The 57,671-nt window shown below is 70.7% G+C and carries 53 protein-coding genes and 1 tRNA gene (1 of these 54 running past the window's edge); 27 read left to right on the top strand and 27 right to left on the bottom strand.

Features of this window, described 5'->3' with window-relative positions:
* The 3 genes from IH09_RS16295 to IH09_RS16285 form a co-directional block, all read right to left on the bottom strand.
* On the bottom strand, nt 1-383 hold the 5' portion of the coding sequence (locus IH09_RS16295; RefSeq protein ID WP_052856990.1) for a VOC family protein. 82 nt of this gene lie to the left of the window's left edge; 383 of the gene's 465 nt are visible here — the first part of the coding sequence; the start codon lies at nt 381-383; the stop codon falls past the left edge of the window.
* Between the two features lie 195 nt (nt 384-578).
* Nucleotides 579-779 carry a DUF397 domain-containing protein gene (locus IH09_RS16290; RefSeq protein ID WP_052856989.1) on the bottom strand — a complete coding sequence of 67 codons (201 nt, stop codon included), beginning with the start codon at nt 777-779 and terminating at the stop codon, nt 579-581.
* Between the two features lie 65 nt (nt 780-844).
* The gene (locus tag IH09_RS16285) at nt 845-1,711 is read right to left on the bottom strand and encodes a helix-turn-helix domain-containing protein (RefSeq protein WP_052856988.1); all 867 of its coding nucleotides are present in this window, start codon (nt 1,709-1,711) and stop codon (nt 845-847) included.
* Nucleotides 1,712-1,925: 214 nt separating this feature from the next.
* Between IH09_RS16285 and IH09_RS16280 the strand changes: the two genes are divergently transcribed.
* Both IH09_RS16280 and IH09_RS16275 read left to right on the top strand, forming a co-directional pair.
* Complete coding sequence (locus IH09_RS16280; protein WP_240150814.1) at nt 1,926-2,378, top strand: ATP-binding protein; 453 nt, start codon at nt 1,926-1,928, stop codon at nt 2,376-2,378.
* A 53-nt stretch (nt 2,379-2,431) separates the two neighbouring features.
* On the top strand, nt 2,432-2,737 hold the full coding sequence (locus tag IH09_RS16275; protein WP_052856987.1) for a hypothetical protein: 306 nt from the start codon (nt 2,432-2,434) through the stop codon (nt 2,735-2,737).
* Nucleotides 2,738-2,974: 237 nt separating this feature from the next.
* On the opposite strand, the gene IH09_RS16270 is transcribed toward IH09_RS16275, so the two are convergent.
* Nucleotides 2,975-3,502, bottom strand: a complete 528-nt coding sequence (locus IH09_RS16270; RefSeq protein WP_052856986.1) for a DUF6790 family protein — start codon at nt 3,500-3,502, stop codon at nt 2,975-2,977.
* A 57-nt stretch (nt 3,503-3,559) separates the two neighbouring features.
* Between IH09_RS16270 and IH09_RS16265 the strand changes: the two genes are divergently transcribed.
* Complete coding sequence (locus IH09_RS16265; RefSeq protein ID WP_052856985.1) at nt 3,560-4,033, top strand: MarR family winged helix-turn-helix transcriptional regulator; 474 nt, start codon at nt 3,560-3,562, stop codon at nt 4,031-4,033.
* Between the two features lie 313 nt (nt 4,034-4,346).
* Here the strand turns inward: IH09_RS16265 and IH09_RS16260 are convergent, their stop codons facing one another.
* The gene (locus IH09_RS16260) at nt 4,347-5,150 is read right to left on the bottom strand and encodes an exodeoxyribonuclease III (RefSeq protein ID WP_052856984.1); all 804 of its coding nucleotides are present in this window, start codon (nt 5,148-5,150) and stop codon (nt 4,347-4,349) included.
* A gap of 723 nt (nt 5,151-5,873) precedes the next feature.
* Between IH09_RS16260 and IH09_RS16255 the strand changes: the two genes are divergently transcribed.
* The 4 genes from IH09_RS16255 (at nt 5,874) to IH09_RS16240 (ending at nt 9,261) form a co-directional block, all read left to right on the top strand.
* Nucleotides 5,874-6,350: a GNAT family N-acetyltransferase gene (locus tag IH09_RS16255; RefSeq protein ID WP_052856983.1), complete on the top strand. Its 477-nt coding sequence runs from the start codon at nt 5,874-5,876 to the stop codon at nt 6,348-6,350.
* 319 nt (nt 6,351-6,669) lie between these two features.
* Entirely contained in the window at nt 6,670-7,596 is a 927-nt protein-coding gene (locus tag IH09_RS16250; protein ID WP_052856982.1) for an ATP-binding cassette domain-containing protein, read from the top strand.
* A complete protein-coding gene (locus IH09_RS16245) occupies nt 7,593-8,693 on the top strand; it encodes an ABC transporter permease subunit (protein ID WP_318279472.1) in 1,101 nt (366 codons plus the stop codon). The genes IH09_RS16250 and IH09_RS16245 overlap by 4 nt, the downstream gene beginning before the upstream one ends.
* Before the next feature lie 172 nt (nt 8,694-8,865).
* Nucleotides 8,866-9,261, top strand: a complete 396-nt coding sequence (locus IH09_RS16240) for a GntR family transcriptional regulator (protein WP_052856981.1) — start codon at nt 8,866-8,868, stop codon at nt 9,259-9,261.
* Nucleotides 9,262-9,485: 224 nt separating this feature from the next.
* On the opposite strand, the gene IH09_RS16235 is transcribed toward IH09_RS16240, so the two are convergent.
* Nucleotides 9,486-10,811, bottom strand: a complete 1,326-nt coding sequence (locus tag IH09_RS16235) for an ATP-binding protein (protein ID WP_052856980.1) — start codon at nt 10,809-10,811, stop codon at nt 9,486-9,488.
* A gap of 12 nt (nt 10,812-10,823) precedes the next feature.
* On the bottom strand, nt 10,824-11,267 hold the full coding sequence (locus IH09_RS16230; RefSeq protein ID WP_052856979.1) for a hypothetical protein: 444 nt from the start codon (nt 11,265-11,267) through the stop codon (nt 10,824-10,826).
* 366 nt (nt 11,268-11,633) lie between these two features.
* On the opposite strand from IH09_RS16230, the gene IH09_RS16225 reads away from it, so the two are divergent.
* Both IH09_RS16225 and IH09_RS16220 read left to right on the top strand, forming a co-directional pair.
* On the top strand, nt 11,634-12,419 hold the full coding sequence (locus IH09_RS16225) for a MerR family transcriptional regulator (RefSeq protein WP_052856978.1): 786 nt from the start codon (nt 11,634-11,636) through the stop codon (nt 12,417-12,419).
* Nucleotides 12,420-12,542: 123 nt separating this feature from the next.
* Nucleotides 12,543-13,862 carry a glycosyltransferase gene (locus IH09_RS16220; RefSeq protein ID WP_052856977.1) on the top strand — a complete coding sequence of 440 codons (1,320 nt, stop codon included), beginning with the start codon at nt 12,543-12,545 and terminating at the stop codon, nt 13,860-13,862.
* A 129-nt stretch (nt 13,863-13,991) separates the two neighbouring features.
* Here the strand turns inward: IH09_RS16220 and IH09_RS16215 are convergent.
* The 7 genes from IH09_RS16215 to galU form a co-directional block, all read right to left on the bottom strand.
* A tRNA-Ala gene (locus IH09_RS16215) sits at nt 13,992-14,064 on the bottom strand.
* 75 nt (nt 14,065-14,139) lie between these two features.
* On the bottom strand, nt 14,140-15,210 hold the full coding sequence (gene sepX / locus IH09_RS16210; protein ID WP_052856976.1) for a divisome protein SepX/GlpR: 1,071 nt from the start codon (nt 15,208-15,210) through the stop codon (nt 14,140-14,142).
* A gap of 151 nt (nt 15,211-15,361) precedes the next feature.
* A complete protein-coding gene (locus IH09_RS16205) occupies nt 15,362-15,958 on the bottom strand; it encodes a GNAT family N-acetyltransferase (RefSeq protein WP_052856975.1) in 597 nt (198 codons plus the stop codon).
* Between the two features lie 14 nt (nt 15,959-15,972).
* Nucleotides 15,973-16,473 carry a MogA/MoaB family molybdenum cofactor biosynthesis protein gene (locus IH09_RS16200; protein WP_052856974.1) on the bottom strand — a complete coding sequence of 167 codons (501 nt, stop codon included), beginning with the start codon at nt 16,471-16,473 and terminating at the stop codon, nt 15,973-15,975.
* Nucleotides 16,470-16,952, bottom strand: coding sequence for a cyclic pyranopterin monophosphate synthase MoaC (gene moaC / locus IH09_RS16195; protein ID WP_052856973.1), 483 nt, complete (start codon nt 16,950-16,952; stop codon nt 16,470-16,472). The genes IH09_RS16200 and moaC overlap by 4 nt, the downstream gene beginning before the upstream one ends.
* A gap of 124 nt (nt 16,953-17,076) precedes the next feature.
* Entirely contained in the window at nt 17,077-18,393 is a 1,317-nt protein-coding gene (gene glp, locus IH09_RS16190; RefSeq protein WP_052856972.1) for a molybdotransferase-like divisome protein Glp, read from the bottom strand.
* Between the two features lie 3 nt (nt 18,394-18,396).
* Nucleotides 18,397-19,299, bottom strand: coding sequence for a UTP--glucose-1-phosphate uridylyltransferase GalU (gene galU, locus IH09_RS16185; RefSeq protein WP_052856971.1), 903 nt, complete (start codon nt 19,297-19,299; stop codon nt 18,397-18,399).
* An 80-nt stretch (nt 19,300-19,379) separates the two neighbouring features.
* Here galU and IH09_RS16180 point away from each other — a divergent pair, with 80 nt between their 5' ends.
* Nucleotides 19,380-20,048, top strand: a complete 669-nt coding sequence (locus IH09_RS16180; RefSeq protein WP_110952347.1) for a 5-formyltetrahydrofolate cyclo-ligase — start codon at nt 19,380-19,382, stop codon at nt 20,046-20,048.
* A gap of 72 nt (nt 20,049-20,120) precedes the next feature.
* On the opposite strand, the gene IH09_RS16175 is transcribed toward IH09_RS16180, so the two are convergent.
* Complete coding sequence (locus IH09_RS16175; protein ID WP_052856969.1) at nt 20,121-22,958, bottom strand: penicillin acylase family protein; 2,838 nt, start codon at nt 22,956-22,958, stop codon at nt 20,121-20,123.
* 182 nt (nt 22,959-23,140) lie between these two features.
* Here IH09_RS16175 and IH09_RS16170 point away from each other — a divergent pair, with 182 nt between their 5' ends.
* The 5 genes from IH09_RS16170 to mscL all read left to right on the top strand — a co-directional run bounded on the left by IH09_RS16170 (nt 23,141) and on the right by mscL (nt 29,261).
* Entirely contained in the window at nt 23,141-24,718 is a 1,578-nt protein-coding gene (locus IH09_RS16170) for a potassium/proton antiporter (protein ID WP_052857126.1), read from the top strand.
* A gap of 272 nt (nt 24,719-24,990) precedes the next feature.
* A complete protein-coding gene (locus IH09_RS16165; RefSeq protein ID WP_052856968.1) occupies nt 24,991-26,298 on the top strand; it encodes an MFS transporter in 1,308 nt (435 codons plus the stop codon).
* Nucleotides 26,299-26,366: 68 nt separating this feature from the next.
* The gene (locus IH09_RS37295; RefSeq protein WP_094794184.1) at nt 26,367-26,735 is read left to right on the top strand and encodes an FmdB family zinc ribbon protein; all 369 of its coding nucleotides are present in this window, start codon (nt 26,367-26,369) and stop codon (nt 26,733-26,735) included.
* A gap of 188 nt (nt 26,736-26,923) precedes the next feature.
* Nucleotides 26,924-27,757 (top strand): S-methyl-5'-thioadenosine phosphorylase, encoded by an 834-nt coding sequence (locus IH09_RS16155; RefSeq protein ID WP_052856966.1) that lies wholly within the window; start codon nt 26,924-26,926, stop codon nt 27,755-27,757.
* Between the two features lie 1,000 nt (nt 27,758-28,757).
* Nucleotides 28,758-29,261 (top strand): large conductance mechanosensitive channel protein MscL, encoded by a 504-nt coding sequence (gene mscL, locus IH09_RS16145; protein ID WP_052856964.1) that lies wholly within the window; start codon nt 28,758-28,760, stop codon nt 29,259-29,261.
* Between the two features lie 301 nt (nt 29,262-29,562).
* Here mscL and IH09_RS37285 read toward each other — a convergent pair whose 3' ends face one another.
* The 8 genes from IH09_RS37285 to IH09_RS16100 all read right to left on the bottom strand — a co-directional run bounded on the left by IH09_RS37285 (nt 29,563) and on the right by IH09_RS16100 (nt 41,041).
* Nucleotides 29,563-30,486 (bottom strand): QcrA and Rieske domain-containing protein, encoded by a 924-nt coding sequence (locus tag IH09_RS37285; RefSeq protein WP_110952345.1) that lies wholly within the window; start codon nt 30,484-30,486, stop codon nt 29,563-29,565.
* A 256-nt stretch (nt 30,487-30,742) separates the two neighbouring features.
* A complete protein-coding gene (locus tag IH09_RS16130) occupies nt 30,743-31,390 on the bottom strand; it encodes a 4Fe-4S dicluster domain-containing protein (RefSeq protein WP_052856963.1) in 648 nt (215 codons plus the stop codon).
* 8 nt (nt 31,391-31,398) lie between these two features.
* Entirely contained in the window at nt 31,399-33,684 is a 2,286-nt protein-coding gene (locus IH09_RS16125; RefSeq protein WP_110952366.1) for a molybdopterin-dependent oxidoreductase, read from the bottom strand.
* Nucleotides 33,685-33,802: 118 nt separating this feature from the next.
* The gene (locus tag IH09_RS16120; RefSeq protein WP_052856961.1) at nt 33,803-34,894 is read right to left on the bottom strand and encodes a hypothetical protein; all 1,092 of its coding nucleotides are present in this window, start codon (nt 34,892-34,894) and stop codon (nt 33,803-33,805) included.
* Nucleotides 34,895-35,220: 326 nt separating this feature from the next.
* Nucleotides 35,221-36,051: a pyruvate formate-lyase-activating protein gene (pflA, locus tag IH09_RS16115; RefSeq protein ID WP_094794174.1), complete on the bottom strand. Its 831-nt coding sequence runs from the start codon at nt 36,049-36,051 to the stop codon at nt 35,221-35,223.
* Between the two features lie 130 nt (nt 36,052-36,181).
* Nucleotides 36,182-38,440, bottom strand: coding sequence for a formate C-acetyltransferase (gene pflB / locus IH09_RS16110; protein ID WP_052856960.1), 2,259 nt, complete (start codon nt 38,438-38,440; stop codon nt 36,182-36,184).
* Between the two features lie 349 nt (nt 38,441-38,789).
* Complete coding sequence (locus tag IH09_RS16105; RefSeq protein WP_110952344.1) at nt 38,790-40,232, bottom strand: NarK family nitrate/nitrite MFS transporter; 1,443 nt, start codon at nt 40,230-40,232, stop codon at nt 38,790-38,792.
* Nucleotides 40,233-40,519: 287 nt separating this feature from the next.
* On the bottom strand, nt 40,520-41,041 hold the full coding sequence (locus IH09_RS16100; RefSeq protein ID WP_318279471.1) for an AMP-binding protein: 522 nt from the start codon (nt 41,039-41,041) through the stop codon (nt 40,520-40,522).
* 239 nt (nt 41,042-41,280) lie between these two features.
* Between IH09_RS16100 and IH09_RS16095 the strand changes: the two genes are divergently transcribed.
* Complete coding sequence (locus IH09_RS16095) at nt 41,281-42,654, top strand: MFS transporter (protein WP_110952342.1); 1,374 nt, start codon at nt 41,281-41,283, stop codon at nt 42,652-42,654.
* 457 nt (nt 42,655-43,111) lie between these two features.
* Here the strand turns inward: IH09_RS16095 and IH09_RS16090 are convergent, their stop codons facing one another.
* Both IH09_RS16090 and IH09_RS16085 read right to left on the bottom strand, forming a co-directional pair.
* Complete coding sequence (locus tag IH09_RS16090) at nt 43,112-43,306, bottom strand: DUF397 domain-containing protein (RefSeq protein ID WP_052856958.1); 195 nt, start codon at nt 43,304-43,306, stop codon at nt 43,112-43,114.
* A gap of 29 nt (nt 43,307-43,335) precedes the next feature.
* Nucleotides 43,336-44,205, bottom strand: coding sequence for a Scr1 family TA system antitoxin-like transcriptional regulator (locus tag IH09_RS16085; protein ID WP_052856957.1), 870 nt, complete (start codon nt 44,203-44,205; stop codon nt 43,336-43,338).
* Between the two features lie 372 nt (nt 44,206-44,577).
* Between IH09_RS16085 and IH09_RS16080 the strand changes: the two genes are divergently transcribed.
* The 9 genes from IH09_RS16080 to IH09_RS16050 all read left to right on the top strand — a co-directional run bounded on the left by IH09_RS16080 (nt 44,578) and on the right by IH09_RS16050 (nt 53,648).
* Nucleotides 44,578-45,072: an ATP-binding protein gene (locus tag IH09_RS16080; RefSeq protein ID WP_240150813.1), complete on the top strand. Its 495-nt coding sequence runs from the start codon at nt 44,578-44,580 to the stop codon at nt 45,070-45,072.
* The gene (locus IH09_RS16075) at nt 45,069-45,389 is read left to right on the top strand and encodes a hypothetical protein (RefSeq protein ID WP_190233313.1); all 321 of its coding nucleotides are present in this window, start codon (nt 45,069-45,071) and stop codon (nt 45,387-45,389) included. Before IH09_RS16080 ends, IH09_RS16075 begins: the two co-directional genes overlap by 4 nt.
* Nucleotides 45,386-45,514, top strand: a complete 129-nt coding sequence (locus IH09_RS39930) for a hypothetical protein (protein WP_275126254.1) — start codon at nt 45,386-45,388, stop codon at nt 45,512-45,514. The genes IH09_RS16075 and IH09_RS39930 overlap by 4 nt, the downstream gene beginning before the upstream one ends.
* Before the next feature lie 304 nt (nt 45,515-45,818).
* Complete coding sequence (gene fxlM / locus IH09_RS16070) at nt 45,819-47,102, top strand: methyltransferase, FxLD system (protein WP_052856955.1); 1,284 nt, start codon at nt 45,819-45,821, stop codon at nt 47,100-47,102.
* Nucleotides 47,099-47,266: an FxLD family lanthipeptide gene (locus IH09_RS37280; protein WP_110952341.1), complete on the top strand. Its 168-nt coding sequence runs from the start codon at nt 47,099-47,101 to the stop codon at nt 47,264-47,266. Before fxlM ends, IH09_RS37280 begins: the two co-directional genes overlap by 4 nt.
* 223 nt (nt 47,267-47,489) lie before the next feature.
* On the top strand, nt 47,490-50,489 hold the full coding sequence (locus tag IH09_RS16065) for a lantibiotic dehydratase (RefSeq protein WP_318279470.1): 3,000 nt from the start codon (nt 47,490-47,492) through the stop codon (nt 50,487-50,489).
* Nucleotides 50,486-51,718 carry a lanthionine synthetase LanC family protein gene (locus tag IH09_RS16060; RefSeq protein ID WP_052856953.1) on the top strand — a complete coding sequence of 411 codons (1,233 nt, stop codon included), beginning with the start codon at nt 50,486-50,488 and terminating at the stop codon, nt 51,716-51,718. The genes IH09_RS16065 and IH09_RS16060 overlap by 4 nt, the downstream gene beginning before the upstream one ends.
* Before the next feature lie 59 nt (nt 51,719-51,777).
* Complete coding sequence (locus IH09_RS16055; RefSeq protein ID WP_318279469.1) at nt 51,778-52,788, top strand: thiopeptide-type bacteriocin biosynthesis protein; 1,011 nt, start codon at nt 51,778-51,780, stop codon at nt 52,786-52,788.
* Nucleotides 52,788-53,648 (top strand): hypothetical protein, encoded by an 861-nt coding sequence (locus tag IH09_RS16050; RefSeq protein WP_110952340.1) that lies wholly within the window; start codon nt 52,788-52,790, stop codon nt 53,646-53,648. The genes IH09_RS16055 and IH09_RS16050 overlap by 1 nt, the downstream gene beginning before the upstream one ends.
* A 140-nt stretch (nt 53,649-53,788) precedes the next feature.
* On the opposite strand, the gene IH09_RS16045 is transcribed toward IH09_RS16050, so the two are convergent.
* Both IH09_RS16045 and IH09_RS16040 read right to left on the bottom strand, forming a co-directional pair.
* Complete coding sequence (locus tag IH09_RS16045) at nt 53,789-54,460, bottom strand: class I SAM-dependent DNA methyltransferase (RefSeq protein ID WP_052856951.1); 672 nt, start codon at nt 54,458-54,460, stop codon at nt 53,789-53,791.
* Between the two features lie 226 nt (nt 54,461-54,686).
* Nucleotides 54,687-56,078 carry a rhodanese-like domain-containing protein gene (locus IH09_RS16040; RefSeq protein WP_052856950.1) on the bottom strand — a complete coding sequence of 464 codons (1,392 nt, stop codon included), beginning with the start codon at nt 56,076-56,078 and terminating at the stop codon, nt 54,687-54,689.
* Nucleotides 56,079-56,276: 198 nt separating this feature from the next.
* Between IH09_RS16040 and IH09_RS16035 the strand changes: the two genes are divergently transcribed.
* Nucleotides 56,277-57,077: a GntR family transcriptional regulator gene (locus tag IH09_RS16035; protein WP_052856949.1), complete on the top strand. Its 801-nt coding sequence runs from the start codon at nt 56,277-56,279 to the stop codon at nt 57,075-57,077.
* Nucleotides 57,062-57,671, top strand: a 610-nt coding sequence (locus IH09_RS39925; protein ID WP_318279468.1) for a sulfite exporter TauE/SafE family protein, incomplete at its 3' end; no start/stop codon positions are given. The genes IH09_RS16035 and IH09_RS39925, both read left to right, overlap by 16 nt.

Below are 57,671 nucleotides of genomic sequence, written 5' to 3'. Positions count from 1 at the left end.
CGGGCGCCGAGGGCACGGAGACGCTCAACCTCCCCGTCCAGCTCACCCGCGGGGCCGTGCAGGTCGATATGCAGGCGATTCTTGCCCGTCTTCTTCTCCGACCCCGGTACGCGGTTGAAGAGCAGCCGACGCCCCAGTCCCGTACCGCTCTCCGCGTCGTACGGGTCGTCGGGGTGACGTACCGCCGCCGCGTCCCGCCAGGCGCGCCGGTCGTGGTGGCCGACGAGTATCTCCGGCGGGATGGCGCCGGCGTCGAGGAGCTTGCCGATGAGGGCGCTGTGGTCCTCGACCTCGTAGCCGAGCGCGGCCGCCCAGAAGTCGGCCTGAGCGTGTGGGTCGTGGGCGTCGACGACGAGCTTCCAGTGCAACGGAGTTGAGGTCATGAACCACTTATAAACCCCGGCACTGACAATGGGGTCCGCCGCCGGTGCCGGCCTGCCCGTCGACCAGTACACCGACAGGCCGGCGCAGGAACTCCCCAGCCTGACCGATGCGGTCACGCAACCGGGGCACCCCGACACAGAACCGGGGCGCCCCCTCCGCATGAACACGGAAGGAACGCCCCGGAAGCAGCGGCGCTAGCTCGCGGAACCGCCCACCTTCAGCACCCCCACGAACGCGGCCCAGGCACCCTCACCGAGGACGAGACGGGGTCCCGCCGGATCCTTGCTGTCCCGTACGACACAACCGCCGTCAGCAGTGGAAGCCACCTCCACACAGTCGCCGTTCTGGCCCGAATAGGACGACTTCTTGAACGCGCCGACAATCTCCGGATTCACGATTCCTCTTTCCTCATATCCCTCATACCCCTCGTATCCCGCGGGTTCCTCACGCCCTCACGCCCTCATGCGCCCATGCACTGCGGTGCGTCTTCCAGAGTCTGACGGAGGCGCTCCGCGCTCTTGTCGGGTGACAACGCCACCGAACGCAACTGGTCGAAGACATTGACGTAGAGACTCAGATCCGTCGGCGCTTCCACAACGGTGGTGTTCGCCAGATTCTCCAGCGTCACCGCCTCCACGGTCGCTTCCACGCCGAAGGAGAAGGCGGAGAAGGGCCCCGACATCCCGGCCGTCACGCTTTCGACGCCCGGCAGGATCTGGACCGTGATGTTCTGCCGCTGCCCCGCTTCGAGAAGGTGCGCCAGTTGGGCGGTACGCACCTGCCGGGGCAGCGCGGTGAGGGCCGGCTCCCAGATGATCGCCGTGAAGTGCGCGCCACCCTCGACGATCCGCCGCTGCCGCTCCATTCGTACCTCCACGCGCTTCGCCACCCGTTCCGGCGGAATGACCGTGGGCCCTATCGCGATGACGGCCTCCGCGTAGTCCGGGGTCTGCAACAGGCCGGGAATCCGGACCGGTTGCCACGACCGGATATAGGTCGCGTCGCTCTCCAGGGTGATGTGGTCGGCGTAGTCCGGGGAAACCGTCTCCGGAAAGTCGATCCACCAGCCGCGTTCGTTGCTCCTCCGGGCCCATTCGTCCAGCCTGGTCCGCTCGTCATGGTCCGCCACTCCGTAGCGGTCCAGCAGCGTGCGGACCTCCAGGGCGGAGGCCGAGGTCTGCCCGGATTCCAGGCGGCTGATCTTGGTGACCGACTTCATGATGGCTTCCGCACCATCCGCCTGGTCCAGTCCGGCCGCCTCTCGGTGGCGTCTCAGCGCGGTTCCGAGCCTGCGGCTTCGGACCGTCGGCTTCCCACCTGCGGGCATGCTCCACTCCTCTTCCCTCAAGGGCCCTGCCAGTTTGCCGTGTTGGGGCGAGCGGGGGCCAGTCTCGGTGCTCACGGAGCGCTTTCGCAAATTTGCGACCATGCAGCTTGCGCAAGTGCCCTCGACGCCCCTACCTTGCTTGCGTAACGCAGTGCAAGCGCTTCGAGCCGCTGCGTGATCTCGACGCTCCGTCATGCGCACCAAGGGGATAGCCATGTCCGCACGCGCTCGATCCGCAACCACACACCTCACCCCCGCCCCGCCGTTGACTGCGGCCTATCACCTGCCCGCCGACGCCCGGAGCGCCCGGCGGGCCCGCGACGGACTCCGTGAGCAGCTCCGGATCTGGGGCATCGACGGCGAACTGGCAGACGTCGCCGAGCTGTTGGCGTCGGAACTGGTGGCCAACGCGGTCACCGCGACCCTCCGCACCGACCGCACGGACATCGGGTTCCGGGCCGACCTGTCCGCCGGCCGACTGCGCCTGGAGGTCGATGACGCGAGCGACCAACTGCCCCTGATCACTCAGGCCGAGGAGGACGAGGAATGTGGACGCGGATTGCTGCTGGTGAACGCCTTGGCAAGCTCCTGGGGCGTCATCGTCCGGGGCGCCACCGAAAAGACCGTATGGGCCGAACTCACCCTCCCCGACGCACCCGACACGTGACGGGCGCCGATCCCCGGCCCGCGATCACGCCTCCGGAACATGCCGCGTATGCGGTGGAGCTCCTGGCACGGACACCGGAAGGCACCCACTTCGACCTCGGCACCCACTGGGCACGCTCAGCACAGCGGGCGCTGGACCAACTCCGGTGGCGCACCGGGCACGTAGCGGTGCAGTTGGGCGCGCCGTACGCCACCGCCCTGCGCGAATGGCAGGCGGACACGGCCGAGTACCAGCGGGCGTTGAACGGCCTGACGGCCGGCATCCCGTACACCCTGGAAACGGACGATGCGGACGGATGCAGGTACACCTTCACCGCTTGTAGACCAGGTCCGTCACCGAGGACCCCTTTACGTACGTAGATCGTCGACCCGCTCGGCACTTGGCCCGACGAAGGAGAAGGCATGCCCGAGCGCGACGGCGTACGGCACGACGCGGCCCCGCGCATCCCGCGTATCGACCCAGCGATGTTCACCGCCGACGGCCGGCCTCCGGACTATCGGACGGCGGCAGTGGAGCCCCGCGAGGAACGGCCGTCAATCAGGACAAGCCGTTCGCGTCATCACGGACTCCACTGCCGGGCGGGCGGGCCGCCGTGGTCAGGCGGCCAGGCGGGCGGCGTGGCTGCGTGCGGGGCCGTCGCGGCGTACGTCCCGGGCGGCCAGGGCGATCATGACGGCGGGAATGAGAATGTCGTTGGCCAGGATGCCGCCCGTGTTTCCGGCGGCGTGGTCGCCGTTGGCGAACCACTGGTAGACGTGGCCGATCGCGGCTCCCCACAGGAACGCGGCGGCCGCCAGCCCGCTCGTGAGGCGTTCGCGGGGCGACGCGGACGCGGCGCGGAAGCCCAGCACGGCGAGGCCGAGGTTGGCGAAGGCGATCTCGAACTGGAACGGCGAGTGGGCGAAGCCGATGACGTCGGCCATGGCGTTCGGGACCGCCAGGAACGAGAGCGTGATCCACAGGCTGCCGATGCCGAGGGCGCCGAAGGCCCACCAGCGCTGCCAGATCTCCGCCGCCGGCCGGACCGGGCTGCGGCGGCGGCAGCTCAGCAGCGCTCCGAGGGCGGGCACCAGCATGAAGAGAAGCGGAAACGTGGTCTGAGCGGCGTACGGGAGGTTGTCCATGAACTTGAGTGTTGCATGGTTAATATTAACCATGCAAGTATCCGGTAGGCTGGACGCATGGACGAAGGACTGGCAGAGCTCCTGTACCGCGTGGACATGCTGATGAGCGAGGCGGCCCGGCGCCGCTCCGGCCCGGATCAGCGCCTCTCCCCCAGCCAACTGCGGCTGCTGGGCACCCTTGAGGAGATCCAACCCGCCACCCAGCACCAGCTCGCCGAGGCCCTGTCCCTGTCCGACCCCGCCATCAGCCGCGCCCTGCGCCCCCTGGAGGCGGAGGGGTACGTAACGATCAGCGTCGACCCCGCCCACCGGCGCCGCCGCCTGGTCTCCCTCACCCCGACGGGCCAGGCCACCTTCCTGGCCGAGGGCAAGCCCCTGGAGGAAGAACTCCGCACCGCCCTCGTGAAGGCCGGCTTCCCCTACGACCGCTACCTCGCGGACACCCACCGGCTCGCCACACTCCTGACACCCACGGAGCCACGGCACGAGACCACGACCCGGCAACCGGACGGCACACCGGAACCGGATTGAGCGGGGCCGGCGTGCGCAAGGAGCCGGCGAATGGGTGGGGCGGTCGATCCGACCGGTCTGCTTCCGCCCGCTCGCCAACCGGCACCGCGACGGTCCTGCCCGACGGGTACGCGCCCCCTGAGCCCAACTGGCGCCACACCAGACCGGACAGGCCGCGAAACGATACGAACGAAGCAGCAACAGGAAACAGAAACAGCCCCGGACACCAATCCGGGGCTGCTCACCAGCGGGCTGCACGACGCGTCCGGTCAGACACCAGCCATTCAGACATCACCAGGAGACATCCGGAGACATCGCACGCCGCCGGACGTCATCAGGAATCGAACGTCACCGTGACGGGAGCATGGTCCGACCACCGCTGGTCATAGCTCTCGGCCCGTTCCACGGACGCCTTCACCGCGCGCGCGGCGAGGCCGGGGGTGGCCATCTGGTAGTCGATGCGCCAGCCCGCGTCATTGTCGAAGGCGCGGCCGCGGTAGGACCACCAGGAGTACGGGCCCTCGACCCCCGGGTGCAGGGCGCGGACGACGTCCACGTAGCCGCCGTGGGCCCCGTCGAGGACATCGGTCAACCAGCCGCGCTCCTCCGGGAGGAAGCCGGACTTCTTCCGGTTGGCCTTCCAGTTCTTCAGGTCGGCTTCCTGGTGCGCAATGTTCCAGTCGCCGCAGACCAGTACCTCCCGCCCGTCCGCCGCGGACCGCTCCCGCAGCGCGACGAGGTACGGCAGGAACTCCGCCATGAAGCGTTCCTTCTCCTCCTGCCGCTCCGTACCGACCTCACCGGACGGCAGGTAGAGGCTGGCCACGGTCACACCGGGCAGATCGGCCTCGACGTACCGCCCGCTGCCGTCGAATTCCGCCGACCCGAACCCCACCTGGACCCGGTCCGGCTCTCGCCGCGTGTAGAGCGAGACCCCGGCCCGCCCCTTGGCCGCGGCCGGGGCGTGCACGGTGTACCAGCCGTCGGGCTCGCGCACCTCGTCGGGCAGCTGGCCGGGCTCGGCCCGTACCTCCTGCAAGCACACGACATCGGCGTCGGTCCCCGCCAGCCAGGGCACGAACCCCTTCGTGGCCGCGGCGCGCAGCCCGTTCACATTCACGCTGGTCACCGTGTGCAAAACGCTCTCCTATCCCAACCCGAGGGGGGACGGATCGCTCCTCGTCCCCGGAGCCAGGCTGCCACAGGGGTGGACCCGCACGGCAATGCCGTGGTCGGTTCGCTCGAAGACGAGGCGTCGCGCGAGCAGTGGTAGCGCATCGCGGGAGGTGCAGGACAGGCGAGCGGGCGCTCACTCGTTCGGATGGCCGGCGGGGTACCGGGGCGTCGGGCGCGGCCGGGGGCGTCAGGCTGGCCGCTGTCCATGCCGCCGGCGAAAGGGCCGCCCATGTCACCGCCACCCGAGTGTCCGGATCCGGCGTGCGGCCGCCGTCTCCTGTGGAAGGACACGACGCACACCAAGCACGGGCCGGAGTTCTGGAAGTGGACGTGTTCGGGGTGCCGGAGGCAGTACGAGCCCACCCACCACGACCGTCGGCGGTACGCACACGCCGCCCCCGGCCCGGCCGCCGCGGCCCCGGTCGTGCACAGCAGTCCCGGGCCGCCGCAGCCGCCTCGGTAGTCCGGCCGCCGACGCCGACCCGGCGAAGACGACCGCCGCCCCGTCCGTACCGGTCCGCCCCGTCCGTACTGGTCCGCCCCGTCCGTACTGGTCCGCCCCGCACCGGGTCCGCCGGACTGCCAGGTCAGCCGTCGCCACCGGCCGATGGCGACGGCCCCGGTGGGCCGGGATTCCCGCCGGCCTCATCGCCTCCCCCGCCCGTACACCCGTACGCTTTCCGGAATGGAGATACTCGCCGTCCGCTATGACCACCCCGACGCGGTCAAGCTCGATGAACTGGTCCAGCAGGAGTACGTCCGGCGCTACGGCGACGGCGACCTGACGCAGCTGGACGCGGAGATGTTCGCACCGCCCAACGGCACGTACCTGATGGCGTACGAGGACGGGCAGCCGCTGGCCACCGGCGGCTGGCGGGTGCAGGAGGACGCGGTGGAGGGATACCGCGTGGGCGACGCCGAGATCAAGCGGATGTTCGTGCTCCCGCAGGCCCGCGGCCGGGGGCTGGCGCGGCGGATACTGGCCGCTCTCGAAGCGGACGCGCACGCCGCGGGCCGTATCCGCATGGTGCTGGAGACCGGCACCGAGCAGCCCGAGGCGATCGCGCTCTACGGTTCCAGCGGCTACCGCACGGTGGAGAAGTTCGGGTACTACCGGACGTACGAAGAGAGCATCTGCATGGCCAAGCCGCTGACCGGCTGACGGGGCGACCGGCCGCCGGGGCGGCTGGCGGGCGATCGGCAGACCCGGCTGGTGGACCCCGCCGGGGCACGCAGGCGGGACCGGCGGCGACCGGGCGAGGCCACGGCCACACCGGACGCCGCCACCCACCGCCCCGTAACCCCCTGCCTCGCCATCCCCCGACCCACGCCCCTCCCCCAGCCCCTGGCCCGGCCCCCCGACACCGGGCCGCCACCCCCTCGGCTGACGAAATCCACCCGGTCCCCCGAGTCGTTTGACAGGCATCCCGGCCGCTCTCCATACTCATTCCACTAATCAACTAGCTAAAGGGGGGATCCGGGTGAGCGACCCGAGCCCATGGGCGATCGAGGCCGACGGCCTGGGGAAGCAGTACCGCCGCGGCTGGGCGTTGCGGGACTGCTCGTTCCGGCTCCCGGCCGGGCACATCTGCGCCCTCGTGGGCCCCAACGGCGCGGGCAAGAGCACGTTCCTGGGTGCCGCGACCCGGCTGGTGCAGCCGACGACCGGCACGCTGCGGCTGTTCGGGGTGCCGGTCTCCGACCCGGCCGTCCTGGAGCGGGTCTCCTTCCTCGCCCAGGACAAGCCGCTCTACCCGCGCTTCACCGTGGCCGAGACGCTGCGGCTGGGCCGTGAGCTGAACCCGCGCTGGGACCAGGCGCTGGCCGAGCGGATCGTGCGGTCCGGAAACGTGCCCCTCACCGCCCGGATCGGCACCCTCTCCGGCGGCCAGCGCACCCGCGTCGCCTTCGCGCTCGCCTTCGGCAAGCGGCCCGATCTGCTGCTGCTCGACGAGCCGATGTCCGACCTCGACCCGCTCGCCCGGCACGAGATGTCCGGGCTGCTGATGGCCGAGGCCGCCGAGCACGGCACGACCGTGCTGATGTCGTCCCACATGCTCTCCGAGATAGAGGACATGTGCGACTACCTCATCGTCCTCGCCGAGGGCCAGTTGCGGATGGCGGGCCAGACCGATGTCCTGGTACCCGCGCACATGCTGGTGACCGGTGTGGCCGTGGACGGCGGTGTGCCCGAGGAACTGCGCAGCCGGCACACCCTCGTCGAAGCCCGCGTCACCGGGCGGCAGTTCAGCGCCCTGGTCCGGCCGCAGGGCCCGCTCTCCGACAGCTGGGAGGCGATGTCGCCCAGCATGGAGGAGGTACTGCTCGCCTACCTGCGCTCACCCGACGCACCCACCCTGATCTCGGACGAGGCACGGTTCGACGGCAACCGGGAGACAGCGGCGTGAGCGGCGGGAACAGCGGGAGCGGTACGAGCAACACGGCCGGCAGGAGCGGAACGAGCACCATGGACGGTACGGGCGGCACCCTCGGCAACGGTACGGGCGGCAGGGCGAGCACACCGGCGACCGGAGGCGCGGCACCCGCCGCCGCCCCGGAGCGCCGCCTGCTGCGCGGTCTCCCCTGGCTGGTGTGGCGCCGGCACCGTACCGCCCTGAGTATCGGTCTCCTGGTCACCCTCGGTGCCTGCGCGCTCTTCGCGTATGAGCGCATCGGGGTCATGGATTTCCTCGACGCCAAGGGAAGTTCGCCCGACGCCAAGGGCGAACTGCTCATGGAGTTCCAGGACAAGTTCAACTCGATGTTCAGCAGCGACACCAGTTTCCTCCAGTTCGTGCCCGCCCTCGTCGCCATCTTCTTCGGCGCGCCGCTGATCGCGAGCGAGCAGGAGCACGGCACCGTCAAGCTGGTCGCCACGCAGTCGACCGGGCGCGGCCGGTGGATCGCGGCCACGCTCGGCCTGCCGCTGGCCATCGCGGTGCTGTGCACCGTGCTGCTGTCCGCCGCCTTCACCTGGCTGTGGTCACCGGCCCGCGAACTGGCCATGTTCGGCGACTGGCTGGGAGGCGGCGCTTTCGAGAGCACCGGCCCCGTCCTGGTCGCGATGACCCTCTTCCTCACCTCCTGCGGTATCGCCTTCGGCATGCTGATCAAGCGGGTGGTGGCGGCGATGGTGGCCACCGCCGTCTTCTCCGCGGCAACGTCCCTCATCTGGACCGAGAAGGTACGCGTCCACCTCGGCACACTGCGCAACTACACCTACCCGTTCGACGGCGAGGGCCCCGTCACGCCGCGTGGCTCCATACAGATCGACGACTGGCTGGCGACCGCGGACGGCAAGCTCTTCGGCATCAACACCTGCACCTCGCCCGAGGCCACCGCCGACGCGTGCCGGGCGAAGCTGGGCATCGTCAACCGGGTCATCCAGTACCTCGACTACCCACAGATGGCGGGGATGCAGTGGCTCGGAGCGGGAATCCTGCTGGCGCTGACCGTGCTGGTGCTCGGCTTCGTCCTATGGCAGGCCCACCGGCGGCCGCTCTGAACGGCGCCGGGGACAGAGACGGGTACGGGACACCCGCTGCCCCGCGCCCGGGACCGGACGGCGCTTTGACACCCGGCACGGGCGGCCCGATCATCAAGCGGTCGGGCCGGACGGTCCCGGCAAGACGGACAGCACGGACAGCACGGACAGTGCCGGCCGCAGAGGCAGGAAGGTGGTGAGCGCCGTCGAATTCCGCATCGACCGCCGCAGCGGCGTCGCCACCTACCTCCAGATCGTCCAGCAGGTCCAGCAGGCGCTGCGGCTGGGCATCCTGGTGGAGGGCGACCGGCTGCCGACGGCCGCACAGGTGGCCGCCACGACCAAGGTCAATCCGAATACGACGCTCAAGGCGTACCGCGAGCTGGAACGCGAGGGCCTGGTCGAACCGCGGCCGGGGCTGGGCACCTTCGTCAGCCGTACGCTCGCCCGCCCCCAGTCCGCGGCGGACGCGCTGCTCCGCGAGGAACTGCGCTCCTGGATGGACCGGGCCCGCACCGAGGGCCTGGCCCGCGAGGACGTACAGGCGCTGGTGAACTCCGTGTTGCAGGACCGGTATCCGGATCGGTGACGGGCATCCGGGCCGGTGACCGGCATCCGGCCCGCGACCGCCATCCGGCCCGTGACGGCCGGGGCAACCCCAGCCAGGCGCAGGGGCAGGCACAGCGGCAGGGTTAAGAACAGAGGCAGGCGGCGCAAGGACGATCGTGGGGACACGGCGGGCATCAGCTCGCGGTGTCCCCGCCCCCTTTTTCCGGCCCGCACCCCTTTACCGGCCCGCGCCCTCCTGCCGGCCTACCGGCCCGCGCTCCCCTCCCCCGCGTCGCCGCCTTCGCCCTCGCCCTCCACCGTCTCCGTACGCAGCGATCCGGTCAGGTCGAGCGTGGCCTCCGCGCCGCCGCCGGGCGGGTTGGCGAAGGCCAGCCGGGCGCCCAGCACGCGCGCCTGGCCGGCCGCGATCGTCAGCCCCAGGCCCAGCCCCGGACCGCCCGAACCGCCACAGGTGCGGAACCGCTGGGGCCCGTGCGCCAGCAGCGCCTCGGGGAACCCGGGCCCGGCGTCCCGCACCCGCGCCACGCCGCCCTCGATCTCGACGGCCACCGGCGCGGCGCCGTGCCGCAGCCCGTTGCTGATCAGATTGGCGAGAATCCGCTCCACCCGGCGCGGATCGGTCTCCACCAGCCCCTCCCGGAGCACCCGTATCCGCACGGGCGGTGCGGGCGTGTCCGGGGCACCCGCCGCGCCACCCGTACCGCTCCCGCGGCCCGCCCCGCCCCCGTACACCGTCGCCGCGACCGCCCGCCGGGCCAGTTCGCTCAGCGGCCGGAGTTCCCGGTCCGCCTCTTCGGTGCGCGCGTCCAGCCGGGCCACCTCCAGGACGTCCTCCATCAGCCCCCGCACGTGCTGCGCCCGTTCCTGGACCATCTCGGTGGGGCGGGACGGCGGCAGCAGACCGGCCGCCGCGACCAGCCCGGCGACCGGGGTCCGCAGCTCGTGCGCGATGTTCGACGTGACCTCGCGCTCGGCCTGGAGCCGGGCCGCGAGCGCCTCGGCCATGGTGTTCACCGCCCTGGTGAGCTGCCCGATCTCGTCCTTGCCGGTGAGCGGCAGCCGCGCGCTCAGCTCCCCCTGGGCGATCCGCTGGGCGGTCGCGGCGGAGGCGGTCAGCCGCCGGCCCAGCCGGTGCGCGACCAGCAGGCCCACCACACAGCCCAGCCCCGTACCGGCTGTCCCGGCCACCCACAGAATCCGGTCCAGCCCCGCTACCGTCTCCTCTTCCTTCAGATACGTGCGCTTGAGCGCGACGACGTCGGAGCCGAGCGGGCTGGCCGCCCACAGATTCGGCGTCCGGCCGCTCGTATCCAGATAGACGCCCCGTTTGCCCTGCTCGACCACCTTCCGCAGCGGCGGCGGCAGATCGTTCGGGTTGATCAGTGCCCGCCCGCTGTCCACCCCGGCCGCCCGGTCCTGCACCGCGGTCTGCAACCGCCCGTCGAGGGAGCCCGCGGCGATGTCGAGCTGCGCGTTCACCGTGTGGTGGTGGACGAGCAGGCCGACGAAGACCGCGACCACCGCGGCGGTGGCCGCGATGGCGAAGCCGATCTTGGCGCGCAGACCCATCCCGTCCCCGTCCTAGAACTCGGGGGTGTGCAGGCTGACCCTGCCCAGCTCGGCGGCTTTCGCACCGCGCAGTTCCGGCGCGACGACACCGGCCCGGGAGTAGTACGCGTGGGCCTCCTGCCGCTGCACTCCGCTGAGGGTGACCTTCACGCGGTACGGCTTCTCGGTGCATTGCGGCATGCACCAGGCCCCCCGGAGATCACCGGTGGCCTCCGCGGTGGGCCCGCCCCAGTCCGTCCAGTGCAGCCCGGACACCATGGTGGACTCGTTCAGCGCGAAGGAGTCGGGGCGCTTCACCGGCCGCCCCTCGTCGTCCGCCATGTAGACGGGGCCGGCGGGTATGGAGGGCGAGATGGCCGGGCCGATGACGCGCAGCCCGTGCGGTTCGGCGCAGCCGGCGAGCAGCCAGGCGGCGAGAACCGTGATGACGCAGACGGTCGCGGTGGATGATCGCACGGAATCCTCAGGCAGCCGGACGGGGCATGGGTACACAGGATCGACGGGCCGTTTCCAGACAAATGTATCCGCGGTCCACCCGAAGCGGGGGCGGTGTCCGGCGTTGCCCCGGTCACCTCTCCCATACCGCATCTCATCACTTGATTTCAGCCAATAAGTCGACATATCTCCCACCTCCCTGCCTTGCCCCGCTCCCGCTCACTCCGTCCCGCCGCCCTCGCGTCGTAACGGAACGGGCTTGACCCTCACCCCACGTCAGGGCGCAGCCTGAACGACGACACGGACGCACGGCGCGGACACACAGCACGGACGTACGGCGGGCGGGCGGCGGCCCGGCGGCCCATCGACGACAGGAAAGGCGCTGCCATGGGCTACTCGGTCGGGCAGGTCTCCGACTTCGCGGGGATCACGGTGCGCACCCTGCACCACTACGACAAGACCGGGCTGCTCTCGCCCACCGAACGCAGCGCCGCCGGCTACCGCCGCTACAGCGACGCCGACCTCGCCCGGCTCCAGCAGATCCTCTTCTACCGTCAGCTCGGCTTCGGCCTCGACGAGATCGCCACCATCCTGGAAGACCCGCAGGCCAACGCCCTAGGGCACCTGCGCGCCCGGCACCGTCTCCTCAACCGGCAGATCGCCGAACTGCACCGGATGGTCGAGGTCGCGGAGCGGGCCATGGAGGTCCGGCGGACCGGTGTGGAGCTGACGCCCGAGGAGCGGTTCGAGGTCTTCGGAGAGATCACCTTCGACCTCAGTTACGCCACCGAGGCCGATCAGCGATGGCAGCACAGCGAGGGGTACCGGCACGCCATGGCACAGGCCGCCGCGCACTCCAAGGAGGACTGGGCGCGGCTCATGGCCGAGGCTGCCGCCTGGCGGCAGCGGCTGACCGCCGCGTTCGACGCCGGGGAACCCGCGACCGGCGAGACCGCGAGGGACCTCGCCGAGGAACACCGGCAGCACATCACCCGCTGGTTCACCCCCTGCCCCACCGATATGCACGGCCGCATCGCGGACGATTTCGCCGCCGACCCACGCGCCTTCGCCCTGGTCGTTCCGCCGGCCGAACAGCGGCCCGGCCTCGCCCCGTACCTGCGGACGGCCGTACACGCCAACGCCGCACACCGGTCACCCACCCGGAACACCTGACGGCCGCCCTGCGCCGCCGCCCACCGGCGACGGCCGGCACCGACCGACGTCCACACACCCGCAACCAACCCCTCACCCCCACTCCCTCCCATTCCCTCAATCAAGGTTGATGGTCGAAGTCCGATGAAGATCCTGATCACGGCCGCCGGCTCGTACGGTGATGTCGCCCCCTACACCGGTGTCGGCGCCGGACTCCGGGAGGCCGGTCACGAGGTCACGCTCGCCACCCACGACACCTACGCCCCTCTCGTACGGGCCGCGGGACTGGCGTTCCGCCACCTGCCGGCCGACCCGCGCACCGCCCGCCCCGACCCCGACCGGGCATCGGCGCCCGCCCCCCACGGCAAGCGGGACCTCATGCGCAAGGCCGCCGCCTTCATCCAGGAACTGGGCGGCGGGATCGCCGAAGCCGCCACCGCGGACACCGAACTCCTCCTGCTCTCCACCACCACGGCCCCGCTCGGCCTGCACCTCGCCGAGGCGCTGGACATCCCGTCCCTGAGCCTGGCGCTCCAGCCCAACGCCCCCACCGGCGACTTCGCACCGGTCATCAGCGGCGGCCGCTCGCTGGGCCGCTGGGGCAACCGCGCCATGGGCCGCCTCTCCCTGCGCGTCATCGACCGCCTCTACGCCGGCGCGGTCCGCGACCTCCGCACCCGCCTCGATCTGCCGCCCGCCACACCCCGTACGGTCCGCCGCCGCGCCGAAGCCGCCAACCGGCCGGTCCTGTACGGCTTCAGCGAGCTCCTGGCACCCCGCCCGAAGGACTGGCGCAGCGGCCTGGACATCGTCGGAAACTGGTGGCCCTGGCACGCCCCGGACGCCCAACTCCCCTACTCCGTAGAGGACTTCATCGCCGCAGGACCGCCCCCAGTCTTCCTCGGCTTCGGCAGCATGGCGGCCGGCGACGGCGCGCGCCTGAGCACCCTCGCCGTACGGGCCCTACGCCGCGCCAAGGTCCGCGGCATCCTCCAGTCGGGCTGGGCCGGGCTGACCCCCGGCACCGAGGCCCACCCCGACATCCTCACCGTCGGCGAGGTGCCGCACGCCCTCCTCTTCCCCCGTATGTCCGCGGTCGTGCACCACTGCGGCGCGGGCACCGCGGCCGCCGGACTGCGCGCCGGAGTCCCGACCGTCCCCGTACCGGTCACCGCCGATCAGCCCTTCTGGGCGGCCCGGCTGGCGGCCCTGGGCGCCGCCACCGCCCCGATCCCCTTCAAGGACCTCACCAAGGGCCCCACCGACACCCCGGACCGCTCCGACAACCACTCCGATATCCACTCCGAAGAACCCGACGAGCGCGCCGTAGCCCGCCTCGCCGAGGCCATCACCCGAGCCACCACCGACCCCGCCCACCGCGAACGAGCCACCGAGGCCGCCCGCCACCTCGCCACCGAGGACGGCACGGCCAAGGTCTCCACGGCCGTCGCCCGCCTGCCCTGAGACCACCCCGGCCGACGGGCCCGGCCGGGGCGGCGGGCCGGGCCCATCGGACACAGCTACCGCACGTCACCACGACACAACGCGAAAGAACCCCTCCCGGATCTCTCCAGGAGGGGTTCTGACGTGCAGTGGACCTGAGGGGACTCGAACCCCTGACCCCCTCGTTGCGAACGAGGTGCGCTACCAGCTGCGCCACAGGCCCTTGCGATGAGTGAAACTCTAGCATCTCGATCGCGGTGCTCGGTAATCGCTTCCGGTGCTGGTCAGCGGAGGGGCTTCACTCGTTTGCGGCACGCGGGCGGTCTTCGTTCTCGTACTGGTCGAAGAGGGGGGTGCGGCCGCGGGTGCGGCGGTCGGGGGTGGCGGGGCGGGCCTGGGGGGCGGTGTCCGGCTTGGGGTGGTCCGGGGCGGCGCTGGAGCGGGCGGAGCTCCAGGCGTCGTCGGCCGCCAGGTCGACGTGGCTGGTGGCGCGCGGGGCGACCGGGGCGGTGACGTAGGTGGGGAGGGGGACCGGGACCGGCTCCCAGCTGCCGGCGGCGGGGCGCGGGCGCTCGCGTTCGCGCTGCTGGTCGACCCACTCGGCGTGGTCGGTCTCCTCGACGAGGGCGCGGCGGCCCGCGGTCTGCGCGGGGGGCGCGGCGCGGGCGGGTTCCGGGGCGGGTTCGGCGGCGGTGTCAGCGCGGGCGCCGGCCCGGTGGTCGTCGGACGGCGGCTGGTCGGCCGCCTGCGGAGGGTGGGCCCGGCCCTCCCGCAGTCGTTGCGCTGCCGCCTCCGCCTTGCGCTGGTCCATGGTGAAGGTGAAGCGGCGCCGCTCCTGGGTGCGGAGGTAGACGATGTAGGCGCTCAGGAGGAGGGCGGGCAGGGCGGGCGCCCAGAGGAAGGCGATGCCGCCGACCGCGGCGACGACGGCGCCGGCGGTGAAGGCGAGGAAGAGGACCGTGGTGGTGCGCCGGCGGCGGGCCAGGACCTTGGCGCGCTTGGTCCGCTCGGCGGCGGAGGGCCGCGGCGGGGCGGCCGTGACGCGGGCCCGGGGGTGCGTGTGCGGTTCCGGGGCGGGGGTGCGGACGGCGGGGGCCGGTGTGGGGTCGTCGAAGGACCGGACGTCGGCCGGACCGGCCGCGGCGTCCGGGTGCTGCTCGTCGCCCGCATCGTCGGCAGGGCACTCCCCCTGCCCCTTGGCGTAGCGGCGTTGCATGGCCGCACGTCCGGACAGGAGCCGGATGGCAGTGCTGAAGCGCTCGGTCGGACGCGCCTCGTTGAGCTCGTCCTGCCTACGGAGCCACATCGGCACCAGGTAGGCGGCCCAGGCCCCGACGATGACTGCGTAGATGAGGCCGCTGCTTCTCACGACTCACACGGTAGAGGGGTTTGCGTGGGGCCATCCGCCAATTGGGCCGGTGTGTCGCACGATCTGGCTGATATCTCGAACTTTTTTTGTGATTGTTGAGATCAGCAGCCCGCAAATGTGGTCATTCGGTGGACAATTTCGAACACGCATTTCATTTGTGGGATGCGCTGTGGTGCCAGCGGGCGAGCAGCCCTTCGGGCACCTCTTCCGCGGTCAGCGCGAATACCGCGTGGTCACGCCAGGCGCCGTCGATGTGCAGATAGCGCGGCCGCAGGCCCTCCTCGCGAAAACCGAGTTTCTCCACGACGCGGCGGCTGGGGCCGTTCTCCGGCCGAATGCAGACCTCGATGCGGTGCAGTCCCATGGAGCGGAAGCAGTGGTCGACGGCGAGCGCCACGGCCGTCGGCATCACGCCACGGCCGGCCACTTCCTGGTCGACCCAGTAGCCGATATGGCCCGAGCACATCGATCCCCAGGTGATGCCGGCGACCGTCAGCTGTCCGGCGAGCCGGCCGCGGTAGTCGATGACGAACGGCAGCATCCGGCCGGCGTGCGCCTCGGCCCGCAGATGGCGGACCATCTGGCGGTACGTGGGCCGGTGCGGTGCGGGGACGCCCGGCGGGGGCGGCGGGATGGTCGCCTCCCAGGGGCGCAGCCAGTCGCGGTTGCGGCGGTTGACCTCGCGCCAGAGCCGCTGGTCACGCAGCTTTATCGGCCGGAGGGTGGTGTCCTGGTCCGTCAGGGCCACCGGCCAGATCGCGTTCAGCTCGGGCTCCCGGCCGGTCCGGGGTGGTCGCCGCCGCGGAGCTGGTCGACGGCGTGCGGCAGCAGACCGGCGAGGACGGCGAGGCCGTCGCGTACGCCGCCGGCCGAGCCCGGGAGGTTGATGATCAAGGTCGTGCCGGCGACGCCGGCCAGGCCGCGGGAGAGCGCCGCGGCGGGGAGCTTCGCCCGGCCGGCCGCGCGGATCGCCTCGGGGATGCCGGGGACCTCGTAGTCCAGGAGCCGGCGGGTGACGTCGGGGGTGCGGTCGGTGGGCGAGATGCCGGTGCCGCCGGTGGTCAGGACGACGTCGTAGCCGGCGGCGACGGCGGCGCGCAGGGCGGCCCCGACGGGGTCGCCGTCCGGGACGACTTGCGGTCCGTCGACCGTGAAGCCCATGGCGGTCAGGCCCTCGGCGAGCAGCGGGCCACCCCGGTCGGCGTAGACGCCGGCGGCGGCGCGGTTGGAGGCGGTGACGACCAGGGCGCGGGGGCCGGTCACGGCCGGGTCCAGTCGCCGGACGCGCCGCCGGTCTTCTCCTCGACGCGGACATCGGTGATGACCGCGGCCTTGTCGACGGCCTTGATCATGTCGATGAGGGTCAGGGCGGCGACCGAGACGGCGGTCAGCGCCTCCATCTCGACGCCGGTGCGGTCGGTGGTCTTGACCGTGGCCGCGATCTCGACCGCGTCGTCGGTGACGGAGAGGTCGACGGTCACGCCGGAGACGGCCAGCGGATGGCACAGGGGGATCAGTTCGGGGGTGCGCTTGGCGCCCATGATGCCGGCGATCCGGGCGGTGGCGAGGGCGTCGCCCTTGGGAACGCCCTCGCCCCGCAGGAGTTCGACGACCCGCGGCGAGACCTGGACGCGGCCCCGGGCGCGGGCGGTGCGGGCGGTGACGTCCTTCGCGGAGACGTCGACCATCCGGGCGGCGCCCGCCGCGTCGAGATGGGTGAGGTGTTGCTGGCCGCTGCTCATCGTTCTCCCGGTCCGGACCGTGCCTCCTGTGGGACGCCACCGTACCCGCCGCCTCCGGGCACCAGGGGTGCCGTCCCCGGCGGCGGCGTCCGGAGGGCGGGGGGCCGGGCCGTGGACGGCGCCCCTAGCCGAGCGGGACGACGTCCACGGTGCTGCCCGCGGCGACCTCGGTGGTGTCCTCGGGGACGATGATCAGGGCGTTGGCGCGGGCGAGGGCCTTGATGAGGTGGGAGCTCGCGCCGCCGACGGGGGTGACGGAGCCGGCCTCGGGGTCGTAGGAGCCGCGCAGGAACTGCCGGCGGCCCGCGGGCGAGGCGGTGACGGCCTCGGTGCACTCGGCCCGGAGGGTCTCGCGGTGCACGTCGGGCAGCCCCATCAGGGTGCGGATGGCGGGGCGTACGAACAGTTCGAAGGAGATGTAGGAGCTGACGGGGTTGCCGGGCAGGGCGAGCAGCGGGGTGCGGTCGGGGCCGATGAGACCGAAGCCCTGGGGTTTGCCGGGCTGCATGGCGAGCTTGCGGAACTCGACGCTGCCCTCTTCGGCGGAGAGGTCGGTGAGGGTTTCCTTGACGACGTCGTACGCGCCGACGCTGACGCCGCCGCTGGTGACGAGGATGTCGGCCCGGATGAGCTGGTCCTCCAGGGTGGCGCGCAGCGTCTCGGCGTCGTCGGCGACGGCGCCGACGCGGTAGGCGATGGCGCCGGCGTCCCGGGCGGCGGCGGTGAGCTGGAAGCTGTTGGAGTCGTAGATCTGTCCGGGGCCCAACGCCTCGCCGGGCTGGACCAGTTCGCTGCCGGTCGACACGACGACGACCCGCGGGCGCGGGTGGACCCGGACCGAGCCGCGGCCGATGGCGGCGAGCAGGCCGATCTGCGGCGGGCCGAGCACCGTGCCCGCCCGCAGGGCCGACTCGCCCGCCGAGACGTCGCTGCCCCGGGTGCGGATGTGCGCGCCCGCGGTGGCGGGGCGGTGGACGCGGACCTCGCCCGCGGCGTCCTGGGGCGCGGCGCTGTGCGCGCGCATCGCGGCGGCCGGGCCCTGGCCGCTGCCGCCGTCGGTCCACTCGACGGGGACGACGGCGTCGGCGCCGGGCGGTACCGGGGCGCCGGTCATGATGCGGGCGGCCTCGCCGGGGCCGACGGCCGGCGCCTCGCCGCTGCCCGCCGCGACATCGCCGATGACGGTGAGGGCGGCGGGGAACTCCGGTGTGGCGCCCGCGACATCGGCGACCCGCACGGCGTAGCCGTCCATGGAGCTGTTGTCGAAGGGCGGCAGGGCGAGGGGGACGGTGACGTCCTCGACGAGCACACAGCCCTGGGCGTCGAGGAGTTGCAGCTCGATGGGCTCCAGCGGGTGGATCTTCGACAGGACGTCGTCGAGGTGCTCGGCCACCGACCAGACACGGTCCCGGTGGCTGCTCTGGCCAGTGGTGCCGTTCAACGTCTACATCTCCTCGGTGACATAACTGCGCAGCCAGGCCCGGAAGTCCGGGCCCAGGTCCTCACGTTCGCATGCCAGTCTGACAATGGCGCGGAGGTAGTCACCGCGGTCGCCGGTGTCATAGCGGCGGCCCTTGAAGACGACGCCGTGCACCGGCCCGCCGATCGCCGGTTCCGCGGCCAGTATCTGCAGGGCGTCGGTCAGCTGGATCTCGCCGCCGCGGCCCGGGGCGGTCTTGCGCAGCACCTCGAAGACGGACGAGTTCAGGACGTAGCGGCCGATGATGGCGAGGTTGCTGGGGGCCTCGTCGGGGGTGGGCTTCTCCACCAGGCCGGCGACCCGGACCACGTCGTCCTCGCCGGTGGGGGTGACGGCCGCGCAGCCGTAGAGATGGATCTGCGCCGGATCGACCTCCATCAGCGCGATGACCGAGCCGCCGTGCTCCTCCTGGACCTCTATCATGCGCCGCAGCAGGGGGTCGCGGGGGTCGATGAGGTCGTCGCCGAGGAGGACGGCGAAGGGCTGGTCGCCGACGTGCGGGGCGGCGCACAGCACGGCGTGGCCCAGGCCCTTGGGGTTGCCCTGGCGGACGTAGTGCATGGTCGCCAGGTCGCTGGACTCCTGGACCTTGGCCAGCCGGGACTCGTCGCCCTTGCGGTGCAGCGCCTCTTCGAGCTCGTAGTTGCGGTCGAAGTGGTCCTCCAGGGGGCGTTTGTTACGGCCGGTCACCATCAGGACGTCGGAGAGCCCGGCGGCGACGGCCTCCTCCACCACGTACTGGATGGCCGGCTTGTCGACGACCGGGAGCATCTCCTTGGGCGTGGCCTTGGTGGCGGGCAGAAACCGGGTGCCGAGGCCGGCTGCCGGGATGACAGCCTTGCTGATCCGTGGGTGCGATGGAGTCATGCGCGCCACGATAACCGGCCCGTTCGCCAGGATGACGGGTGCCCGGTCGACGGAGCGGCAGAGCGGGAGGAGAGGCGCACGTGAGCACGGACCATGAGGAGAAGCGCAGGTTGCGACGCGGGCTCCTGGAGGTGAGGAGGGCGTTGCCGGCGGATGCCGTCGCGGCGTCGGGGGCCGCGCTGGCCCGGCGGGCGCGGGAGTTGGACGAGCTGCGGACGCCGGGCGGGGCGGGTACGGATGCCGGGCGCGCGGCGTCCGGTGTGCCGCCCGCCCCGCGGACGGTCGCCGCGTATGTCTCGGTCGGGCACGAGCCTCCCACCCGGGATCTGCTGGACGCGCTGCGGGCGGCCGGGGTGCGGGTGCTGCTGCCCGTTCTGCTGCCGGACAACGATCTGGACTGGGCGGGGTACGAGGGCGCCGGGCATCTGGTGCCGGCGGGCCGCGGGCTGCTGGAGCCGGACGGGCCGCGGCTGGGCCCGGAGGCCGTGACCGGGGCCGATGTGGTGCTGCTGCCCGGTCTCGCGGTGGACGGCCGGGGGCGGCGGCTGGGGCGCGGCGGCGGTTCGTACGACCGGGTGCTGGCGCGGCTGGCGCGGGCCGGGGCGGATCCGGCGCTGGTGGTGCTGCTGTACGACACGGAGGTGCTGGCGCACGTACCGGCCGAACCGCACGACCGGCTGGTGCACGCGGCGGTGACGCCGTCGGGGGTGCACCGGTTCGCGCGGGCGGGCGGGCCCGGGGGCCGCTGAACGCCGCCGGGCGGGCCGGAGGGAGTCCGGCCCGCCCGGGGCGGTCGAGGTGGCGGCGCGGGGGCCGCGCCCCTACGGGGTCAGTGTCAGGGTGTCCTTCGCGGCGGCCTTGACGGCCTTTTCGCCGAACGCCCAGGGCAGCAGTTCGCCCTTGGCCCACTTGTCGGTCTGGTCGTAGTAGTGGGCGCTGTAGGCGTGCCCGGAGGCGCCGGTGAGGTTGATCCAGCGGGACTTGTCGAGGTCGGCGAGGTTGACGACCATCCGCATCGACGGGACCCAGGTGACCTGGTAGCCGCCCGCGGCGTTCCAGCCGGTGGCGTTGACCGCGGCCTCGCCGCCGCCGACGTTCCAGGGGCCGCGGTTGAACAGGCCCTGGAGGATGGCGGGGCCTTCCTTGCCGAGGGTCTGGTTCTTCAGGAACATCTGGTGGAGCCGGCCCCAGTTCCAGTTGTCGATGTTCTTGCCGAGCTTGGAGGTCAGCTCGTAGCGGGCGTCCTTCATGGCGTGCGCGAGGAGCTGGTCACGGTTCTTGTCGCCGGGGTGGCCGGGCCGGTCCTCGGTCTTCCACCAGTCGTTGCCCGGGTCGTCCAGGATGTTGCGGACGACCTCGTACCAGCGGTCACCGCCGTCGGGCTGCGCCTGGTCGGCGGCCCGCTCGCCGCATTCGCGTACCAGCTTCTCGCGGTCGTCGGCGGGGCCGGTCTCGCTGGCCGGGCGGACGTTGAGGCACTGGCCCTTGACGCGCAGTTCCTTGGGCATCTTGTTGCCGAAGGCGAGCTTGAGGGTGTTGCGCCAGACCGCGTTGAAGTAGGCGGCCGCGGCGGAGTCGGGCTCCTGGGTGAAGTCCCAGCCCTCCAGCAGCTGCTGCGCGGGGCGGACGTACGGGTCCTTGATGTCGATCTTCGTCAGATAGGGCGTGAGCAGCCGGGCGATCTCGCTGCTGTTGTCCTTCTGGAAGGTCTGCATATCGTCCGTCGAGACCTTGCCGCCGTCCTTGATCTTCGACTCGATGAGGTCGTTGATCCGCTGGCTGCGGGAGCCGTAGCCCCAGTCCGTGGTGAGGACGTAGGGGTACTTGTCCTCGTCGATGACGGCCTGGTTGGCGGTGACGATGAAGCCGCGCTCGGGGTTGTACTCGTACGGCAGGGACTCCTGCGGGATGTAACCGGTCCACTTGTACTTCGAGTCCCAGCCGGGCGCCGGGTAGCTGCCGTCGAAGTGGCCGTCGCCCTTGCCGCGGATCGGGATCTGGCCGGGCGCCTGGTAGCCGATGTTGCCCTTGGTGTCGGCGTAGATCAGGTTCTGGGACGGGACCTCGAAGTGCGCGGCGGCCTTGCGGAAGCCCGTCCAGTCCTTGGCGCGGTTGAGCTCGAAGACGGCGTCCATGGACTTGCCGGGGTTCAGCGCGGTCCAGCGCAGCGATACGGCGTAGCCCTCGCCGCGGTCCGGTGCGGCGTTGCCGACCGGTGCGTTCTTGCCGACGGCGGACAGTTCGCCGTCGCGGTCGGAGACGATCGGCCCGTTCACGGTGGCGCGGACGGTGATCTCGTGGCTCTCGCCGCCGGCGACCTTGATGGTCTCCTTGCGGGTCGTGAAGGGCTTCTGCTTGCCGTCGTAGAGGTACCCGTCGGCGTTGATCTTCTCCAGGTAGAGGTCGGAGACGTCCGCGCCGAGGTTGGTCATGCCCCAGGAGATGTCCTGGTTGTGGCCGATGATGACGCCGGGCATACCGGAGAAGGTGTAGCCGGCGACGTCGTAGCCGCACTTGGCGCCGACGGTCCGGCAGTGCAGGCCCATCTGGTACCAGAGCGAGGGCATCTGCGGTGCGAGGTGCGGGTCGTTGGCCAGCAGCGGCTTGCCGGTGGTGGTGTGCGCACCGGAGACGACCCAGGAGTTGGAGCCGATGCCGTTGCCGTTGGGGCCGAGCAGCGCCGGGATCTCTTCCAGGGTCTTGGACAGCGAGGAGAGCTGCGTCTGGAAGCCCTGGCCGGTGTTGTTGGCGGTGCCGGTCTGGGTTCCGTTGCCGGTCTGGGTTCCGGTGCTGTTCTGGGTTCCGGTGCTGTTCTGGGTTCCGGTGCTGTTCTGGGTTCCGTTGCCGGACTGGGTGCCGGTGCTGCTCTGGCCGTCGGTGTCCGAGTCCTTCGGCTTGAACTCCTTGGTGAGGGAGCTGACCGTGCCGCCCGCGACGATCGTCTTGTTCCGCTTGTACGGGTACTTCGGGTAGAGCTGGTCGATCTGGGCGGGCGTGAAGCGGCTGGTGAGCAGGGAGCGGTCGATCTCCTCCTGCATGTTGCCGCGCAGGTCCCAGGCCATCGCCTTGAGCCAGGCGACCGAGTCGACCGGCGTCCACTTCTCGGGCGCGTAGTCGTTCTGGAAGCCGAGGGCCGCGTACTCCAGGGAGAGCGCCGCGCCCTGATGGTCCTTGAGGTAGGCGTTGACGCCGTCGGCGTAGGACTGGAGGTACTTCTTGGTGTTCGGCGACAGCTTGGTGTCGTACTCCTTCTGCGCCACCTGGTGCCAGCCGAGGGTGCGCAGGAACTCGTCGGTCTTGACCTGGCTCTTGCCGAACATCTCCGAGAGCCGGCCGGACGTCATGTGGCGGCGCACGTCCATCTCCCAGAAGCGGTCCTGGGCCTGGACGAACCCCTGCGCGCGGAAGAGGTCCTCGTCGGTGTCGGCGTAGATCTGCGGGATGCCGCTGGCGTCGCGCGTGACATCGACGGGGCCGGTCAGACCGGGGAGCTTGAGGGAGCCGGTGGTCTGCGGCAGCGAGGCGCGGACGGTGCCGACGCCCCAGTACGCGCCGGAGCCGATGCCCGCCACGAGCAGAACCACGACCGTGAGCAGGACGAGGCGGCCACGCCGCCCCTTCTTCTTTTTGGGGGCTGGGCCGGACTTGTTGGCGGGCATCTCTGTCCTTCGAGGGGCAGGGTGGGAGTGCTGGAGCAACCATAGGCGCACGGATTCGGTGACCCCCACGCGGAGCCACCGCGAGCACATCCAACTTTCAAGCAATGGTAAATTGTTAGTCTCAGTAACTAGATACGGTAAGGAATACCCGCCCCGGAACCGTGCGAGGAAGGATCCAGCTCCTGTCTGTCGACCACCTCAATGAACTCCTGCTGCTCGGCTCGCTCGTCCTGCTCATAGCGGTCGCCGCGGTACGGCTCTCCTCGCGCAGCGGGCTCCCCAGCTTGCTCATCTATCTGGGGATAGGCGTCGCCATAGGGCAGGACGGCCTCGGCGGTGTCTTCTTCGACAACGCCGCACTCACCCAACTCCTCGGCTACACGGCGCTGGTCGTGATCCTGGCCGAGGGCGGCCTCGGCACCAAGTGGAAAGAGATCAGACCGGCACTGCCCCGGGCGGCACTGCTGTCGACGCTCGGCGTCGCGGTGAGCGTGGGGGTCACCGCGGCCGGCGCGCACTATCTGGCCGGGCTGGAGTGGCGGCAGGCGCTGCTGATCGGCGCCGTGGTCTCCTCCACGGACGCCGCGGCGGTCTTCTCCGTCCTGCGCAGCGTGCCGCTGCCCGCCCGCCTGACGGGAATCCTGGAAGCCGAATCCGGCTTCAACGACGCCCCCGTGGTGATCCTCGTCGTGGCGTTCTCCACGGCGGGCCCCGCGGAGCACTGGTACGTCCTGATCGGCGAGATCGCCCTGGAGCTGGCCATCGGCGCCGCCATCGGGCTGGCGATCGGCTGGCTCGGCTCGTATGCCATGCGGCACGTGGCGCTGCCCGCGTCCGGTCTCTACCCGATCGCCGTGATGGCCATCGCGGTCTCCGCCTACGCGGCCGGTGCACTGGCGCACGGCTCCGGCTTCCTCGCCGTCTATCTGGCCGCGGTGATCCTCGGCAACGCCAAACTGCCGCACTCCGCGGCCACCCGCGGCTTCGCCGAGGGGCTCGGCTGGATCGGCCAGATAGGCATGTTCGTCCTGCTCGGTCTGCTCGTCACCCCGCACAACCTGCTCGACGACGTCATTCCGGCGCTGCTCATCGGCCTGATCCTGACCGCCGTGGCCCGGCCGCTGTCGGTGTTCGTGGGGCTGCTGCCGTTCCGGGTGCCCTGGCAGGAGAAGACCCTGCTGTCCTGGGCCGGGCTGCGCGGCGCGGTGCCGATCGTGCTGGCCACCATCCCGATGGTCAACGACGTCCCCGGCAGCGAGACGGTCTTCAACATCGTCTTCGTCCTGGTCGTCGTCTACACCCTCATCCAGGGACCGACGCTGCCCTGGCTGGCCCGGCGGCTGCGGCTGGGCGACACCGAGGAGGCGGCGGACCTGGGCATCGAGTCGGCGCCGCTGGAGCGGCTGCGCGGCCATCTGCTGTCCACCTCGATAGGCCCGACGTCCCGGATGCACGGTGTGGAGGTCGGCGAACTGCGGATGCCCGCGGGCGCGGCCGTCACCCTGGTCGTACGGGACGGTACGAGCTTCGTCCCGTCGCCCACGACCGTGCTGCGGCGCGGCGACGAACTGCTGGTGGTGGCCACGGACCCGGTGCGCGACGCGGCCGAGAACCGGCTGCAGGCGGTCTCCCAGGGCGGCAAACTGGCCGGCTGGCTGGGGACGGCCGGAGCGGCGGCGGGCGGGCCCGGCAAACCGGGCGCATCCGGCCGCTCCCGGACCCGGGAGGAGCGGCGCCCCAAGGGCTCCGGGTCCCGCTGAGCCCGCGGGCCGTGCGGTCGTGCAGCCAGGTCCGGGACCGGGCCGCACGACCGCACGGCCTGTAGTATGAAGCGGTAATTCAACTAACCGACTCTGCCTGATGCAGAGCTGGCGCGACCGCTCGGCGGCCGCGGTCCTCCTGCCTTGTGCAGCCACTTTCCCCGGTGCGGACCACGCGGTATCACTCGGTCCTGCGCGAGAGGACAGCTCTCGGCGCGTTACCCGTGACACCCTCGCGGCGGCGCGCTACCAGGTGGCAGAAAGGCCCGGCCGTGGTATCCGCGGTCAAGGACTCGCGTCCTGGTTACGGACAACTGCTGCGCACCCCCGGTGCATGGACATTTCTGCTGCCCGGCTTTCTGGCCCGGCAGCCTTTCGCGATGCTCACGATCGGCATCGTGCTGCTCGTCAAGAGCACCACCGGCTCGTTCGGCACCGCGGGTGTGGTGTCGGCCGCGACCGGTGTCTCGATGGCGCTGTTCGCCCCGCAGGGCGGCAAACTCGCGGACCGCTTCGGCCAGCGCGCGGTGCTGCTCCCCGGCGTGCTGCTGCACGTCGCGGGCGTCACGGCGCTGATCACACTGGCCCTCTCGCACGCGCCCCTGTGGGCGCTGCTCGCGGTGGCCGTCCCCACCGGCGCCTCGACGCCGCAGGTCGGCCCCATGGTGCGGGCCCGCTGGGCCGCCCGGCTGGGCGGCACGCCGCTGATGCCGACGGCCGCCGCCTTCGAGTCGGTGACCGATGAGTTCACCTTCGTCGTCGGCCCGGTGCTGGCGACCGCGCTGTGCACCGGCGTCCACCCGGCGGCCGGCCTGATCGCCGAGGCCGCCCTGACACTGGCCGGCGGCCTGCTCTTCGCCGCGCAGCGGCGCAGCCAGCCGCCGGCGCACCGGACCGGGAGCGGCGACCGCCCGCGCGTCTCGGCCCTGTCGGTACCCGGCGTACGCGTCCTGATCGTGGCGTTCCTGGGCATCGGCCTGGTCTTCGGCGGGATGCAGGTCTCGCTGACGGCCTTCACCCAGGACATCGGCAGGCCCGGCATCAACGGCGTGCTCTACGGGATCTTCGCGGCGGGCAACATGCTGGCGGGCATCGCCTGCGGCGCCATCGCCTGGAAGGTCGGCCCGCGGCGCCGGCTGCTGGTCGCCTACGGGCTGCTGACGCTGGCCACCGCCCCGCTGTGGCTGATCACCGCGGTGCCGCTGCTCGGCGCCGTCGGCCTGGTCGTCGGCCTGTGCATCGCCCCCGCGCTGATCACCGGTTACACACTGGTCGAGACGCTGGTGCCGGCCTCCGCCCGCACCGAAGCCTTCACCTGGCTGACCGGCGCGGTCGCGCTGGGCCAGGCCGCCGCGGCGACGGCGGCCGGCCAGCTGGCGGACCGGCTCGGGGCGAGCTCCGGATTCCTGGTGCCGCTGGCCGGTACGGCGCTGGCGCTCGTCCTGCTGCTCGCGCTCCGCGCCCACCTGCTGCCGCGCCCCGCGGCCCCGGAGGCCGACTCCGACGGCCGGGGACCGGGGCCGCACCAGGACGCGGCGGAGCGTGGGGTCGGTCACCGTGCGCCGGTCTCGGTGGACTGACGGGCCGGAATACTGCACTATGGAGCGTCGTTAGCACTCAACGAGTGAGAGTGCCAGGAGGAAGTCAAGTGCCGACCTACCAGTACCAGTGCACCGCATGCGGCGAGGGCCTTGAGGCCGTGCAGAAGTTCACCGATGACGCGCTCACGGTATGCCCCAGCTGTGACGGACGCCTCAAGAAGGTGTTCTCCGCGGTCGGCATCGTCTTCAAGGGCTCGGGTTTCTACCGCAACGACAGCCGCGGCTCGTCGTCCAGCAGCAGCCCCGCCAAGGCCGCCGCCTCCACGGGTTCCTCCGACTCCTCGTCGAGCTCCTCGTCGAACGGCGGCTCCGACACGAAGCCGTCGTCCTCGTCGAAGTCCTCTGACTCGTCGGCCTCGTCCGCTTCCAGCTCGTCGGCCGCCTCGGGCGCCAAGAGCGGCAGCTCGGCCGCCTGACCCGCACCTCTTCGGACCCCGCCGTCACCGACGGCGGGGTCCGCTGCGTTTCCCCCCGGGGAACGGCCCTGTTCTCGTCGTGGCCGTTCCCGTGGCGGCCGGCCCTGCGGTGGCCGTCCCCCCTCGCGACCGGACCCGATGCGAGCACGGGGCGCCCGGCGCCGTCGTGTCCCGATAGTGTGACCGGCATGGCTGACGCGGAGATTGGTGTTATCGGCGGGTCGGGGTTCTATTCCTTCCTCGACGGCGTGACCGAGATCACGGTGGACACCCCCTATGGGAGCCCCAGTGACTCCCTGTTCCTGGGCGAGGTGGCGGGCCGCCAGGTCGCCTTCCTGCCGCGGCACGGCCGCGAGCACCACCTCCCGCCGCACCGCATCAACTACCGCGCCAACCTGTGGGCGTTGCGTTCGGTCGGCGTGCGCCAGGTACTGGGTCCGTGCGCGGTGGGCGGTCTGCGCCCCGAGTACGGCCCGGGGACGCTGCTCGTACCGGACCAGCTCGTGGACCGTACGAAGGCCCGTGCGCAGACCTATTTCGACGGTCTGCCACTGGCCGACGGCAGCATCCCGAACGTCGTCCACCTGTCCTTCGCCGACCCGTACTGCCCCGCGGGGCGCGCGGCCGCGCTGGCGGCGGCCCGCGGCCGCGACTGGGAACCGGTCGACGGCGGCACTCTGGTGGTCATCGAGGGGCCCCGCTTCTCGACCCGCGCCGAGTCGCGCTGGCACGCCGCGCAGGGCTGGTCGGTGGTCGGCATGACCGGCCACCCCGAGGCCGTACTCGCACGGGAACTGGGCCTGTGTTACACGTCGTTGACGCTGGTCACCGACCTGGACGCGGGCACCGAGACGGGCGAGGGCGTCTCCCACGACGAGGTGCTGGAGGTCTTCGGCCAGAACGTCGGCCGGCTGCGCGAGGTGCTGTTCGACGCGGTGGCCGCGCTCCCCGGCAGCGAGGCGCGCGACTGCCCGTGCGGCAGCGTGCACGAGGGCTGGGACCTGGGCATCCAACTGCCCTGAGGCGCCTGCCCGGCCTGCCCTGACCGGGCCTGACTGCGCTGCTCTGACGGCATGTGTCTTCGGTGTGGGGTGGGCGGCCTGTACGGGGTGGGTGGCCTGCGTGGGTGGGTGGCCGGCCTGTGCGGGCGGGCGGGTTGTACGGGTGGGCGGCCTGTGCCGGTGGTCGGGTTGTATGGGTGACCGGGTTGTCCACAGGTGCGGGGTCGTGCACAGGCCGGAGCGGGCCGCGGCGGATTGCGGCACGGTGGTGATCGCCGGGTCCGAACTCCTCACCGCAGGTGGTGATCACATGCCGCGTCGTCCTCCCTCCACCGGCCCCGAACCCACTCCGCCGCCCCCTCTCCCCACTCCCCCTCGATGTGAAGTACCGCACTTCGCACCACTGCGAGCGGGCGGCGGACGGCACCGTTGGCGGCGCCCGCCACGGCGGCGCATGCTGGCCGCCGGTCTGGCGATGACGGCCGCAGCACTGGCCACCGGGGTGTCGAACGGTGCCGTACGGACGTCACCGGGGTCCGGCTGCCCGGCCACGACGCCGCTCGGCGGGCGGTAGCCATGACCCAAGATCGAGTGGCATCCGCCCCCATGGCACGCGAAACTGCTGCGGGTGGCCAGGCATGCGCCGTGCGCCCCATGGGACAGGCACCCAACGCCTACACCTCCAGCGTCATCCCCCACACCGTCGGTGGCTCCGGCGCCGGCTCACCGGTCGGCCCGAGCGGGCTGCTCCACCGGGTCCGAACGGTCTGCCGGTTCCGAACGGTCCGTCCGATCCGCCGGGTCGGGCTGTTCCGCCGGACCGGGCTGACTCGTCCGATCAGGCCGATCCGTCCGATCAGGATGATCAACCGGATCCGGCAGATCGGGCCGATCCGTACTGACGCTCTGGTCGATCGCTGGTTCGTGTCGCGCGATTGGACACTCCTGGCCCGCCCTGCCGTAAATTGCGGTGCCGATTGTTGGCGCACCGTCCGTAGTAAGTGTGGAAAGAGGCTGTCAGGTGAGCGAGAACAAGGGCGTACTTCAGGGATTCAAGGAGTTCCTGATGCGCGGAAACGTGATCGAGCTCGCGGTCGCGGTCGTCGTTGGTGCAGCCTTCACGAATATCGTGAACGCCGTGGTCAAGGGCGTCATCAACCCGATCATCGGCGCGTTCGGCTCGCAGAACCTCGACAATTACAAGGCATGTCTCACCACCTGCCACGTCGACAAGAAGACCGGCGAATTCACCGACGGTATCTACATCCTGTGGGGCTCGGTGCTCAGCGCCGCCCTGACGTTCCTGATCACCGCCGCGGTCGTCTACTTCCTCATGATCCTTCCGATGAACAAGTGGAAGGCCCGTCAGGCGGCCAAAAACCCGGTGGACGAGACTCCGGCGGCCCCGACCGAGGTCGAACTCCTCGTCGAGATCCGCGATGCGCTGATCGCCCAGCGCAACGGCTCCGCCGCCACACCGTCCGCGTCCTCCGCGACGGTCATCGCTCAGAAGACGCAGCAGTAACGCAGGCGCTTCCGGCCGGCATCCGCCGCCCCATCGCCTCGCTCAGAGGTGGTGGGGCGGCTTTTCGTCGAGGAAGCGGGCCAGATCGGCGGCGCTGTCGGCGGCGCCCCTGGGGTGTTCACCCCAGCCGTGGTCGGTGTCGTCCGAGGACTGCTGGTTCAGCGGGTCGTCGAAGACCAGGGCGGCGGCGGACCGGGGCGCCGGACGTGCGGCGGGCGGGGCCGGCGCCGGTGCGGGCGAGGTCGCGGCGGCCGGAGCCGGCGCGATCCGAGGCTCGGAGGCGGGGGTGGCGGAAAGTCGGTCATGGCCGTTCGCTCCCTCGGGCGTCAGCGGCGGGGCGGGCGTCGGCCTCGGCCCCCGTGGAGGAGTGGGCACCGGCCTGGACACGGGTCTGAGCACCGGTCCGGGTACGGCTCCGGACGCGGGTCTCGTCAGCGGTCCGGGCTGGGGTCCGGGTACGGGCCTCGGCAGCGGTCCGGGCAGAGGTCCGGGTACGGGCCTCGGCGTGGTTTTCGGTGCTGCCCGAGTGGTCGCCGGTCGCGTTCGGGCGGCTGTGCCCGGTACCGGGGCAGCCGACCCGGGAGGCCAGCTCCGGGTTGTTCTGCTTGAGTTCGCGGCACAGCCCCTGGTCGATGGATTCGCCGGAGCGGGCCGTGCCGATGGCCCAGATGCTGCCGTCCGCGCGCTCGTAGAGCACGACCTTGGGCAGCGCACGGGGTGGCGGACCGGCCGTGACATCGCCGCTGCGGGGGTCGAAGACGCCCTCGTGGCAGGGGCAGTACAGCTCGCCTTCCTCGCCGCGGTCCTTGCGCCACAGGACGGCGCAGGCGAGGTGGGTGCAGATGGCGGAGTAGCCGACGAGGGAGCCGTCGGCGAGGCGGATCGCGACCGCCCGGTCCTCGTCTCCGGGGTAGCGGAAGGCGAGGGATTCACCGGCGGGGAGGCGGTCGGCGATGCGTTTGGCCTCGCCGCCTCCGTCGCCGTGGCGGTGCAGCACTCCCCCGGCGACGCCCAGCCCGCCGATGGCGAGGCCGCCCGAGACGGTGACGACGATGCGCAGGTAGTCGCGCCGGGTGGTGAGCGAGTCGGCGCTGATGCGGTCCCGGAGGGCGGCTTCGTCCTGGGCGGAGAGGCCGCCGCGGGGCTGCTCCGAGGGCTGGTCGGAGCCGTGTTCCGGCCGCTCCGGGTTCCCGTTCCCGGCCGGTGGCTGCTGCGTCGTACTCATCGGATATCAGCTCCCGTCACCCGCGTCTGCGACTGCGACTGTGCTTCCACCTTCGGCTGCGACCGCGCTTCCGTCTGTGTCTGCGCTTTCGCTTTCGCCATCGGCTGCGGCTGCGACTGCGACTGCGACAGCCCATTCACTTCCGCCATCGGCTTCGGCACGTACACACCCCCGGCGCCCTCCGTGCGCGGTGGCCGCGTCGCGCTCACCGGCCGTCGCGCATCGGCTCCGTACGCGGCCGGTGGCCGCTTCGTACTCATCGGGCGCCCGTCCCGCCCGCCGGCTGTCCGGCGTCGCCCCGCGGTGGCCGTGTGTCGCGGCCGTTGACCTCGACGACCGGGAGTCCGCCCGGTACCGGCCACTGGACCTTGTCGGCGGGGACGACCATCGCGACGCCGGTGTGGACGACGGACTCGCCGAAGACGAACGAGTCGGCGACCTCGACGCCGGGGCGTTCGGCCTGGAGCTCTTCGAGGGTGCCGTAGAAGAGGGCGCCGGTCGGGCAGACGGTGGCGCACATCGGGGCCAGGCCGTAGGCGGTGCGGTCGTAGCAGAGGTTGCACTTGAGCTGGAGTTTCGCCGCCAGGTCGATCTTCGGTACACCGAAGGGGCAGGCGTTGACGCAGTTGGCGCAGCCGATGCAGCGGGTGGTGTCGGCCTGTTGCACCACGCCGTCCGGGGTGACGAGGATCGCTTCGGCGGGGCAGACCTCGGCGCAGGGGGCGACCGGGTCCGAGCAGTGCATGCAGACGGTGGGGAGGGAGGCGACGGAGCCGCCCTCGTCGGGGTAGTCGAGGTGGATCATGGATTTGCCGCGGTGCGAATCGCATTCGCGGCAGGCCGACACGCATGCCTGGCAGCCGATGCAGCGCCCCGGGTCGATGAAGATCGTTTTGCCCATCATGGCGGCGGTCAGCCCCTCTCTGCGGTGCCGCGGCCCTGGGGTGCGGTCGGCGGCAGGGGGTCGGTGCGGGAAACCTGGGTTTCGGGGTACGCCTCGTGGCCGGGCCCGGTGGGTGGTGCGGGGACCTCGTCGAGGGCGGCGGCGGCCTCGATGCGGGCGGCGCAGACCTTGTACTCGGGGATCTTGGAGCGGGGGTCGAGGGCGTCGATGGTGAGGGCGTTGGCGGCGGTGGGATAGGGCCAGTGGTAGGGGACGAAGACGGTGTCGGGGCGGATGGCCTCCAGGACGAGGGCGGGGTAGACGGCGCTGCCGCGGCGGGTGACGACGCGTACCGGGTCGCCGTTGCGGAAGCCGTGTGAGGGGTGCACCTCGACCCAGGGGCGCGGGGCCTGTTCGACGAGGGCGCCCAGGCGGCGGGTCTGGTTGCCGGAGAGGTACTGGGCGACGGTGCGGCCGGTGGTGAGGGAGAGCGGGAATTCGTCGCTGTAGGGGTCGATGGGCGGGTGCCATTCGACGGTCTGGAGGTGAATTTTCCCGTCCGGGTGGTAGGTCCGGCCGTCTTCGAAGAGCCGTGGTGTGCCGGGGTGTTTGGTGGTGGGGCAGGGCCAGGAGATACCGCCGGTCTCTTCGAGGCGTTCGTAGGTGATGCCGTAGTAGTCGTTGACGGTGCCCGCGGAGGCGGTGCGGAGTTCTTCGAATACGTCGCGGGAGCCGGTGAAGGCGAATTTGTCGCCGGCGCCCAGGCGGCGGGCGAGTTCGCACAGGACCCAGGTGTCGGTGCGTACGCCGGGTGGCGGGTCCTGGGCTCTGTTGTGTTTGACGACGCGGGCTTCGGCGTTGGCCATGACGCCTTCGTCCTCGGCCCAGACGGTGACCGGGAGGACGACGTCGGCCCGTTCGGCGGTTTCGGAGAGGAAGAAGTCGAGCTGGACGTGGAATTCGAGGGTGTCGTATCCCTCTTTGACCACGTGGTAGTTGGGGAGGGAGACGAAGGGGTTGTTGCAGACGCCGAGGAGGCCGCGGATTTCCTGGCGCCGCATCTGGTGAACCATTTCCATCATCGAGGTGCCGGCGGGCGGGAGTTCGGATTCCTCGATGCCCCAGATGGCGCAGATCTGCCGGCGGTGTTCGGGGTTGGTGATGGAGCGGCCGCCGGGCAGCAGATCGGATTTCTGGCCGTGTTCGCGGCCGCCCTGTCCGTTGCCCTGGCCGGTGATGGTGCCGTAGCCGGCGCCGGGGCGGCCGATGTGTCCGGTGGCGACGCACATATTGATGATCGAGAGGCAGTTCTCGACGCCCTGGCTGTGGTGCTCGACACCGCGGGCGTGCCAGGCCATGGCGCGTTCGGCCCCGGCGAACCAGCGGGCGACCTGTTCGATCTGCTCGACGCGGACGCCGCAGATGCCGGCGGCGCGCTCCGGCGGGTAGTCCTGCACGGTGGCTTTGACGTCGTCCCAGCCGGTGGCGTGGCGGGCGAGGTAGGTCTCGTCGGTGAGGCCCTCGCGGATGATGACGTGCAGGACGGCGTTGAAGAAGGCCGAGTCGGTGCCGGGTTTGATCGGAACGTGCAGGTCGGCGGTGCGGGCGACGGCGGTTTCGCGGGGGTCGACGACGATGAGCCGGGCGCCGCGGTCGCGGGCGCCCCAGAGGTACTGGGTCATGACCGGGAAGCATTCGCCGACGTTGGCGCCGGCGAGGAGGACGCAGTCGCTGAGCAGGATGTCGGAGAAGGGGTTGCCGGCCCGGTCGATGCCGAAGGCGAGTTTGTTGGCGCCGGCGGCGCTGACCATGCACAGCCGGCCGTTGTAGTCGACATGTCTGGTCTTCAGCGCGACCCGGGCGAATTTGCCGACGAGGTAGGTCTTCTCGGTGTAGAGGGAGGCGCCGCCGAGCATGCCGAAGGCGTCCGCGCCGTGGGATTCCTGGATGCGGCGGATCTCGGCGACGGTGAAGTCGAGGGCTTCGTCCCAGGAGCATTCCCGGAGGGGTTCGTCGCGGCTGCGGCGGATCAGTGGCGCGGTGAGCCGGTCGGGGTGGTTGACCTGCTGGTAGGCGTTGATGCCTTTGGGGCAGAGCCGCATGCGGTTGATGTCGTGGTTGCGGGGTTCGACGCCGAATACCCGGCCGGTCTTGTTGACGCGGAGGTACATTCCGCATTGCACACCGCAGAAGCAGCAGTGGGTGGGGACGAGGGTTTCGCCGCTCTGGTCGGCGCGCCAGCTGTCGGCGGGGATACCGCCGGCGTCACGGAAGGTGCGGGTGCCGGGCGGGGCGATGGTCGGGTCGATCGGGATGGTCACTGGACTTTTTCCCCTGCTTCCCCTGGTGGTGTGCGGGCCCTTCGTGGCGGTGTGCGGCACCGTCGGCGGTACGAAGCGCGGGCGGTCGCGCGTCGCGTCACGCGCCCTTGGCCTATGAGAAGCCCCGTTTGACGTGGGTGAGGTAGGCACCGCCGCGCAGTATCCGTTTGCAGCGCGGGCAGTAGGTGGTGAATTCGTCGAATTCCAGGTGGAGTTCGCGCATGGTGCCGCGCAGACCCTCGATATAGGGGGCGGTGTCGACGGGTTCGCCGCAGCGGCGGCAGGTGAAGATCTTGTCGTTCTGCCGGGCGGTGTATTTGAACAGCTGCATTCCGACGGCGGCGGGCCGCTGCACGATGTGGAAGAACTTTCCGAACGGGATGTAGATGAGGGTGAAGACCACCGACGCCATGTGCAGGATGGCGAGGAACGCATAGCCGCCGCCGTGCAGGAAGACCTCGGAGAAGGTCAGCAGGAGTCCGGTGACGGAGACGACGATGAGGGCGAGCAGCGGGATGAGGTCGTAGCCGAAGCGCTGTCCGGTGGTGGCGGCGCGGTCGCGCATACGGCGCCAGAGGAAGTAGCCGGCGCCGGCGATGACGAGGACGGCGGCGAGATCGAGGCCGTGGAACATGGCCCAGCCGAGGACGCTCGCGGAGTCGAAGCCGATGACCTTGAAGCCCCAGATCCGCATCTCGTAGCCGGGCCCGGAGCCGGTGCCAGAGGTGAAGGTGAACCATCCCCAGGTGAGCGGGAAGGTGATCACGGCGGCCAGGAGGCAGCCCCAGAAGAGGAGTTGGTGGGCGGCCCAGCGGGCGTGGGAGCGGGCGCCGAGGAATTTCTGGAAGCCGAGGTAGGTGGCGATCATGCGGGGCAGGGCGGTGGGCGCCGTGCGGAAGTTCTCCGGGGAGAAGAAGCTGCGCCAGCCCTGCCGGAAGAGCCGGCGGGCGGGCGGTGCGCTGATCCAGACGGTGTAGCGGTAGGCGACGCCGAAGGCGAGGAAGACGGTGGCCACGGCGTAGGGGAGCAGCGCGGAGTCGAAGTTCCGCAGCAGGCGGCTGCCGAGGACGATGGCGGCGATCAGGAGGAGGGCGACGGCCGAGGCCACCAGCGTCGCGCGGACGGCTGGTGGCCTCGGCCGGGGTGGCGCCGCTGCTTCCGGAGCGGGCGCCGGGGCGGGTGGGGCGGCTGATGGCTGTGGCACGGGGCCCACGGTAGGGGCTTGTGCGAGTTATCGCCCGTTTTGTCGGCCTAGTGGGTGAGGGCCGGGGCGCGTACGTACCGGTGGGGCGTACGGGGTGGGGGCATAGGCGGTGGGGCGTACGTGGCAGGGGCGCGTCTGTGCGGGTGACGGGCGGCGGCCCCCTGTCGGGCCCCGGCCGCCCCGCCACGACCGGAGGCCGGGGAGCCGGGTCCGGGGCCCGGAGGCCAGGCCCCGGAGAGCCGGGGCCGGAGAGCCGTCAGCCCGTTCGGCCCGCCATCGGCCCGTCCAGCCCCCGTCGCCCCCTTCAGACCGCCATCAGACCGCCGTCAGACCGCCATCAGCCCATGACCCGCGAACACCTCACGGGCCGCGGCCAGCTGCTGCGGGCTCGGCGACGGGGTGTCGCGGAGGGTGAAGTCCATGCCGAGGCGGTCCCATTTGGACTCGCCCAGCTTGTGGAACGGCAGGACGTCCACCCGGGAGACATTGCCGAGGGAGGCGGCGAAGGCGGCGATGCCCTCGATGTTGCCCGGGGCGTCGGTGAGGCCGGGGACGAGGACGAAGCGGATCCAGACCTCGGTGCCGAGATCGGCGAGGCGGTGCGCGAAGTCCAGGGTGGGCCGCAGCTGCCGGCCGGTGAGCCGCTGGTAGAGGGCGCGGTCCCAGGACTTGATGTCCAGCAGGACCAGATCCACATCGCGCAGCATCGCGTCGGTGGCGCGGGCGCCGAGGAAGCCGGAGGTGTCCAGGGCGGTGTGCAGGCCGAGTTCGTGCCGGAAGCGGTGCAGGAGTTCCCCCGCGAAGACCGGCTGGAGCAGCGCCTCGCCGCCGCTGATGGTGGCGCCGCCGCCCGCGGCCCGGATGAAGGTGCGGTACTTGGCGGCCTCGGCCACCACTTCGTCGGCGGAGGTGCGCTTGCCGTTGCGCATCTTCCAGGTGTCGGGGTTGTGGCAGTACAGGCAGGCGAGCGGGCAGCCGGCCAGGAAGGTCACAAAGCGCGTACCGGGGCCGTCGACGCCGGTGGACAGGTCCCAGGAGTGCACGGAGCCGGAGATGGGGCGGTGCTGGACGGCCGCCGCGGGGGTGACCGGCTCATTCGTCGGATCCCAGGCGACGGGTGCGCCTACGGGTATGTCGGAGCCGAGCAAGACGGCCATGGCAGGACCTCCTGAGAGCTGGGTGGATGTGGAGCTGTGGGATACGCGGCGCCGGTGCCGGGGTGAGGGCCCGGCACCGGCGCCGCGGGCTCGGTGGGCCGGCCGGAGCGGCCGGCCCGTGGGGTACGGGTCAGAGCGACCCGTGGAAGGTGCGGTTGATGACATCGAGCTGCTGCTCGCGGGTCAGCCGCACGAAGTTGACCGCGTATCCGGAGACCCGGATGGTCAGCTGCGGGTAGTTCTCCGGGTGCTCCATGGCGTCCTGGAGGGTCGCCTTGTCGAGCACGTTGACGTTCATGTGGAAGCCGTCGCTGGCCATGAAGCCGTCCAGCACTCCGGCGAGGTTGTCGACCCGCTCCTGGGGGGTGCGGCCGAGCGCGTCGGGGGTGATGGTGTTGGTCAGCGAGATGCCGTCCTCGGCGTCGTCGTACGGCAGCTTGGCGACCGACATCGCCGAGGCGATGTAGCCGTGCTCGTCGCGGCCGTTCATCGGGTTGGCGCCGGGCGCGAAGGGGGTGCCGGCGCGCCGCCCGTCGGGGGTGTTGCCGGTCTTCTTGCCGTAGACGACGTTCGAGGTGATGGTCAGCACGGACTGGGTGTGCAGTGCGTCGCGGTACGTCGGGTGCTTGCGCACCTTCTGCATGAACTCGTGCACCAGCGAGCGGGCGATGTCGTCGGCCCGTTCGTCGTTGTTGCCGTACGCCGGGTACTCGCCCTCGATCTCGTAGTCGGTGGCCAGGCCGGTCTCGTCGCGGATCACCTTCACCCGGGCGTGCTTGATGGCCGACAGGGAGTCCGCCGCGACCGAGAGCCCGGCGATACCGCAGGCCATGGTGCGCAGGATGGCGCGGTCGTGCAGTGCCATCTCGATGCGCTCGTAGGCGTACTTGTCGTGCATGTAGTGGATGACGTTGAGCGCGTGGACGTACGTCTTGGCCAGCCACTCCAGCATCGCGTCGTACTGCGGCGCGACGGTGTCGTAGTCGAGGTACTCGCCCTCGATGGGCGTGAAGCCCTGCACCACGGTCTTGCCGGTCTTCTCGTCCCGGCCGCCGTTGATCGCGTAGAGCAGTGCCTTGGCGACGTTGACCCGGGCGCCGAAGAACTGCATCTGCTTTCCGACGGCCATCGCGGAGACGCAGCAGGCGATGGCGGTGTCGTCGCCGTACTTGGGGCGCATCAGCTCGTCGGACTCGAACTGGATGGCCGAGGTGTCGATGGCGACCTTGGCGGCGAAGTCCTTGAAGCCCTGCGGGAGTTGCGGGGACCAGAAGACGGTGAGGTTGGGCTCGGGGGCCGGGCCGAGGTTGTAGAGGGTCTGCAGGGCGCGGAAGGTCGTACGGGAGACCAGCGGGCGGCCGTCCTCGCCGATACCGGCCATCGACCAGGTGACCCAGGTGGGGTCGCCGGAGTAGAGCTCGTTGTACTCGGGGGTGCGCAGGAAGCGGACGATGCGGAGCTTGATGACGAAGTCGTCGATGTACTCCTGGGCCTGCGCCTCGGTGAGGCGGCCGGCGTCGATGTCGCGCTGGAGGTAGATGTCGAGGAAGTTGTCGATGCGGCCGATGGACATGGCCGCGCCGTTCTGCTCCTTGACGGCGGCGAGGTAGCCGAAGTAGAGCCACTGGACGGCCTCGCGGCCGGTGGCGGCGGGGCGCGCGATGTCGAAGCCGTAGCGGGCGGCCATCGCCTTGAGCTCGCCGAGCGCCTTGATCTGCTCGGCGGTCTCCTCGCGTTCGCGGATGGCCTCTTCGGTCGGCCACTGCGCGTCGGCGTCGGCCTTGTCGGCCTTCTTCTCCTCGATGAGGCGGTCCACGCCGTAGAGGGCGATGCGGCGGTAGTCGCCGATGATCCGGCCGCGGCCGTAGGCGTCCGGGAGGCCGGTGATGATGCCGGAGGAGCGGCAGGCGCGGATCTCGGGGGTGTAGGCGTCGAAGACGCCTTCGTTGTGGGTCTTGCGCAGGTGGGTGTAGATCTCCCGGACCTGCGGGTCGGCCTCGTAGCCGTAGGCGTTGAGGGCGCCTTCGACCATCCGCCAGCCGCCGTTGGGCATGATGGCGCGCTTGAGGGGGGCGTCGGTCTGGAGGCCGACGATGAGGTCGAGGTCCTTGTCGATGTAGCCCGGCTCGAACGCGTCGATGCGCGAGGGGGTGTGCACATCGACGTCGTGGACGCCTTCGGCCAGCTCCTGCGGGAACATGCCGAGGAGCTTGTTCCACACCGCGGTGGTGCGCTCCGTCGGTCCCGCGAGGAAGGCGCTGTCGCCCTCGTAGGGGGTGTAGTTCTGCTGGACGAAGTCACGGACGTCGACGGCATCCCGCCAGAGGCCGCCCTTGAAACCGTCCCAGGCTTCGCCGCTCGTCGTCTTCTCCGCGGGTGTTGCGGTCATGATGCACACCTTCCGAATCGCTGTGCCTTCGTCTCTTCTATTGGACTCCATTTGATCGATCGGACGGCTCGGCATTGGTCCCCGAAAAGAGTCCGAAAGTCCCGACCTTGTCCGCGGCCCCTCCTTGACACCCGCCCTGACCTGTACTTTCGTGAGGGACTTTCGACCCTGGTTCACTTGTGAACGCATTCACAAGAATTTTCCAAAAGGTCGCGCAAAACCGCGAAGAAACCACGTGAACCTCACGAGGACCCCCGCGCGCAAGACGGCGGGGCGACCGGATCGAATCCGGTCGCCCCGCCGCCGGCAGGAGGCGGACGTGTGCGTCGGCCGAGCGGGCCCGCCGCCGTCAGCTGGGCGCCTCCGCGCCCTTGCGCGCGTAGAACCACCACGCCACCCCGATGCAGCTGACGTAGAAGGCGACGAAGCCCCACATCGCGCTCGTCACCGAGATCGAGGCGAACAGCGCCGGGATGAAGAAGAAGCCGTAGGCCGCGATGGCGGAGGTGAAGCCGGTGACCGCGCCCGCCTCCATCTCGGCCTGCTTGAGCGCCGCGGCGTAGGCGGGGGTGCCCTCCGCCTGGCCCTTCAGATGCTGGTCCCGGAAGATCACCGGGATCTGCCGGAACGTCGACCCGTTGCCGATACCGGAGAAGAGGAACGCGCTCAGGAAGCAGCCGAAGAAGCCCCAGAACGAACCGTTGTCGCCGCCGGACGGCAGGAAGTTGATGACGCCGACGATCGAGACCGCCATGCCCACGAAGGACAGGATGGTGACCCGGGCCCCGCCGATCTTGTCCGCGAGCCAGCCGCCGGCCCAGCGGGCCAGCGCGCCGACCGCCGGACCCATCCAGGCGTAGGTCGCCGCCGAGTACGCCGCGTCGATCGGGGTGAACGTCGTCTTGATCAGCATCGGCAGCGCGGCCGCGAAACCGATGAACGAGCCGAAGGTGCCGACGTAGAGCCAGGTCATCAGCCAGTTGTGCTTACGCCGGAAGATGACCTTCTGCTTGCTGAACGGGGTGGACGCGACCTTCAGGTCGTTCTGCCCGAACCAGGCGACCACCGCCAGCGCCACCAGGACCGGCACCCACAGGAACGCCGCGTTCTGGAGCCAGACGGACGTGCCGTCGGCCTTGTGCTGGGCGGAGCCAAGCGCCAGCACCGAGCTGGTGATGACGATCGGGGTGACCAGTTGGACGACGGAGACACCGAGGTTGCCCAGACCGCCGTTGATGCCGGTGGCGTTGCCCTTCTCCCGCTTCGGGAAGAAGAAGCCGATGTTGGCCAGCGAGGAGGCGAAGTTGGCGCCGCCGATACCGCACAGCGCGGCGATGGCCGCCATCACGACATACGGGGTGTCGGGGTTCTGCACCGCGAAGCCGAGCCAGATCAGCGGCACGATCAGGACGACCGTGGACAGCGCGGTGAAGCGGCGCTGGCCGACGATGGGGCCCAGGAAGGTGTAGAAGATCCGGGCGGTGCCACCGGTGAGTCCGGGGATGGCGGTCAGCCAGAACAGCTGCGAGGTGCTGAAGCCGAAGCCGACGTCCTTGAGGTTGGTGGCGGTGACGCTCCACACCTGCCAGACCACGAACGCCACCAGCAGCGCGGGAACGGCGATCCACAGATTGCGGTTGGCGACCTTCTTGCCGACCGACTTCCAGAACAGCTCGTTCTCCGGCTGCCAGTCGGTGATCGTACGGCCCGGCCGGTACTGACCTGGGTCGAACTCCTCCGGCGAAACCGGACCGGCCGCCTGTGACGGCGACCCCTTCACTGCGGGACTCATGGTGCTTCCCCTAATTCGGCTGAGAGACCTGTGCCTTTCCACGGTGCTCCGCCGAGAAGAAGCGCGTTAGAGCCGTTGGCCGCCCGCAGGGGCGACCGAGGTCACCGAAATACCCGGGACCTTCGGCACCTAATTAGCCTGTTAACGCGAGAAAACATGAGAACCGGCCGACGCCGCCGGCCATCGCCGCCGGTGCCGGCTCCTGGTGCCCGCCGCCCGCACCGGCTCCCCGCTCCTGGCGCCCGCCCCCGCGCCGGCCGCCCGTGCCTGCCGCCCGCGCCCGCCGCTCAGACCTCGTCGAGGGCCTCGTGCCACCAGCGGTCGCGGCCCGGCGTCCAGGAGACCGGCCGCGCGCACCGGTTCACCACCAGCACCGTCCGCCGCTCCACGGGGTCCGGGCCCGCGCCCCGCGCCAGGGCGTGGTCGAGCAGCGCCTTCACCGGCCGTACCGCCCCGTCCCAGAACGCCGCGTCCGCGGTGATCAGCACCCGGGCCCCCGACTCCCGTAAGCGGGCGGCCAGTTCGGGCACGGTCAGGGAGACCGGCAGCGAGCTGCGGATCGCGTCCAGCCGCCCGCAGGCGATCGTGGCGATCACCGATTCGGGCACCAGCGGCAGATGCACCGCGACCCGGTCGCCGGCCCGCACCCCGTACCGGCGGAGCGCGGCGGCGGCCCGCTCCGCCTGCTCGATGAGTACACCGTGCGTCATCTCCTCCATCCGGCCGGGCTCTCCGGTCCAGGTGAGGGCGATCCGCGACGCCTGCTGCTCTTGCAGTTCACGGGCGTTTTCTGCATGCTCTGAAGTCACACGGTGCAACATGCGGTTCAGCTTGGTGATCTCCGATCAACGAACGCTGAACGTCCGCTGTACGGGCTCACGCCCCCTTCCGCACCCTTTCCCGCACCCGCTCGCGCCCCCTCGCGCCTTTTCGCGCCCCCGGCCGGTCACACCGCCCTCGCGAGCCACCCGGGCCTCCCGGCCCCCTTCCGGTGCACCCCTCCCCCTCTCACACCCCCGCATCCCACCCACCCGTGAGAGGTGTCCCCGTGCCCGCGTCCCCCCGCCGTACAGCCGCAGCGCCATATCCCCCACCCGCCCGCTGGGCACTCGCCGCCGTCGCCACCGGCACCTTCTGCGTCCAGCTGGACTCCTTCGCGCTGAACCTGGCGCTGCCCGTCGTCCGCGCCGCCCTACCTGGGTCCGCTACCGCCGCCCCCTGGGTGATCAGCGGCTACCTGTTGGCCGCCGGATCGCTGATGCCGGTCGCCGGACGGCTGGGCGATCTGTACGGCAGGCGCCGGATGCTCCGCCTCGGCCTGGCGTTCTTCGGCACCGCCGCCGCCCTCTGCGCACTCGCCCCGTCGCTGCCCTTCCTGGTGGCGGCCCGGATCCTCCAGGGCGCGGGCGGCGCGCTGATCATGCCCGCCGGGCTGGCCCTGCTCACCACCTCCTTCCCCCCGGGGCACGGCCGCCGGGCGACCGGCCGGGCACTGGGACTGGCCGGCCTGGCCACCGTCTGCGGGCCGTTCCTCGGCGGCGCCCTCGCCGAGGCCGTCTCCTGGCGGGCCGTCTTCTGGCTGACGGTGCCGCTCACCGCGGCGGCCGCGCTGTGCGCCCGGCGGGCGGCCGAGTCCCGCGACCCGGGCCCGGGACACCGCCTCGACCTCCCCGGCGCGGCCGCCGCGACCGGCGCGCTGATCTGCCTCTCCCGGTGGGTGGAGCACGGCGCGGCCTGGGGCTGGGCGGCCGGCGCGGCACTGCTGGGCGCGGCGTTCGTACGGGCCGAGCGGCGCTCCCGGGCCCCGCTGGTGGACCTCGCACTCTTCCGCAACCGGCCGTACGTCCGGCTGACGGCGGCCGGTGCGGTCGCCAACTCCGCGACCGTGGCCCTGCTGTTCGCCGTCCCGCTGACGCTCCAGGAGGAGCGGGGGCTGTCGGTGCTGGGGGCGGGGGTCGCCTTCCTCGTCCCGGCCGCCGCGCTGGCCGCCGGCGGCCCCCTCGCCGGCCGAGTGCGGCCCGCCGCCGCCGTACCGGTGATGGCGCTCTGCCTGGCCACCGCCGCGGCCGCGCTCCGGTCCACCGGGCCCGGTACCACCACACCCACCCTGCTGGCCGCCACGACCGGAGCCGCGGCCGCACTGGGCGTGGCGGGCGGCCTGGCCCTCACCGGCACCCAGGCCGTCGTCCACCCGGCCCGCGCGGGCGAGGCATCCGGAGTGACCAAGTCCGCCCTGACCCTCACCGCGGGCCTCGGCCTCACCCTCACCGGCACGGGCCCCCACCCCTCACTCCTCGGCCCGGCCGCGGTCTGCCTGCTCGCCTCGCTGGCTCTGGCACTGCCCCTGGTGCCGGGCGGGGTACGGGCGGTGCGGGGGGCCACGCGGGGGCGGCGGGGGACGGGGGCCGACTCCGACGGGTGAGGTGGTGCTGTGGGGGCGGCCGTACGGGGGCCGCGGTTCCGGGGCGGGCCGGTGGCCGTCTCTGCTGGCCCAGCGGGCAGCGGGGGCGGGCCGGCCGTCCGGGTGGCCACGGCTCCCCCGGGTTGCACGCCGTTGCTGTCTGGATTGGATGTCGCGATGCACGTTGGCCTGACGGGGCACTGGTAGATACCGGTTGGCCTGCGATCCCTGCCGCAGCGCAGCGTGGCCTCAACCTCACGGACAACAGCTGATTTCATTCCTGGGCGAGCCACGAGGACGACGAGGGGGAGACGGCTTTGGCAGCGACGCGGCTGGTGCCCGCGAGCCGGGCGAGCATAGTCGTCTCGCCAGTAACAGTGATCGTCTTCCCGTTTCGAACAAGTAGAGCCTTGAAGCGAAGAGCGTCGTCCCTCCTCACTGTGGTTGAGGAGGGACGCTCTCGGTCTTCGCGGACTCGTCAGTTGCCGAACTTGCCGTTCGTCACTGCCCTGATGAAGTTGGACCAGGAACCGACGGGAAGGACAAAGGCTGGGCCATGCGGGTCCTTGGAGTCGCGGATACCGACCTTGCCGTTCAGGTCTGCGATCTCTACGCAGGAACCACCGGTGTCGTTGCTGTAGGAGGACTTGAACCAGGCGGATTCGTCGGCCACGTCAGGGGCCGTGATGTATGCGTTGATGGCTACTTCCGCTCTCGTGCTAGTTGTTGCAGGAACCCGGCCGTGCGGGCCGGAGGCAGGGCGCCGTCGCGCATGGCGTCGAATCGGCGAACATTCCTCTGGACCTCGCGCCGTTCGTCCGTGACGCTGATGGTGTTCGGCATGTCCACCTGGACGACGGGGGCGAGAGCATCGGCGAAGTCGAGAATCGCGAAGTTGCTCTCGGAACGGTAGGTGACGATGTCGTGGGTGAGGATCTGGATGGTCACGTTCTCCAGGCGGCTGAGCTCCACGATCTCGTCGTACTGCTCCCGCATGACGTCAGGCCCGCCTACCATCCGTCGCACGGCGGTCTCGTCCATGATGACGCGAAGTTCGAGCGGGTTATCGGACCTGGTGATCAGGTCCTTTCGCTCCAGTCGAAGTCGGACGTTCTGTTCGACGTACTCGGTGGTCGTCTCGTCCACAGGCTTCGCGACCATGAACAAGGCATGCGCGTATCCCTCCGTCTGCAGAAGACCGAACACGAAGTTGGGCTGGAAGGCGCGCATCACCGTCGCGTCCTGCTCCAAACCCCGGTACGTCGGCATCTTTGACGGCATGAACGCCTTGTAGGGCGTCCACGGCTCCTTGCTCAACGACTCCCGATGGAGCTGGAGCAGCGTCTCCCGATCCTCTCTCACCAGATTGCCGTCGTAGAGGTCCAGGAGGGCTTCGAGATCGCCCACGCGAGGTAGGTCGTTCTCTCCAATTTCGACACGCGCCAGTTTGGTGTGCGAGAACCCCAGCTCCTTGGCCACTTCCTGAAGCGTGAGGTCCTTCTTCTCCCGGAGCTTCCTCAGCTCCTTGCCGAGCTCTCTGCGTCGGAACGTCGCTCCGCGCTTCGCTGCCACCTTGCTGTCCTTTCACCGATTCAGGCTGTGGGTGCTGACGAGACCCCTGCCGGTGCCCGCTGTGGCCTTTACGGGGCGTTGGCGCATGCCGTGCCCCTGAGTGTGCCACCCCCTGTCACTGGTCCGGCAAGCCCCTGTCACTGCTCGGGCATTTGCCAATTTTAGAGCCCTAGCCGTTGCGCTTGCACAGTAACTCGCACATGCATGACCGTAGTTGAACCACCGGCGGTCGGCTTCGAGGAGGGGCAGGCAGTCGCGCGGTTCAGCCGGCGCGCCCGCTGCGCGATGGGGACGGCCTCACCCGTCTCGACCCCTGCGACGCAGCGGCGCCCGGTCAACTCCCGTACCACCTACTGTGACAGGTGTCGGATCATGACGAAGCCAGCTGAACGAGCAGGGCAAGGTTCTGCTCATCTCTCCCCGTCGGCCGGACTCGACGATGGCCTGCGAGCCATGGCCGTCATGACAGCAATAGACACGCGGCAGTACCGACAGGAACTGACCGTTCGCCCGAAGGACCTGGGGTGCATCCGCCGGATCGTCGGCGCGCACCTGCGGCATTGGGGCCATGGCGAATTGGTCCGCCCCGCCAGTATGTGCGTCACAGAACTGCTCTCCAACGTGCACAAACACGCGGGATCCGCTGCCTGCACCCTTCTCCTCCAGTCCTCGCCCACGGGCGTGCGCATCGTCGTCAGCGACAGATGCCGGGACCTCCCCGTGATCCGCGAACCGGACTGGTCCGCCGAGAGCGGGCGCGGATTGTTCCTGATCAGCAAGACAGTCGACGCCTGGGGCGCCAGCCCGAACCCCGGAGGTAAGGACGTGTGGGTCGAGTTCTGCACTGCCAGGGAGACCGTGGCATGAATGCCACACTGATCTACCCCCCATTCCCTATGCGCCACGACGACACCCGGCGCGAGGTGGTCGCCGAGCCCGCACGGCCCGTAGACGACGGAACGACGGTGAGCCTGCTGGACAGGCTGCACGACTCCTTCGTCAACGACGAGGACCTTGACGACGACCTGGACCTGATCCTCAGCCTGGAGTCTGCACTCCCGACCGCCAAAGACGCCGAACGGCTGGCTCCTCAGCCATTGCAGGATGGTCGAGCGGGAATCCGCGTCCGGCTTCCGTCACGAGCTGGAACGCCTGGGAGCAAAACGACCAGACCTTACGGATGATCACCGACACCGAACTCGACCGCTTCACGCGCTACTGCCTCACTCGCCGCGGGCGGATCGCCACCGACGCCGGCTGCGATAGCGGCGCCTTCACCCGCCGGCTTCACCACTCCGGATTCGATTGACCAAGGGAGGTGCGCCTCGATCCCTCAGGCCACCACATCGTGGGACTCGCTCTGGGTGGCGACCGGCTTTCGGACATTCCCAGCCGTCACTCTGTCGGAATCAACAGATCCCACGGTCGGGTCGGCGAGCAAGGCCGAGATGGAGCAACTCAGTGACTAACCTCCCGAAGGAGGCACTGGGAAGGGTCAACACACCTGAGAACACAGTGGAGTTGTTCGACAGCAATGACCTGGCCCACCAGAGGTGACCTCGTGCAACCGCAAGTCAGTCACCACCCAGTGCAGTGCAAGAAGGGAACAGCGCGTGACCGAAGTGACCGCCGACTCGGCCTCCGCAGCTGAGCTGCGAGACAGGCTCGTGAATGAGCTTGTGGCCCAGCACACGATCGAGTCGAAGGAGGTCGAAGAGGCATTCCGTAAGGTGCCCCGGCATCTGTTCGCCCCCGGAGCGCCCCTGGAGAAGGCGTACGCCCATGCCGTTGTGGCCACGAAGCGCGACGCGAACGGGATCACTATCAGCTCGGTGTCCGCGCCGGAAATCCAGGCCACCATGCTGGAGCAAGCGGGGCTTCGTCCCGGTCACCGGGGCCTGGAGATCGGTTCCGGTGGCTACAACGCCGCGCTGATGGCTGAGCTGGTCGGCACGGGCGGTGAGATCACGACCATCGACATCGACGCAGATGTCACCGACCGCGCCCGCGCCTGTCTGAAGGGGGCCGGATACGCCCGCGTGAATGTCGTACTGACGGATGGCGAGGAGGGATGCGCCGAGCATGCCCCGTACGACAGGACGGTCGTCACCGTCGGCAGCTGGGACATCCCGCCGGCCTGGGTGGACCAGCTCGCTGAAGGAGGAACCATCACAGTTCCCCTTCGGATGCGGGGCCTGACCCGATCGATCACCTTCGTCCGAGCCGGAGATCGCCTGGTCAGCCAGTCGGCGAAGATCTGCGGCTTCGTCACGATGCAGGGCGCGGGAGCGCACCGGGAACGACTGCTGCTTCTGCGCGGCAAGGAGATCGGTCTGCGGTTCGATGACGAGTGGCCGGCCGACCCGGACTTGCTGAACGGTGCGCTCGACACCGAGCGAGTCGAGGTGTGGTCGGGGGTGAGGATCCCCCGTGGGGAGCAGTTCGACACGCTCCAGATGTGGCTGGCCACGGCACTGGACGGCTTCTGTCTCCTCGCAGTCGACCCGAAGCTGGACACGGGCCTGGTCTCCCCCCAGAACAAGATGGCTTGCCCGGCCGTGGTCGAGGGAGGAGCTTTCGCCTATCTCGCCTTGCGGAAACTGGGCGAGGAACCGGATCCGGTGTTCGAGTTCGGAGCGCACGCCTTCGGGCCGGATGCCGCCGCGCTCGCCGACGCCATGGCCGAGCAGATCCGTGTCTGGAGCCGTGACCACCGCGGCGGGCCTGGCCCGAGCATCACGGCTTACCCGGCCGATACCCCCGATGAACAGCTCCCTGAGGGGCGAGTCATCAACAAGCGGCATGTCCGCGTCCTCATCTCCTGGCCGTCGGAGGGCCTGTCTCCGGCGAGCCAGGGCAACCCGCACCAACTCATCCAGAAGGAGCGAACAGCATGAATATCGAAGCCACGGCCACCCAGGTCGATGTGGAATTCACGCTCGACGTCCGCGTCATCGAGTCCGGCGTGCCGGTCCGTGACCTGTTGCGCGACACCAGCGACAACTGCGGCTCCAGCTGCTCCGGCACGGCCTGCACCTCGTTCGTGGGCGACCCGGCCTGACGCTGATCCCTGTTGGTGGCGCCGGCCAGGCGGACAGCCCTGCCGGCGCCACCGGCGACATCTACCCCCGCACGCTGTCGAAAGGGAAGAGGAGCTGATGACAGCAGGAGCGGACCGGCTGCTGTACCGACTGGCCGGCGTACCCCTGGTACGCGCCACGACGCAGCCAGACAGGGCGCTACTCACCGAGGGACCGCCTCTCACCGGTTCTCCCGAGGTAGCTGTGGCCGAGGGACTGGCCTGGCTGAAGCAGGTGTGGCAGCACGATGAGGCCCGGCGTGCCGTCGAGACCGCCAGTCCTGTGCTGGCCCAGCAGATTTCCGGGCTGATTGACGGACGGGCAGTCGATGCCCGCCAAGTGCGCCGCCTCGTGGTGTCCTTGGCCTCGTACCAGTTGCGCTGGCAAGGACGAGCCACCCCGTTCGGTCTGTTCGCCGGAGTCAGCACGGCTCAAGTCGGCACCGACGCTCACGTGCGCTGGGGAGAGAGCCACCGCACAGTCGCCAGGGCGGACGCGCAGTGGTTGGGGGCCGTCGTCGCCCGTCTGGAGCGGCACCCCCGCCTGCTGGAACGCCTGTTGGTGGTCACGAACCCCGTCGCGTTCGTGCGCGGGGACCGACTCGCCGCCCCGGGCGAGCCGCCCGACGACCGTCCTGGCGTACTCGCGCCGATCGAGATATCCGTCGGTCACACGCGACCGGTGCGTACCGCGACGGAGGCTGCTCGCCAGCCCATCCGCTTCGGGGAACTTGTCGCACTGCTGGTCGCTGACTACCCGACCGTACCGCCGAAGCAGATCAGTTCCCTCCTGGCCGAACTCGTCACCCAGCACCTCCTGCTCACCAACCTCCGAGCGCCGATGACTGTCCCGGACGCCCTGGGACACCTCCGGGCGCAGCTTGAGGCGGCTGATGCCGACGAGCTACCCGACCTCGCCGGCTTGGTGCAGCACCTGCGGGTGATTCACGAAGACCTGTCGTGCCACAACGACGCCGCATCCCCCACCGCCGCCCACGCCATGAGAGCAACGGTGGCTGAGCGGATGAACGCGATATGCGATATCGCCCCACAGCAGCTGGTTGTCGATACAGCCCTGGACTGCGACGTATCCCTTCCCGAGGCGGTAATCCGCGAGGCCGAGACCGCTGCCTCCGCTCTGCTGCGCCTGACGCCCTACCCGTTCGGCTATCCCCGATGGAAGGACTTCCACGTCCGGTTTCGGCAGCGGTACGGAGTGGGGGCCGTCGTCCCCGTGCCCGAGCTGGTCGGCGACACCGGGCTGGGGCTGCCCGCCGGATACCTGGGCTCGCCAGTGACGAACACCGCGCGCACGCTCACCGAACGCGACGAAACCCTGCTCGCCCTTGTCCAGCAGGCCGTCATCGATGGTGCTGAAGAGATCGCGCTGACCGAGCCCGTGGTCCGCAGGCTGGCCGTCGGCAACCTCTCAGAGATGCTCCCGCCACCGCGCGCCGAACTCGCCTTTCAGATCCACGCCGCCTCACCGCAGGCCATAGGGGACGGGGCGTTTCGCCTGCTCGTCACAGCAACCCCACGCCCCGGCAGCAGCATGGCCGGACGGTTCACCGACCTGCTGCCCGAGGCCGACCGCAGGAGCCTGTCCGACACGTACGCCGCCCTGAGTACGGACGATCCTGAGGCCATCGCCGCCCAGCTGTCGTTCTTCCCACGCCGGCGGCGCAGCGAGAACGTGGTCCGGACGTCCCAGCTGCTCCCGCACACGATCTCCCTGTCTGAGCACCGCGATCCCCACCCTGATCTCATCCAAGTACGCGACCTCGCGGTCACTGCAGACGCTCGCCAGCTCCACCTGGTACAGCTATCGACCGGCAGGCACATCGAACCGCGGGTCGTGCACGCCCTGGAAGCGGGCACCCTCACTCCGCCACTCGCCCGCTTCCTCGCCGAGATCACCACCGCTCGCTGCGCCGTCTACAAGGCGTTCGACTGGGGAGCCGCGATACGTCTGCCGTACCTGCCGCGGCTGCGCCACGGCCGGACCGTGCTCTCGCCGGCACGCTGGCTCCTGACAGCAGCAGACCTTCCCCGGCCTGCCGCCCCGTCGGCCGAATGGGACGGTGCTCTTGAGGCATGGCGTCGTCGGCTGCGCGCCCCGGAAACCGTCGTTCTGTGCGAGTCCGACCTGCGCCTGCCACTCGATCTCGGCCACCCCCTCCACCGGGCGCTGCTCAGGAACCGCCTCGGTGTGGCCCGCGAGGTCGAGCTGCAGGAGGCCCCGACCTCCGCCGATCTCGCCTGGATGGGCCGCGCCCACGAATTCCTCCTGCCGCTGCGTCTCGCCCACCCGCGCGCCGCAGAACGAAAACCGATGGCGCCGTCGCCCCTCCGAGCCATCGAACGCGACGCCGGGCATCTGCCGGGCCGCTCTCCATGGCTGTACGCGCAGGTTCACGGGCACCCGGACCGCCAGGACGAAGTCTTGGCTGAGCACCTGCCCCGCCTCCTCGACGGCTGGACCGACCTTCGGCAATGGTGGTTCCGGCGTCATCACGACACCACCCGCCCTGACGCCGAGCAGTACCTGAGCCTCTACCTGCGCCTGCCCACTCCCGACCAGTACGGACAGGCCGCCACCCGAATCGGCGAGTGGGCCGCCGATCTGCGCCGCTGCGGCCTTCTTGCGCACCTCCAGCTCGCCACCTATCACCCCGAGGCTGGACGCTACGGCCACGGCGAGGCGATGGACGCGGCAGAGGAGCTGTTCGCCGCCGACTCCGCCGCTGCCCTCGCCCAGATCACGCTCGCCGTCCGCACCGGGCTGCCGCCCGAGGCTGTCACCGCGGCCGGCCTGGTTGACCTTGCCGTCTCCTACGCAGAAACACCCGACGTTGGCCTGCACTGGCTGATCAACAATCTCCCGCACGATCAGGGCAAGTTGGACCGGACCCTGCGGGATGTCGCGATGCGAGTGGCAGACCCCGGCGACGACTGGGCGACGCTGCGCGCCGCGCCTGGCACCGAGAACGTGACACGCGCCTGGGAACGACGCCGGGCTGCCCTTGTCACCTACCGCACGCAGCTTGCCCGACAGCGCGAGCCCTACGGCGTGCTGAGATCCCTGCTCCACATGCATCACGTCCGCACCATCGGTGTCGACCCGGCTCGCGAACGAGTCAGCCACCGACTGGCCCGCGCCTCGGCCCTGCGACAGACCGCCCACGAACGGAAGGGAACGCGGTGAGCGCGCTGACCCGTACCGCGTCCGCCGCCGCGCAGGAGATCGCCGGACAGCTGACGACGCCCGAACCGCTCCCCGCTGAACTGGGATGGCGTACGCAGTCCCTGTCCAAGGGAGCGGCCGGCGTCGCGCTGCTGCACATCGAGCGCGCCCACACAGGGGAGGGCAGCTGGCAGACCGCGCACAGCTGGGTGACGGCCGCGGCCGGGGATGGGGTGAGTGCTGCGGACGACGCCAACCTGCTCTTCGGTGCACCCGCTCTCGCCTTCGTCCTCCACGCGGCCGGGGCTGACGGCATCGTGCGATACGGCCCAGCCCGCACCGGAGTGGACGCGTATGTCACCGCACTCACCCACCGCCGCGTCGACCTCGCACATGCCCGTATCGACCGCGGCGCGCTTCCTGCCTTCGGCGAGTACGACCTCTTTCACGGCCTAACCGGGATCGGTGCCCATCTCCTTCAACACGCGGCTGGCAACGATGCTTTGGAGCGCGTACTGGCCTACCTGGTACGCCTGACGCAACCGCTGCGGGCCGGCGACGAAACCCTGCCGGGGTGGTGGGTCTTCCACGACCCCCAGGTCAAGCGGTCCGATGCCTTCCCCGGTGGGCACGGCAACTTCGGCGTCGCACACGGCATCGCCGGGCCGCTCGCGCTCCTCGCCCAGGCTCGGCGCCGAGGGATCACCGTAGACGGGCATGACGAAGCCCTCCACGTGATCAGCACCTGGCTGGACGTCTGGCGGCAGCACGCCGGCTCCGGTCCTTGGTGGCCGCAGTGGATCACCCGCGACCAGCTGCGTACCGGCCGACCGGGACAGCTCGGCCCAGGGCGACCGAGTTGGTGCTACGGCACGCCCGGCCTTGCCCGCGCTCAGCAGCTCGCAGCCATCGCCACAACGGATACCGCACGTCAGCAGATGGCTGAACACACCCTCGTCAGCTGCTTGTCCGACCCGGACCAGCTCAGCCGGATCTCGGACATCAGCCTCTGCCATGGCTGGGCCGGGCTGTACCAGACGGTCTGGCGAACTGCCCGTGACGCGTGCACGCCTGAGGTCAGCGTGCACGTGCCCGGATTGGCCGAGCGTCTCATTCAGCAGTGCCGCGCCGGTCTTGGCGAGGGCACCGGACTGCTCGAAGGGGACACGGGACTTGCCCTCGCCCTGCATACCGCCGCGCACCCCACACCGCCGATCTCCGGGTGGGACTCGTGTCTGCTGATCAACTGAGCCGCTCCCGAGCCAGGAAGGGATGAGGAAGGGTGGAAGATTCCGTCTCACCGCACCAGGTGACCAAGAGCGTTCTTGAGGTTCTGGCCGGCGCCCCACTCCACCAGGCTGCCGCCCGTGCCGGGATGAAGTCCGACGACCTCTCTGATGCCGTCGAGGTCTATCAGACCGCGGGAGCGTACGCCCTCGCAGCACAAGCTGAGGCCGCCCGTGGCTGGTACTCGGTCTCCATTCGGTTTGCGGACTGGAGTGCCGCCGAGCAGACCGCCATCACCGTCCTCGATCCACAACTGGAGCAGGCAGAGACCACAGGGGCGCTCGCCGGTTGGTGGTTCCTTCGCAAGTACCCCTGCTGGCGTCTCCGCTGCCGGCCCGGCCCCGCGGCCACCCGCGCCGACGCCGGGAACGCCGTGAGCAACATCCTGGGCAGGCTCATGAACGAAGGGCTGGTTGACCGATGGTGGCAGACCATCTACGAGCCCGAGTCTCTGGCGTTCGGCGGTCCGCACGGCATGGACGTCGCCCACGATCTCTTCCATGCCGACAGCAGGGGTGTCCTCGACTACGTACGTCGCCATGACGCCACTGCGCTCCCGGGAACAGCCCTCGGCCGTCGGGAGCTGTCCGTCCTGCTGTCCAGCACTCTGTTCTTCGGCGCTGGTCAGGAGCCGCACGAGCAGGGCGACATCTGGCACCGCGTCGAACAGCTGAGACCTCTGCCGTCCGATACGCCCGCCAACCGGCTGACCGAGATGACTACGGCGCTACAAGTCCTGATGAAACTCGACACCAGCCCCACCAGCCCCCTGTTCGACGAGGGTGCCCCGCTCGCCTTCATAGCGCCCTGGGCCGCTGCCTTCGAGACTGCCGGGCGGGGTCTGCACAGTGCGGCACACCTCGGCACTCTCCAGCGAGGCGTGCGGGACATCCTTGCCCATCACGTGATCTTCGCCTGGAACCGCATGGGCCTGGACAGCCGAACACAGGGCATCCTCGCGCGGGCGGCACGTGACACCGTGATGAACCCGTCAACAATGCTGCCCGATACCCCCTCATCGGAGGGCAGTTGATGCTCACGGAACCCGAGGACCCCGAGGTCACCGCGCGAATGCGAACCGCCCGTGGCCTCGCTTGCACGGAACTGGAAATCCGGCCCGAACGGGAGGCTGACGAGGCGTGGGGGTGGCACGGCCGAACGCTGAGCCTCCCCGTCGTCGCCCCCGACGGCCCGGCCTGGCTGCGCCTCGGCTGCGCCCCGTCCGACGAGGTCAACGTCACGTTCTGGGACGGCTCCGTCACGGCCGAGCAGGCCATCCCGGACTCCGTACCGCGCCCTCGACTGCACGCCGTTCACGACTGGAGCGACGAGCAATGGGAGTACCGCGCTGAACTGTACGAGCGGGTCACCGCCCGGCCCGCTTCGACAACCGCCACGCTGACCGCCATCCCGGATGTGCCCTCCAATTGGTGGAGAGCCGTCCGCGCAGGACTGGACGACATCGCTCAAGTACCCACCGAACGTCTCTCTGTACATCAGCCCTTCCTCAAGCGCGCCATGCCACAGTTCCTCGGCACACCGATCGACACCACAGCACCGTCGTGGTCCACAGCGCATGGCGACTTTCACTGGGCGAATCTCTGCGCGCCCGAACTCCGCATATTCGACTGGGAAGGTTGGGGCCTCGCCCCGACCGGCTATGACGCGGCCGTGCTCCACAGTCACAGCCTGCTCATGCCCTCCGTCGCCGCCACCGTCCGTCACGAACTGCGCGACGTGATCAACGCCCCTGAAGGCCGGTATGCCGAACTCGCCGTCATCACTCAGCTCCTCCACAGCACCATCCGCGGTGACAACCTCGAACTGGCCGACCCCCTTCGCCGTCGCGCCGAACATCTTCTGGGACGCGCCGTTCCCCACCCAGACGAATAGGCACGGGAACGGTGCGCGGCAAAGCTCTCCAAGAGTCTCCCCAGCATCGTTCCAATGGCTGAAAGTGACGAGTCTCTGCGCGCTGTGCAAATCACCGCTCGCAGCCCGAAGGCTGCGTTGGAGATCGACGGACGCCGGCGCTAAGGCGCCCCCACCTCTCCCCGCCTGTGCGCCAGGAGATACGCCTGCCGCCCCTGAGTGGGTCTCTCCCGCTCGTCGGGCTCGCGGATCAGGCGGGCGTCCGCGGTGAGACCGGCGTCGTCGGCCAAGCCGGCGACGTGGTCGGGGGCCAGCCAGTGGACGTCCAGGGAGAGGTCGTGGCCGTAGGCACGCGCCAGGTGGCGGTGCTCGTCGCCGGCCTTGAAGGCGAGCAGTAGCCGGCCGCCCGGGGCCAGCACACGGTGGAACTCCGCGAATACGTCCGGCAGCAGCTCCGGTGGGGTGTGGATGATCGAGTACCAGGCGACGATGCCGCCGAGCGCGCCGTCCGCCAGGTCCAGCGCGGTCATCGACCCCTCCTCGAACCGGAGCTCCGGATGGCTGCGGCGGGCCACCGCCACCATCTCCGGGGACAGGTCGATGCCGAACGCGGGCACTCCGAGGCCGTGCAGGTGCGCGGTCACCCGGCCGGGGCCGCAGCCGAGATCGGCGACCGGACCCGCGTCGTCGGCCCGTACCAGCTCGGCGAACGCGGCGAGCATGGCGCGGTCCAGCGGTTTGGTGTCGAGTTCCGTGCGGAGGAGGGTGGCGTAGTCGGCGGCGACGGTGTCGTAGGCGGCCCGGATGGCGCGCAGGTGGGCGGGTTCGGTCATGGCCGGGGACAGTAGCCTGCCGCCACCGACTGACGCAGCGTCAGCAGATTCGACAACCCGACGCCATGCCCGACGGCACCTCCGGCCGCACCCGGCGGGACCTCGGAGAGCCCGGCGCCACGTCAAACGCCCTCCCGGCACCACGTCAGCGCCCTCCCGGCACCACCTCCGCGCGCCCCCGGCGCCCCCGCGGCTCACCCCACTCCCCCTCGCCCCGCCCTCCCCCTCACCCCACCCCAACCCCCTCCCGTTCTCCGGCCTCGACCGCCGCATAGCCCCCGAGCACATCGCACACCTCGTCGAACCCGTGCGCCTCCAGCAGCGCCGCGGCGATGGCCGAGCGGTTGCCGCTGCGGCAGTAGAGGATGACGGGGCGGTCGCGGTCCAGGTGGGTGAGGCGGTCGAGGAGGCCGGCCAGGGGGATGTTGAGTGAGTTGGGGAGGGCACCCGCGGCGTGTTCGGACGGGTTGCGGACGTCTATCAATTGGTCGGGTTCCGACGGGAGTTGATCGATCGTGATGCGGTTGCTGCGGGAGGTCAGCGCGGGTTCGCGGGCCAGGGCGGTGGCCGGGTCGGGGACGTGGCCGAGGACGTGGTCGTAGCCGATGCGGGCGAGGCGCAGGCGGGCCTCCGTCTCGGAGCCGGGGTCGGCGAGCAGCACGATCGGGGTGCCCGGGGCGACCACGCTGCCGGCGTACTCGGCGAACCGGGTGTCCAGGCCGGCGTGCAGCGAACCGGTGAGATGGGCCTCGGCGTAGGCGGCCAGGGGGCGGCAGTCGAGGAGGGCGGCGCCCTGTTCGGCACGGGCCGCGCATGCCTGCGCCAGGGTGAGGGCGGGCGGCGGGCCGGGCTCCAGGAGGGGGTGGCCGTCGCGGTTGAGGGCCACGTCGTGGGCGAAGTAGCCGGGGGCGGCGGGCTGGTCCGCGGTGACCAGGCGGACGAAGTCGGCCTCCGGCATGGGCTGCAGGGCGTAGTTGACGCGGCGCTGCTCGCCGATGGTGGAGGTGGTCTCGGTGGACAAGTTACGGCCGCAGGCCGAGCCCGCGCCGTGTCCGGGAAAGACCCGGGTGGCGTCGGGGAGGGCCAGGAGTTTGCCGTGCAGCGAGCGGTGCAGGCGCACGGCCATGTCGTGCGGGGTGTGCCCGGCGGCGGAGAGCAGATCGGGGCGGCCGACGTCGCCGACGAAGAGGGTGTCGCCGGTCAGTACGCCGTAGGGCACGGCGTCGTCGGGGTGTTCGTGGACGACCAGGCAGATGGATTCGAGGGTGTGGCCGGGGGTGGCGAGCACGGTCAGCGTGACGCCGCCGCTCTCGTCGTCGCCGAGGGTGATGCGTTCGCCGTCCCGTAGCCGCCGGATGGGGAAGCCGGTCCCGGCGGCCTCACCGAAGGCGATGGCGGCGCCGGTCGCCCGCGCGAGTTCGAGGTGGCCGGAGAGGAAATCGGCGTGCAGATGCGTCTCGATGACGAGCTCGATGCGCAGGCCCGCCCGTTCCGCGTCGCGCAGGTATTCGTCGATGTCGCGGCGCGGATCGACGAGGACGGCGCGTCCGGTGGTCTCGTCGCCGATCAGGTACGACGCCTGGGAGAGGCAGTCGAGGTAGTACTGCGCGAAATGCACGGTCGGCCTCCAGGGGTGCGCGGAACCCGTGTGCGCTGCCTCGGGCCCGCTCGGGCGTACTGCATGATGCGTTGTGCGGATGCACGGATGTACGTACATTAGGCATCCGAGAACGTGACGACAACCCGGTGCACCCCGGAACCTCCCGTCTCGGCCACCGCCGTCGCCTCATCCGCACCTCCGTGGAGGAACCCCGCCATGACGACCGAGCCGCCGGACGGCGAGCACGCGCCGCGCCCCCTGGACCGGCGCTCGCCGCTGCCCCTGTGGGCCCAGCTCTTCGCCGATCTGCGCCGCCGGATGGAGGCCGGCGCGTTCACCGAGGAGTTCCCGGCCGAGCACCGGCTCACCGGTGAGTACGAGGTCAGCCGGCACACCGTCCGCGAGGCGCTGCGCAAACTGCGCGCCGACGGCCTGGTCATCGCCGAGCGGGGCCGCGCCAGCCGGCTGGACACCCGCCGCATACAGCAGCCGCTCGGTTCGCTCTACAGCCTCTTCCGCGAACTGGAGGGCCAGGGCGTGGAGCAGCGCAGCGAGGTGCTGCGGCTGGAGCGGACGGTGGACGGCACGGTCGCCGGGCAGCTGGAACTGGCCCCGGACGCACCGCTGGTCGTCCTGGAGCGGCTGCGGCTCGCGGACGGCGAACCGCTCGCGCACGACACCGCGTATCTGCCCGCCGAGATCGCCGAACCGCTGCTGGACGCCGACTTCGGGCACACCGCGCTCTACAGCGAGCTGACGCGGCGCTGCGGGGTGAAGGTCACCGGCGGCCGGGAACGGATCCATCCGTTCCTGCCGGACGTCCGGCAGGCGTGGCTGCTGGGACTGGCCGACCGCGAGGCGGCGTTCGCCATCGAGCGGCTGGGCCGGGCCGGGGAACGGCCGGTGGAGTGGCGCGAGACGGTGGTACGCGGCGACCGGTTCACGTTCGTCGCGCAGTGGTCCGACGACAGCCGGTCGGTCGATCTCGCGCCGCGGGCCTCGTGTCCATCGGCATAGCCGTCACGGCGCTCCCGTGCGGGCTGCTCATCGGCCTGCTGCTGGGCGCGCTCGGCGGCGGCGGTTCGGTCCTGGCCGTACCGGTCCTGGTCTATCTGCTCGGCCAGTCACCGCACGAGGCGACCGCGGGCGCCCTGGTCGTGGTCGCGGTCGGCTGCGTCACCGGCCTGGCCTGTCACGCGCGGGCGGGCCGGATCCGCTGGGCGGCCGGCGCGGTCTTCGGCGCGCTGGGCACGGCCGGCACCTACCTCGGCTCCCGCTGGAGCGCGGCCCTGGACCCGTCCCTGCTGATGTCGGGGTTCGCCCTCCTGATGCTCACGGTGGCGGCGCTGATGGTGGTGCGCACCGTGCGGGAGCGGCGGGTGAGGCCCGACGGGCAGCCGGGGGACGTGGTGGACGTGCCGCTGTGCCGTGCGGAGCCGGACGGCACGCAGCCGGATCACGCCCGGCCCGTACAGCCTGATCGCGCACGGCCGCCCACCGGACCGGCGGACCCCGGCGAACCGGACCGGCAAACGGACCACCGGGAGCCGCACCACCGGAAGCCGGACCACCAGAAGCCGGCCCCCACCCCCGCGCTCCCGCCCCCCGGCT

The sequence above is a fragment of the Streptomyces celluloflavus genome, from assembly GCA_000720995.1.
Taxonomy (GTDB): domain Bacteria; phylum Actinomycetota; class Actinomycetes; order Streptomycetales; family Streptomycetaceae; genus Streptomyces; species Streptomyces celluloflavus.
The sequence above is the reverse complement of the archived record's forward strand: the minus strand, read 5'-3'. Positions and strand labels throughout refer to the sequence as shown.

What these genes read in the sequence shown, in the direction of transcription:
- IH09_RS16075 (WP_190233313.1), top strand. Translation starts at nt 45,069, where the DNA reads ATGAATGCCACACTGATCTACCCCCCATTCCCTATGCGCCACGACGAC.
- IH09_RS16155 (WP_052856966.1), top strand. Translation starts at nt 26,924, where the DNA reads ATGGCTGACGCGGAGATTGGTGTTATCGGCGGGTCGGGGTTCTATTCC.
- IH09_RS16080 (WP_240150813.1), top strand. Translation starts at nt 44,578, where the DNA reads ATGACGAAGCCAGCTGAACGAGCAGGGCAAGGTTCTGCTCATCTCTCC.
- IH09_RS16285 (WP_052856988.1), bottom strand. Translation starts at nt 1,711, where the DNA reads ATGCCCGCAGGTGGGAAGCCGACGGTCCGAAGCCGCAGGCTCGGAACC.
- IH09_RS37285 (WP_110952345.1), bottom strand. Translation starts at nt 30,486, where the DNA reads ATGAGTACGACGCAGCAGCCACCGGCCGGGAACGGGAACCCGGAGCGG.
- IH09_RS16255 (WP_052856983.1), top strand. Translation starts at nt 5,874, where the DNA reads ATGGAGATACTCGCCGTCCGCTATGACCACCCCGACGCGGTCAAGCTC.
- IH09_RS16105 (WP_110952344.1), bottom strand. Translation starts at nt 40,232, where the DNA reads ATGAGTCCCGCAGTGAAGGGGTCGCCGTCACAGGCGGCCGGTCCGGTT.
- IH09_RS16175 (WP_052856969.1), bottom strand. Translation starts at nt 22,958, where the DNA reads ATGCCCGCCAACAAGTCCGGCCCAGCCCCCAAAAAGAAGAAGGGGCGG.
- galU (WP_052856971.1), bottom strand. Translation starts at nt 19,299, where the DNA reads ATGACTCCATCGCACCCACGGATCAGCAAGGCTGTCATCCCGGCAGCC.
- IH09_RS16130 (WP_052856963.1), bottom strand. Translation starts at nt 31,390, where the DNA reads ATGATGGGCAAAACGATCTTCATCGACCCGGGGCGCTGCATCGGCTGC.
- pflB (WP_052856960.1), bottom strand. Translation starts at nt 38,440, where the DNA reads ATGACCGCAACACCCGCGGAGAAGACGACGAGCGGCGAAGCCTGGGAC.
- IH09_RS16225 (WP_052856978.1), top strand. Translation starts at nt 11,634, where the DNA reads ATGGGCTACTCGGTCGGGCAGGTCTCCGACTTCGCGGGGATCACGGTG.
- IH09_RS16035 (WP_052856949.1), top strand. Translation starts at nt 56,277, where the DNA reads ATGACGACCGAGCCGCCGGACGGCGAGCACGCGCCGCGCCCCCTGGAC.
- moaC (WP_052856973.1), bottom strand. Translation starts at nt 16,952, where the DNA reads ATGAGCAGCGGCCAGCAACACCTCACCCATCTCGACGCGGCGGGCGCC.
- IH09_RS16270 (WP_052856986.1), bottom strand. Translation starts at nt 3,502, where the DNA reads ATGGACAACCTCCCGTACGCCGCTCAGACCACGTTTCCGCTTCTCTTC.
- IH09_RS16235 (WP_052856980.1), bottom strand. Translation starts at nt 10,811, where the DNA reads ATGGGTCTGCGCGCCAAGATCGGCTTCGCCATCGCGGCCACCGCCGCG.
- IH09_RS16265 (WP_052856985.1), top strand. Translation starts at nt 3,560, where the DNA reads ATGGACGAAGGACTGGCAGAGCTCCTGTACCGCGTGGACATGCTGATG.
- IH09_RS16220 (WP_052856977.1), top strand. Translation starts at nt 12,543, where the DNA reads ATGAAGATCCTGATCACGGCCGCCGGCTCGTACGGTGATGTCGCCCCC.
- IH09_RS39930 (WP_275126254.1), top strand. Translation starts at nt 45,386, where the DNA reads ATGATCACCGACACCGAACTCGACCGCTTCACGCGCTACTGCCTCACT.
- IH09_RS16050 (WP_110952340.1), top strand. Translation starts at nt 52,788, where the DNA reads ATGCTCACGGAACCCGAGGACCCCGAGGTCACCGCGCGAATGCGAACC.
- IH09_RS16045 (WP_052856951.1), bottom strand. Translation starts at nt 54,460, where the DNA reads ATGACCGAACCCGCCCACCTGCGCGCCATCCGGGCCGCCTACGACACC.
- IH09_RS37280 (WP_110952341.1), top strand. Translation starts at nt 47,099, where the DNA reads ATGAATATCGAAGCCACGGCCACCCAGGTCGATGTGGAATTCACGCTC.
- pflA (WP_094794174.1), bottom strand. Translation starts at nt 36,051, where the DNA reads ATGGCCGTCTTGCTCGGCTCCGACATACCCGTAGGCGCACCCGTCGCC.
- IH09_RS16280 (WP_240150814.1), top strand. Translation starts at nt 1,926, where the DNA reads ATGTCCGCACGCGCTCGATCCGCAACCACACACCTCACCCCCGCCCCG.